Here is a 57,184-nt window from a genome sequence, read left to right as displayed (position 1 = left end):
CGAGCTTGATGAGGATTCTTGTTGGCAACCACTCATCAATAAAACACTACAAATAAAAAATAACAGCGTGAACTTATTGGTCATATCAACTCCGTTAGATGAGTCCTCGCGCTTTTAACAATGCCGTTTGGAAGTCATCTTCACAATCTTTTTTAATGCCCGGGATCATTGCACCTTCTTCGGTCTGATCCATCTTGAGGTGATAAATAACAACCTCATCACTTAGCTTTTCTAATGGCGCTTCAAAACCAGACTCTTTACTGAGTAAAGCTAATACTTCCATTAAGCTTAGCTCTTTATTTTTTAACCAGTAGGGTTTTAATAACTCTAATACTTCATTTACACGGTGACATTGCATGTTTTACTCCTAATGAGTTAGTTTGATAAGTTATGACGTAATTCAGTTAATACTTGGCTAGCGCTGGGTTTCAAACCTCGCCAGATAGCAAAGCTTTCGGCTGCTTGGCCAACAAGCATGCCTAAACCATCAATCACTAGTCTGGATCCTAATTTTTTTGCCCAGTCATTAAATGCGGTCGCTTGAGCGCTATACATCATGTCGTAGATTGCTGTTTCTGGTCGTATTAAGATAGCGCTAATCGGTGGAACTTCACCACTTAAGCTTGCTGATGTTGAATTTATTATCAGATCAAATTCACCATTAAGGTCTGCAAATTCGCAGGCTTTTATATTGCCAAGATCATTAAATCGATTGGCTAATATTTCTGCTTTGCTAAAAGTACGGTTTGCAATAACCAGCTCTTTGGGTAATTCAGCAAGTAGTGGACCACAAACGCCACGGGCCGCGCCGCCTGCACCTAATAATAAAATGCGTGCGTCTTTTAAATCGACATGATGATTTTTAAGATCCAGCACTAACCCGGCACCATCGGTATTATCCCCAATAATGAGGCCATCATCGGTGAGTTTTAACGTATTTACCGCACCAGCAAGTGTTGCGCGATCAGTGAGTTGTTGTGCATATTGGAAAGCTTGTTCTTTAAATGGCACGGTAATGTTACAACCTTTACCTTCACCTGCAAAAAATTGGTTTAGCGTTGCTTCAAAGTCATCAATCGGTGCTTCGATCGCACTATAAATGAGTTGTTGTGCGGTTTGATTAGCAAACAGGGTGTGAATAAACGGGGATTTACTGTGCTTAATCGGGTTACCAAAAACAGCATACTGATCCATGAAAACTCCAAGATAACGGTTAATTTGAATGCATTAATCTAGCATAATTATGTGTTTATCAATACAGAGCAAAATCAAAAATTGTAAAGGTTGTAAACTATTAATAGTTTATTTTTATTAACTACTCAGGGCGTCGCTATTTAAGCCTATTTCATCGTTAAAAAATGCTCATTTAAACGACTAAACTGCGCTTTTTTGCCTTGAACTAAGCTTAAATAGCTTAGCCCTGAGCTGTTACTGTCTATTTTCGTATAAAAACCACTCGTTTTAGCAGGGTGCTGAGTTGTTACTCTTTTTATTTAAATTCAGGAGTCTATAAATTGAAAATTTAACTTTGTATAATGGTTCGTACTTTTTCTCGGCAATAGATCTAACAATGAAGCATCTATAATTGTCGTTGTTGATAGTGATTTTTTTGCTAGAAAGAGCGGGTAATATTTATTTTTGAAGTTGATTCGCCAGTGCGCTTTGTTAATTGTCGTTCAGGGTCTATTATCCACCATTTACGTACTGTGTTTGTAAGTGTTCATGATTTGGGTTTAACACTTTAAACGGTAAGTGGCTTTATGAATTTTAAGGAGGACCTTTGTTGTGAGAAAGCGTATTGAATTTCCTCTGTTCGAGTTGATGACCATAATCATCTTACTATTTTTATTGGTGCTTGTTGCCTTACCTAAATTTATGGATATTGGCAGCGAGGCACGTATCAAAGCACTTAATGCCATCGCATTAAACCTCGGTTCCGTTAATCGTTTATTGTACAGCCGTGCGGTGATAAAAAATGTGCAACAGAATACTTTGCAAAGCACCGATATACTCGGTGGCGAAGATGTTGGTGCTTATCTCGTTTATGGTGAGTTACGCGCGCAGAAAGAAGACTTAAAACAGTACATAGGCAATAATCTGATTGATTATGAACTAGAGAAAAAAGAAAATAACATTCGTATATATTTTATTAACTATAAAAATGAGCGTTGTTATATTGATTATAATCAAGCGCATCAAGTGACTTCTCCGGATGGAGAAAAAGTGATAAAAAAAGCCCACTCGCGTATTAAAAGCACAGGCTGTTAAGTTATAATTAAGCAATCAATAAACGTAACCACATTCCAATGGGTGAAGTGAAACCGGTTGTAACCGATGTAATTTCACCTTTATCAATAACAAAAATAGTCGGCGTCACAGATACGCCCCAAGTACGGCTAATCTCACCTTTGGGGTCATTTATTGCCGTGAAATTATATTCTTTAGCATTCAGGTATTGTTTGATGCGTTGCGCTTCACCAGAACTGAGCGCAATGGTAACCACTTGATAGTTATCCGAGATAAAATCCACCGAAGGCGATACGCTGGTGCAAACCGCACACCATGTGGCCCAAAAATAGACCATGACGGGTTTTTCTTGGCTCATTTGAATCAGGTCAATGTTATTACCTTGTACTGATTCAGCTAGCAATTGAGGCGCTTGGCCTGAGGCCATTGATTGACTACGCCACAAATCAGCGCCTAAACCGATAATAATGACAATAGCGACCATAATAACGCCTTCTTTTAGCCAACCTAACCAGCCTTTTCTGCGTTTAATCGGTCGATTTTTTTCATTCTTTTTTTTATCATTATTATCACTCATACTATTTCCCTTGTGCTGTGGCGATCGCGTTAATAATGGCATCACTACTTAAAATAGTAGAAAGCTCAATACCTTGTGGTGCGCTAGGGCCATAAACAATATTAAACGGCACGCCATAACGTCCGTAAGATTGTAAATATTCCGTTACTTTATCTGATCGAACTGTCCAATCGCCTTTCATTAATACGATGTTTTCTGCTTTTAGTGCGCTATAAACCGGATCTTGTAATATCACGCCAATTTTATTGGCTTTACAGGTGACACACCAATCGGCGGTGACATCAACAAAGACTGTTTTACCCTGTTCAACCTGTTGTTTTAGTTGAGCGGTATCCAGCGGTTGCCATACAAGATCGCTGGCTAATGGGCTCGCCCAATGTTTTGCCGTTAAGCTGCTCACTAATAAACCTAATGCACTGATCAGCAATAACGACGCGAGGGTGATGAGTAACACCCGTTTACCGTGTTTTTTAGCAACTAACGTAAATAACACTATCAATAACAACAGTGTGCTGACAATGACATAAGTTAAACCGATAAAGCTGCTTAACAGGCTTAATAACCACAAGCTGGTAGCTAAAATCATTAGTGCAAAAATGAGCTTAACGGTGCTCATCCATTTTCCTGGTTTAGGTAATAACAGGGCAACTGACGGGAATAATGCAATCAGTAACCAAGGTAATGCCATGCCTAAGCCTAATGCACTGAAAATAATAAATAATTCAGCCGTTGAAGCACCAAGTGCAAAAGCAACTGCAGTACCAAGGAAGGGAGCACTACAAGGGGTTGCAAGCAACGTTGCAAACATACCCTGTAGATAATGGCCTATGTAAGAGCTATCCCCTTTTGTCGCCAACCAAGTTTGCATATTTGAAGGCAATTGAATTTCAAATAGACCTAACATGTTAGCTGCAAATAAGGCGGTAATCACCACCATTGAAGCAATGAAATAAGGATTTTGGAACTGTATACCCCAGCCCAGTGCTTCGCCTGATAACTTTAATGCCAGTAGGAATAACGCTAATAGCCAAAATGAACTGATAATACCCAAAGATGACGCTAAGAACTGTTTTCTAATATGTGATTTTTCGATGCCATGAGCGCCTAATACTGAGCTTAATTTCATCCCTAATACAGGTAAAACACAGGGCATAATATTCAGAATCAAACCGCCTAATAAAGCGATTAAAAACATAGAGAAGAGATTGTTACTTTCGCCTTGGTTAATAATCGGTTGATTGCTGGTGGTACTGATTAACTCTGCGCTAATGTCGCTATCTATCACGGTGGCGTGGATTTTAGTCTTCGTTAAGTTAACCTCTCCTGCCCAGCTAGAAGCTTCAAAGGTGGCAGTCAGCTGTTTTTTATCGGTATTTATTTTAGGTTTAGAGAAAAATACGCCATCTAATTCTGGTTGCTGTAAATCAACAAAAATATCTGGATTATCCCAATTAAACTGATTATCTATTTGCACTGTCAGTTGTTGGTTAATTTGATCCCAATAACTATTAAGGGCTGTAATTGACGCGTTATTTTTTGATTCTTTAACTTGCAACTCATCAATTAAAATCGGTACTGAGCCTAACGCCTGTGCATAATCAAAGGCAATGTCCTGTTCGATGATTAGATCATTCGCGGTGAATGCGAGATCAATATCATAATCACTTAATACACAGATAGTGGTACATGAAGCGAGGGTAAATCGACCTTTTAGCACGGTAGGTTGGCTGAGGTCTTGTAGCTCAAGTGTGAGGGGAAGATGAATCTGATGTTTATAACCTAGGGTATCAACCCCTAAAACGGGATAACGTTTAGGCGCAGGCCAAAGCCAATTTATATTAGTGATGTTTTTTGATTCTGCTTGCCAATTAAAAGTGGGTGCTACGCCACCTTCACCCGGTGAACGCCAATAGGTTTTCCAGTCACCTTCAAGGTTGATATTTAAAAGCAGATCGGCTGTTTGTTGTTGTTTATCAACGTTTCCGGTCAGCTGCATTTGCACTGAAACTGGTTTGTGTAATGGGTTATTTAACCACCCTGTGCTTGTTTGAATGAAGTCAGCACTGCGCACGGCCATACTATTAAATATCAGTATAAAAGCCAGTAGGCGCATAAAAGTGGGGATGTTATTCAAGGTAAAGCTCCAAACCGTAAGGTATCGATTAATAAGACAGAGTATTTTGCAGAAAAATTTCAAGGAATTATCTGTTTTTTATCAGAGAAGATAAAGCACAAAAAGTTCAATGTTTTTTAATTGCATTGAACACGGAGCAAATAGAGAAGAAGTCATTATTTCTTAAATGACCATTTTGATTTTATTGCCTGTAAACGGCCTGTTTCTATTAACTTCTGTTTACCCGCATCAAAATCATCTAATAGCTGTTGGCCCCGTTTATTACTTTTTAAAGCAACAACATATTCATTACTGTAATCGAAGTGCGGTAGTTTTCTAAAATTATGGGTCCATCCCTGTTTGTTAAGTAGGTGATCCCAATTAAATTCATAACCAACAAAACCATCCAGGCGACCTTTCGCTAACATTTCAAATCCAGTTAAAATCTGTTTTACATTCACTTTATTAATACCGCGGATATCCTCCCATTTATTGCCATAGTTATAACCACGTATTACACCTATGTTAAGCCCTTTCAATGAATTTAACCCTTCCCAGAGTATCGGGTTATTGGCGTTCACATAAACGACAAAGTGCGCTTCATTTGTGGACCTTTTGGCATAATTAAATGCTAATAACCTTTTTTTGTTTTTCCCTGCGGGAAATAATAAATCTACTTTTCCTGCTTCAAGTTCTTTAAGTGCACGCGCCCAAGGCTCAACCTTGAGTACAATCGTATAACCCATACTATGATAACTTTCGCGAAATACATCCCAGCTGTAACCGTAAAAATTAGACGCATCTTCGCCAGGGGGCAGAGTGGCGCGAATCGGCTGATTATTCAGGCTAAAAAGTAGTGGGGCGTAATCGCCGAGAGTGGCAACGGTGAGCGTTTTTTGTTGTGCAAAAAGAGAAGCGCTAATGAGTAAAGTAAGCAGAACGAGATATTTTCTGGCAAACATAAACCTCTCCCTTTAATGTGGCTGGTCAATATTTAAGCATAGCTTATTTATTGTTGTCGACATTTTCAGCTGTATGCTGAATTTATTGCTGAACTGTATCTGTTCTATTACCTTTATTAATCAATAATAGTGGCATGATTCATTGATAAGGAAAGAATATGAAATTCAGCGATTTTATAGCAGGCATTTTAGTGATGGCGCTATGGGGCATTAATTTTTCTGTCATTAAAATGGGCGTCAGTGAGATCGACCCACTATTGCTGACCGCGCTCCGTTTTACCTTGGTTTGTTTTCCTATTATCTTTTTTGTAAAGAAACCCGATGTTAGCTGGTCTTATTTAATTAGCTACGGACTCATTTTTGGCATTGGAATTTGGGGCATGGGCAGTTGGTCAATTGAAGCGGGGTTGTCTGTGGGTATGGCCTCTGTTTTATTACAAATGAATGTGGTGATTGGATTATTCTTGGGTTACTTGCTCTTAAAAGAAGCCATTTCTAAACAAAAATTACTCGGCGCTTCGATTGCTATTGGTGGCTTGTTAATTAGCCTAACCGTTAACGATGGTTCAGTAACGGCAATGGGGTTTTCTTTAATATTATGTGCCGCACTGGCGTGGAGTGTATCGAGCATTATTATTAAACGTTCGGGTACTAAGCAGGTTTTTGCCTTTGCGATTTGGTCGATGATTTTTGCACCTTTACCACTATTGTTAATCGTTTTTCTGAAAAGTGGCAGTGAACCGTTTGTTTTATTGACCTCGGGGTTTAATAGTCGGGTTATTTTCTCGGTATTATTTCAGGCTTACCCAGTTACACTATTGGGTTACTGGGTATGGAATCGTTTATTGGTTAAATACCCCCTGACAACGGTAGCGCCATTAACATTATTAGTGCCCATTTTTGGTTTATTGGGTGGATCTATTTTTTACCAAGAGCAAATAGGCTTGGTTAAAGCATTCGCCTGTTTACTGGTGATAAGTGGCTTATTAATCGGTTTATTAAAAATTAATCGTACACAATTACGTGGGCTATTTTTTCTGAAAAGTTAGTTGTACTATTACCTCAATTTTAATGTGTTGTAAAAGGGGATAAAGATGAACTACCAAGCTGCCATTTTTGATATGGATGGTCTGTTATTAGATACTGAGCGTGTTTGTCAGCAAGCATTTCGTGATGCCTGTGATTTTTTATCGCTGCCTTTTATGGAAGATGTTTATCTCGGTATTATTGGCTGTAATGCACAAGGTATCGAGAAAATACTCACTGCAGGTTACGGTCATTTAATTGCTTATGAACCCTTACGTAAAGAGTGGATGAGTCGCTACAACCCTATTGTACAAACACAAGCGATCCCGGTTAAACAAGGTGTGCTTGAACTGCTCACTTGGCTTAAAGATAATCATATTCCCATTGCGCTTGCGACGTCGACACACCGTGAACTAGCGATCAACAAACTGACATTAGCTGGCTTATATGATTTTTTTGAACATTTAAGTACGGGCTGCGAAGTCAAACACGGTAAGCCTCATCCTGAAATATTTTTGTTAGCGGCAAAACGTCTAAATGTAGAGCCTGAGTTATGTTTAGCTTTTGAAGATTCAAATAATGGGGTGCGCTCAGCGGTTGCTGCTAATATGCAGGTCTTTCAAATTCCCGATCTTGTCTCTCCTTGTGAGGAAGTGACCGCGCTAGGGCATATTATTAAAGACTCCATGCAAGAAGTGCAACAATACATTATTAAACATGGCTCTCAATCTCAGAACAAAGCTTTTTAAAGTCTAACCAAATCTGTTTATCAACGGCAAGCTTCACTAATAAATTATCGATAATAGTGTCATCTAAGGCTTTCTTTTTGACTAACAGATAAATTTCACTGAGTAAGTTGCCTTTATATAAAAGTGTCGCAAGAGGGTCTGAGTGAATATGGTGGTGTGCTTGTAAGGCATCACAATATATTTTAGGTAACGCCCATTCCTGAGCAATAAAAAATGAGATATCAGCAGACATCTCAGACATCAATTCTTTAAAAGCCCGCGTGCCTGGCGCACCCTCGGTTAAGCCCGAGCTAAGTGCATCACACAAACAGTTAAAGATGATGATTTTTCCAATATCATGAATCAAGCCTAAAAAGTAAGCGTCAAATTCATCCTGTTGTTCACTGCGCGCTAATGCCTTGCATAAAAAAGCACACTGCATGGAATGTATCCAGATTTGTTTACCAAACATCCGATAATAAATAGGTGCTACTGGGCGAATTTTCTCTAATAAAATGGTGCTTGAGATACTTGCGATACCCGCTACACCAATTAATGAAACGGCTTTTTGTAAGGAGGTTATTTCACCATCGCCTTTAAAATAAAGTGCCGTATTGGCAATTCTTAATACCTCAATGGCCAGTGAAGGATCTTTTTCAATCACTTCTGCAATATCACTGAATTCCGCATTGTCATCTTTTAATGTATTAATTAACTGCAAAAGTATTGTTGGTAGCGGGGGGATTTGAGTGCTTAATTTTTCTGGATGATTAAGAATATTACGCACGCTGTCTAACGCCACCTGCTCGGTCGCGTTCATGTCGGTGGTTAATTGTTCAGGCCCAAACATGGCATCGTAAAAAGCGGTAGACAGTTTTTCTTGCACGGTAATTCCTTATATTAATTCCATAAAGTGTAATACAAATCATATTTTTGTTGTGTTTTTTTTGTGGTCATTAAAAAACAAATGTAAAGTAGATGTATTTTATAATGTTTGTTCTAAGTTATGGCGATGATAATTAAAGTATATTGATGATTTGTCGATAAGCAGTATTCAAGCGTTTATTCTAAGGGGTGTAGTGTGTTATCAAAAATGAGTTTAAGAGCCAAAATGGCAATGCCAGTGGCATTAGTTTCAGCGTTATTCGTGATTATTCTGTTTAACGTCTGGTTAGCGTTTAATGCACAAGAAGAATCTGACCGATTATTAACTCTAGAGGTGACACCTGTCTTAGAGGAGTTAGATGAAGGTTACCGAGATTTGTACCAGATCATCGCAGCAGCTAAAGCACTGGTTTTAGCAGAGGAAGTTGATCACTATAAAGCAGAGTTTAAAGATGATTCTCTTAAAGTGGCACAACGTATTAATTCACCTCAAAGATTAATTGATTCAGGGTTTATCAGTACTCAAAATCAAGCAGAAATACGAAAATTACAAAACAATTTTGACCGTTGGTTCATACTCTATAAGGGGCTATTTTCACTTAATAGCAATTATGAATCGTATTACTCAATGCATAAAATAGAGATGAAATCTCTCTTTGTTGATATGCGAGTTTCTTTGAAAAATATTCGTTCAGCAATTGAAGTCTCAGAGGAAAAATTAGAAAAAGAAAAGCTTAACAGTATGGAACGCAGTAAATTGGTTATGGAGCTAGGTGGGCTTATTGCTATTTTATTGTCTGCATTCTTAACTTGGTACCTTTCTGGTGTGATTGCCGCACCTATCAAGCGTTTAAACCGTGCAATGAAGGATATTTCATCGGGTGATGGTGATTTAACGGCGCGCGTTGATGTCGAAACACAAGATGAAATCGGACAACTAGCCGGTTCGTTTAATCAATTTGTAGAAAAAATTCATCAGACCATTGGTGAAGTGATTGAAGCCTCAAAAGAGGTGCGCCATGAGATGACCAATATTAGTAATGTGACTAAATCAATTTCTACAGGGGCAAGTAAACAGCAACAGGAAAGTGATGCGGTTGCAACGGCTGTGCATGAAATGAGCGCAACCAGTGATACGGTTAGTCAACATGCTAATGATGCAGCCACTGCCTCACAAAGTGCCAGTGATGAAGCGAGCAACGCAAAACTGGTTTTAGGTGATACGGTTACTTCTATTCAGTCACTCTCTACTGAGATTGCCCAAGCGGGTGAGGTGATTAATACCTTAGAGCACGATGTTAAAGACATTAGCTCTATTCTCGATGTTATCCGCGGCATTGCGGACCAAACTAATTTACTGGCATTAAACGCGGCCATTGAAGCAGCACGTGCCGGCGAACAAGGTCGAGGTTTTGCCGTCGTGGCAGATGAAGTGCGTTCACTGGCAAGTAAGACGCAGGACAGTACCGGTGAAATTCAAAACATGATTGAAAAATTGCAGAATGGTGCACAGCAAGCCGTGAAAGTCATGACCTCTTCACAAACAAACAGTGAAGAAACGGTTCAACAAGCGGATATCGCAGGTAATTCATTGGATGCCATTGTTGGCTCGATTGATGTCATCAATGATATGAATATTCAAATCGCAACCGCGGCCACACAACAAAGCCAAGTGAGCGAAGATGTGAATGTAAATGTGCAACATATTGCAGAAAATAGTCATGATATTGTGGGTGTTGTTGCCGATGCGGAACATGCCTGCTCAGCACTTGATGCACAGTGTACTAAGTTAGATAGTTTGGTCGCACAATTTAAAGTGTAAATACGTTTTGTGAGTCTATTTAAAAGGAGGCTATTGCCTCCTTTTTTGTTTTTTATAAGTGATAAATTGTTGAAAGTATGTGCCGTATCTCCTTTCTCAAATTAAGTTAAGTGCCTTTATAAACTACACTTATTTCATATTCAGGTGCACTGTGCACCTTTTCTTTGTGTATCACTAAGAGAGATAATATGGAAATAAAAAAGAGTGCGCTTACAACAGAAATAACAGAAAGCGACATTGAAATCAGTGCTGAACAAGCGGTTGTAAAAAAGAAAAGCAAAGCTAAAGAAAATCATAAAAAGATTGAAAAAAAGCAACCTGTTAACCTACCTGACGATGATAATGTCGTGCCTATCTCTGAGCACATCTATTTTATTGAAGATGATACACAGCGTATTTTAGAAAATTTAGCGGAGCTTAAAAAGCAGATTTACCCGTTACACGATAACTTTACCGCTGAAGATCAAGCACAAGCGCAATTCCCCTCTGTTTGTCTGGTGGGTTTAGGTCGTTGTGGTTCGAATATTTCATTGGACCTCGCTAATCTTGTTTACAACGCACGTAATTATTACCTTAATGACTTCCAAAAATCTGATGTTAGTAAAAAGTACAAGCCTTCCGCTACCAGTCGATGGATTAAGAAAAGCTTAGGTATTCAAGAGCCCTATGACAAACGAGCCGCTTTTTTAATCGAGCCTTTTGTCATATTGGGCGATTTAGACCAAGACATTGATGGTCGTGTTCGTTATTCCTATATGGATGGAAAAAATAGCCTGTTAGACGGTTATTCAAAAATGAAGATAATGGACTTATCGGAAGTGCATGCTGGTGGTTCGGGTAATGCACCTGTCTTGGGCCAATATTTAGCAAAAATTATTCTTAATAAAGGCGCAGAACGATTTTTAAATAAAGACTGGAAATCAATTCACTCTTATATGATTGATTCCTGTGGCATTAAAGCGAATCAATCACGTTTATTCTTTTATATCTTTAGTGCGGGTGGTGGTACAGGTTCAGGTATGGCATCTGAGTTTGGCTTAGCGCAACAATATGCTTATATGAGCAAAACGTTACATATTGAAAAGAAAGCTAAAAAAGAAAATCATGATAATGATAATGATAATGATGGTCACTCTTTTGTTTTCGAACCTATTTTTAGTAGTGGTATCTGTATTCTGCCAAATATTTCTTGTCAGTCGGTGGAGATTTCCGAGGCGTTGCATATCAATGCTGGGCGATTATTGTGTAAATATTTATCGGAAGAGTGGGACTTTTCATATAATTTAGATCGTGATGAAGACGATAACAAACGCACGATTGTGGATAGATTACGCCCTTGGAATTCGATGATGTTAATTTCCAATGACATTATGCGTTATGCAGAAGAGAAAGATGGTGGCAGCATGCAAAATGTTGATGTGAACACCATGGAGAAATACGCAAACCAATATATCTCACAGCAAATATTTAATATTTTAACCGCACAAGCGGTGACTAAAGATTACGATCAAGACTACTTCCGCAGTGCCGGGGTTGATATCAGTGAAACGATTCGCTTAGATGCAAACGATCTGTTTATGAGCCTTGCTGGTCCCGTGACGATCGCTTATGCAGAATCAACGGTGAAGAAAACCGCCCCTATTATTGATGGTAGCCAAGCTGGGCCAAGTGAACTGGTCGAGTTAGATATTGACGATTTATTCTTCCGCTCAATTGATTTACCGCACTTCAATAAAGATACGCGTGCGATTGAAGGGGTGAGCCTATTACCGATGGAAGCGGAGGCGTATCGCGAACATTTAGCGGATTGTCGCAACAATAATTTTGATACCAGTAAGTTAAAAGATATTTTGTTTTTTAATAAATGTTCTTCGGTTGTATCGATTATCTCATTACCTAAAGACTACAAGCTCTCTTATATGGATCTTAATCGTCTTAAAACACACCTTAATAGCCTATTTCCCAATACGACGTTGAAGCGTTACGCGTTAGTCATCGGGGCATCAGAAAATATTTCATTAACCACGCTGGTGGCTAAAAGCCCTTGTTTAAGTGATGATTTCTTAACGCTGATTGTCTCTTATGTGAAACGTTGTTTTGCAACGGGTGATTATTGTTACGATGATAAGTTTGATGAAATATTCTTGAATATGATTAAAGATGATCACTTTGATGAGGATGAGTTGGATACGATGATCTCAGAGTTTGAGAATCCAGCTAAAATACTCGATACCAATTGGCATGCCATCAAACCTATGTACGAGAAAAAGTATCGTGAAATATTAGGTGATGAAGATGATAAGTTTGTCTCTATTAATGATATCAGGTTAAATTCTGACAACGTCAAACGTGCCATTAAATACCTGCGTGAAATCTATCGTTACCGTGTCAGTAAAACTAAGCTTATTTCTTTAAATCAAAGTAAAAAGCCAAGTTTGAATAAACTCTAATTGATTTTTTAATGGACTGATACTCCGCCCTACGATGACATCATTTACTCGTAGGGCGGGCTTTACTGCTGTAAATAACGCTTCTACAAACCAATACTATCTAATATCTCTATAAAGACAGACTCGCGTTGTTTAGTGCTTAAATTCGGATATAAGCGGCACAATCTAATCGCTTGCGTGAACTTTGCTTTACCTAGCACGCTCAATACACGTGTAAACAGTTGCTCATCTAAGAAAAACGTTTTAACAGCATGTGTAACGGCATCTTCTAAGCTAGTGTAATTAACACCATCAAACTCAAAATTTTCATGCTCGTTTTCTTCAATCACATGATCGTTATTAATAACGATACTCCAGCCCTGGTAGTTAATACGTGCTTGCATCATTTTAAACATCGGCCAAGCACTGCGTTTAAAACCTTCGAAGGCACTGCCTTCAAATTCAGACTCTAATAACTCTTGTTCAGTCCAATTAGAGCCAATACTGAGTACCTTCTGATGCTTCTTCACTAGTCCCTGTTTAATGGCGTCCCGATAAGCGTAGATAGAGGTGAACGCACTACGCTGAATAATGTTTGCACATTCTTTACAGCTAGGCAGACAGATCGGTTCATGTGTCACAATGTTAGCTTCATAAGTTTTTTTAGGGAAGTCGACATTTTGATCATCGGGCTCACCGCAAAACCAGCAGGTATTACGGTAATTAAAAGGGACTTCGATTAACGGGTGATTAGCGATATTAAAAACTCCATTTAACAGGTACAACAATGAGTGCTACTGCTTTGCTTTAGCTAATGGGCAGTAATTGTGGCGTATTATCCCAGTTATCTTGTCACTGTTCAAACCTGCTGTGAACTGATCTTAATAGGGGTATTTAGTTATTTTTAACAAACTCTTGAATAATACTAATTATCATTTGCATTTGGGTTTGTGTCTTGTTATTATCGTTTTCGTTGATTTGGGGCCTTGCACAGCACCACTTGAACTGCTTTGGTTAGCTAGGAACCTGCCTAAATCCTTCGGGCAGGTTTTTACCAAAACTCCTCTTTAATACAACTTATTTAATATTTCCTTTTCTTCCCTGTATAAATTTATTACTCTACTTTTTTGATTTTTTAAAGAGTGACAGCATGATTGCATTTATCGGTAATATTATTTGGTTATTGTTTGGCGGTATTTTTATGGGGTATACCCGTTATCATTCAAAGTGCAAAATTCAGCAAGCTGTGAGGTGAGCAGATTCTAGGCAGGAAGTTGAAGGTCTAACTGGTTCAATCGATACTTTCTAACAACGAAGATGCTGACCTCACAGCTTGTCCTACGGATCGCCAGCTCGAAAACTAATTCTGCGTTACAGTATTCGCTAAGGGCTAGCCATTGTCATCATACTGTGCCTTGCCTTAGTGTCCGAGCTGACGACTGAATAAAGCACATTGATTGGTAACGGGTATGAGGTGGTTAATCGGTATTTTTGCTTTTATGACGATTATTGGTATTCCCTGGGCAAAGGCGTGTTTTATCATTGGAAATTTTTCTTTTCTGCCTTTTGGTAAAGAACCGATTGATAGAAAATACCTGACGGGAAATGAAGATATTGGCACTGGCGATTGGACACTAATTGGTAATGTGATTTGGTGTGTATTAGCTGGTTTTTGGCTGGCGTTAGGTCATTTGGCTTCTGCGGTTGCCTGCACGATGACAATTATTGGCATCCCTTTTGCGATACAGCATTTAAAACTGGCGATGATCTCTTTTGCGCCTATCGGACAAACGATTGTTTCTAAAGAGATCGCAGAAAGCGCAAGAGTTGTGAATAGAGCGCGTCTTTAAGCTGCCGCTTGCACTTGATTACGACCATTCGTTTTTGCTTTGTATAATGCATTATCTGCACGTTCTAAAAATGAGGTTGTGCTCTCACCTTTATGTAGTTGAGCCACACCAAAGCTAGCGGCGATCATAATCTCGTCGATAAGCACGGTTGTTGCGATAAGGTCACACAATTTTTGAGCAAGCGTAATGGCTTTGTCTTGCTGAGTCTCCATACATAACAAGATAAACTCTTCGCCTCCCCTGCGTGCAAGTTTGTCTTGCTGACGTATATTTTCATTAATAATACGCCCAAACTGTATTAATAATTGGTCACCCACAGCGTGGCCATGTTTGTCATTCACGTTTTTGAAAAAATCGATATCCAAGAAAATAAGGCTAAAAGGCAGGTTATGATCCTGTGCCTTCTCCTCTCCTCTCAGCAGATATTCACTTAAACCCACACGATTTCTTAGTCCGGTTAATGCATCACGTTTAGCTAGTTGTTCGAGTTGTGCTTTTTCCAGTTTTAATGCGACCAGAACATCATTAAGTTTTAATTGTTGTCCTTTGGAATAACTTAAACGCTGGCGGAAAGACTTTAATTGTAATAATAACGCAATCACGGCACTGAAAAACCACATCGCAATCACGGTAAAAAGAATGTTTTCTTTACTGACAAGGTTATAACGGAAGGTGATCTCTTTAACGATAATAGTGATGGGGCCTTCATCAACGACACCGCCCGATGCAATGGTTAAAAGAGGGCTGTTACTTATTTCTACACCACGTAATTCAAGGGGGATATCACGTGCCTGCAACCACCAAGAGACGACATTAAAATCTTTGATTGGAATAAATTTTCCGGTCGGGTATTGGTTAGGGGAGTATTGAACTTCATTAATTTTTAGTGAGTTTCCATCTGAATTCAAGTTGGTATATTCAGGGTTGTAATTACGAATATAAAAACGAATCTGCTCAGAGTTATCACCTTCAGTGGCGATATTAAGAAACACTTCGGTATAGGCTGAAAGGTCGACACCTTGGGCATAATCAAAAGAGCCTTGATCGGCGCGTTCTGCTAAATGAATTTTTAATTCACAATAGGGCCATTGGTATTCCAAGCTAATATTACATTTTAGCTTAATGCCTTGATCGCTATAACTAATATCGGCGGTTGTTTGTCCACCCTGTGAAAGGTCGGTATTAAGTCCTATTTGTTGTTGTCGGGAGAGGTCAACACTATAAGTTTTATAGATGCCTTTTTCATAAGCCAATAAAGCTAATAAAGTAGCGCTGATAAGTAACAACAGAGAGATGGTTCTCAAACTGAAATTCATGGTCGACCTTTTAACAAACTTAGTAATCAAAAGATTAGGGTAAGACTGTCAGTTAGTAAATTCAATGATTTCGTTTAAGAACTATGAGTTAGGTAGATTTTATGTTTTTTAAACGAGTGCCTGCATGTTAATTTGACATTAATGCCCAGACACTCATTAGCTAGCTATTCTACGGTCACACTTTTTGCAAGGTTACGAGGTTGATCAACATCCGTGCCTTTGATTAAAGCAACGTGATAACTAAGCAGTTGTAATGGGATTGTGTAGATAATGGGCGCAATCACAGGATCACAAGGTGGTACTTCTATTACCTTCATGGTTTCATCACTTTCAAAACCTGAGTTTTTATCAGCAAAAACAATCATCAAGCCACCACGCGCACGGACTTCTTCAACATTCGATTTTAGCTTCTCTAATAAACTATTATCGGGAGCGACAACAATCACTGGCATATCGGCATCAACCAATGCTAACGGGCCATGCTTCAATTCACCGGCCGCGTACGCTTCTGCGTGTATGTAAGATATCTCTTTAAGTTTAAGTGCACCTTCCATAGCAATGGGGTATTGCTCGCCTCGCCCTAAAAATAGGCTGTGATGTTTATCAGCAAAGTCTTCAGCAAGATGCTGAATATTTTTTTCCATGGTAAGGGCTTGCTCTATTTTTGCCGGTAAACTTTGTAACGCCTCGGTGATCTGTTGTTCTTGCAACTCAGTTAAATGATGCTGGCGTCCAAGTGTTGTTACTAACATTAATAGCGCGGTTAATTGCACGGTAAACGCTTTACTTGAAGCAACGCCAATTTCAGTGCCGGCTTTCATCATATAAGCAATATCAGACTCTCGTACTAATGATGATTCAGAAGCATTACAGATAGTGAGTGTCGCTTGATAACCCTGTTCTTTGGCGATTCTTAAGGCTGCTAAGGTATCCGCTGTTTCACCCGATTGGGAAAGTGTTACAAATAAGCTGTTTTTTAGAGTGACCGATTTTCGGTAGCGAAATTCAGAGGCTATTTCAACGTTACAACTAATACCCGCTAATGACTCAAACCAATAACGCGCCACCATAGCTGCGTTATAACTGGTACCACAGGCAATAATTTGTACATGCTGAATACCTTGTAATTGCGCTTGCTCAAAACAATCCACAGCGACTTTTCCTGGCTGTAAACGTCCAGCTAGTGTGCGTTGTAGTGCTTGAGGTTGCTCAAAAATCTCTTTCAGCATGAAGTGTTTATATTGGCCTTTATCTGTATTCTCAGTAGTGGCTTGTGACTCAATAATGTCACGTTCAACGGTTTGACCTTGAGCGTCATAGATAGCCACGGATAAACGACTTATTTGGGCAATGTCTCCCTCTTCTAAAAAGGAGAAACGACGGGTAACGGGTAACAGAGCATTCGCATCGGAAGCAACAAAATGCTCACCGAGGCCATAACCTATGACTAATGGACTGCCTGAACGCGCCACTATCATTTCATCAGGATTATTTTTATCAATGACCACCGCGCCATAAGCGCCTTCTAGTTGTTGTACTGTTTTTTGCACCGCAGATAACAGTGTATTGTCGTTTTGTAGATGCTGGTGGACCAAATGAGCGATCACTTCACTATCGGTTTGAGAGTGAAAAAGGTAACCATCGGATATTAACTGTTGGCGTAATAGTTGGTGATTTTCAATAATGCCATTATGCACAATCGCTATGCGTTGATCGCTAAGATGTGGGTGTGCGTTTGTTTCTGTTGCTCCACCGTGTGTTGCCCAGCGTGTATGCGCGATGCCTGTACCACCTGCAAGTGGGTTCTCATTAATAGCTTGAGCCAGGCTGTTTACTTTACCGATACGACGCACCGTTTGTAAGGTGTGATCATTGGCGATAACGGCTAAACCCGCTGAATCATAACCTCTATATTCAAGGCGTTTTAATCCCTCTATTAAAATACCAGCAACATCTCTTTGCGCAACCGCACCAACAATCCCACACATAATTTAGCTCCAATTCTTTATTTGTTGCATAAACACAGGTAAACCCGCACTTAAATCCATTAAAAACGCATAGTAGAGTATTTGAACTAATAAAACACGCAAAATAAAGTATTTGATGCGTTTTTTTACTTGTTTCATAAAAACACGCGCTGAGAAGTGAGGCACAAAATCAAAGGGAATAGGTTAAAGTAGGTCGCTAATGAACATATAACTGTTTAAAATAACAGTGACATACTGTGGAGAAAATCATGCTCATTGCTCAACTTAGCCAACTTTTAATTTTACTGTGGAAGCTCTCTTCGGTTTTTGTGATTCCATTAATCATGGTGGGTTATGTGATGGTGATGAATAGCTACGATGAAAGTTTTACATTTGAAGACTTAGACCAAGGAAAAAACTTTCACAAGTGGTTGGTTTTAGCTATTTATTTAGTTTATTTACTTTTATGGAACCGCAGTAATAAAGGTGTTGTTTCCTACCTTAAAAAATTAGAGTATTAATGAATTTCACCCCTATTGAAATCGCAATTTTAGCGATATTTGTCTTTATTTCTCTTCTATTTATTGCACTTTATCTACGCACAAGAAGTACGCTTCAGACGACTTTACTGCTCAATGAACAGGCGCAATATTTCCATCAAGAGTCGCTAGAAAATAAAATTGTTGATTTGGAAGCCTGTCAATTATTGACTGAAAGTTTACAGTTACAAAATAATAAATTAACCGCACGGTTACGAGAATCTGAGGTTCGTTTACAGGCGGGCGAACAGCGATTACGCGATCAACAAGCCAGTGAAGAGAAGTTAAGTTCACAATTTGAGTTGCTGTCTCAACGTATTTTTAACGATAAATCCGCACAATTTAAAACCCTTAATCAAGAAAGCCTCAATCAATTATTAGCGCCTTTTAAAGTGCAGCTGGAAGGTTTCAAGCAGCAAGTCAGTGATTGTTATATTAACGAGGGTAAAGAGCGTTATAACTTACAAGAAGAGATAAAAAAACTTTCGACGATCAACCAATTAATGCAACAGGAAACCAGTAACCTGACGAATGCTTTAAAGGGCGATAATAAGCAAATGGGTAACTGGGGCGAAGTGGTATTACAGCGAATTTTAGAGAATTCTGGTTTACGTGAAGGCCATGAATACGAGACACAAGCGCACTATAAAAATGAATCTGGACAGCGTTTTTTACCCGATGTGGTGGTGCATTTACCGCAAAATAAAAATATCATTATCGACTCGAAAGTGTCTTTAGTCGCTTATGAACGCTTTTTTAATAGTGAAGATATCAGTGAACAAAAAGAAGCATTAAAAGCGCATACTCTTTCTGTACGCCAGCATATCAAAGGGCTAGCCAAAAAAGATTACCAAAATTTGATTGGTGCAAATAGTCTGGATTATGTACTGTTATTTGTTGCCGTTGAGCCAGCTTTCATTGCAGCTATTGAAAATGACCCCGAATTAGTGAAATTAGCGTTAGATAACAACATCTTACTCGCAAGCCCAACCAACCTGATGATTGCACTGCGTACGATTGAAAACCTATGGCGTTATGATTCACAGGAAAAAAATGGCCGTTTAATCGCCAATCAAGCAGGTAAGCTATATGACAAATTACGTTTGTTTAGCCACAATATGCTTGAGGTCGGCGCGCAATTAGGTAAAGCACAAGATAGTTATGACCATGCACTGAAGCAATTTAGTGAGGGCCGTGGCAATATAATTGCACAGGCAGAATCGCTCAAATCAATGGGGGTGACTGTCAATAAACCCCTGCCCGAAACACTCGTTTCGTTATCGCAGAGGGATGAATCACAAGAGAGGTAATATGATTCGAATTTATAAACCAGGTGAACTTTCCAGCGGATGGACAGGTGTACGAGTCTCGGTCAGTGTTAATGGTAAATCGAAACAGATCTATTTCTCATATGCAAAATATACTGATTCTACTGCGTTACGACGCGCTCAAGAAAAAGAGCGTCAGCTGCTAAAATTACAATTAAAATATGCACGTAACGACATTAAATCGAAACGCTCTAATACCGGATTTAAAGGACTGGCGTTTACCCATGAAGTAAAAAAAATAGCCAGTGGGAAGCGTTATAGTTATCCCGTACTTACTTTTCAGCATACTAACGATGGCCAGTTAACCTCAAAGAAATGGCGGATTAATAAAGAGTTAATCCTGTCGAAAGAGGTATGGCAAGAGGTCTGTTTAGTGGTTAAAAACACTCGCACGCTGAATGCAAAAACCTATGAATATATGCTCAGCCATCAACCTGAACCGACATCATTTTTTACGTTAGAGTCTGATTAACGTCGCCAGAAATGGCGTGTAAACATAACCACTACGGTTAATATTTCTAGACGTCCCATCAACATACATAATGACAATATCCATTTTGAGGCATCAGGAAAATGTGCAAAATTTCCTGATGGTCCTATCTCTGCAACTAATCCCGGCCCAACATTCGATACCGCTGTAATAGCTGCCGTTAACGCGGTCATTGCCGATGCGCCGAGCAATGTTAGCAATAAGGCCGCAATAATAATCGTGGCCAGATAAGCCAGTACAAAGGCGATTAACGAACGTAAAATATCGTCGCCCACTAAGCGGTTATTGTATTTTTGCGGGAAAATACCATGCGGGTGCATCAACAGCATGAGTTGTCGTTTGAGCAAGCTAAAGGCAATTTGGAAACGAAATATTTTGATGCCACCGGTTGTTGAACCAGAGCAAGCCCCAACAAACAACAGTGCAAAAAACATCATCACACTAAAATCACCCCAAGTAAGAAAGTCATCTAAACCAAACCCGGTTGTAGTGATCACTGAGACAACATTAAACATGCTTAAACGCAGCGCATCTAACCAATTGAATTGTCCGCTTAATGTTAAGTAGAGGGTTAAACTCGCGGTACAAGCGATGATCAGTTTTATAAAACCTTGGATTTGTGCATCTTTTAATAGAGGTAATAAACTACGACGATTAACCGCGCGAATAAATAACAGGAAGGGTAAACCGCCTAAGAACATAAATAAAATCGCGTTCCAATGTGCCCCTTTTGAGAAATGTCCCATCGAGCCATCTGACGTTGAATAACCGCCTGTAGAGATGGTGGTCATCGCATGATTGACCGCGTCAAAAGTACTCATGCCTGCCAAGCGATAACCGGCAAAACAACAAAGGCTTAAAAACAGGTAAACCATTAAAATATCAATGGCGACACGACGTGTTTTTGATTCCGCTTTATCTGACCAATCTGAAGATTCTGTTTGGAAAAGGCGCATACCACCGACGTTTAAAAAGGGTAAAATAGCCACCCCCATCACGATAAAACCAACACCGCCTAACCATTGTAAGATGGATCGCCACAGTAAAATGCTTGGGTGCATGGTATCTAAATTATGCAATACCGTACTGCCGGTGGTGGTAATGCCCGACATGGTTTCAAAAAAAGCATCGCTATAACTAATATGCTCTATCAATACAAAAGGCAGGGCCGCAAATAAACTGGCAAGCACCCAAACACCGGTGGTGAGGAGAAACATCTCTCGCACACCGAGCCGAGATCGCTGTTTTTCACCCCCTAAATAGATAAAAATAAAGGACGCTATATGGGTGATCACGATGGCGGTAAGAAACTCTACGCCTCCTAAGCTATCTTCATAAAAAGCCAGTGTCATAGGGAAATACATAAACACGGCCATTTTTGATAACACTAAGCCGGTTATAAAAAACAGTGGGCGGTAAATCATTTACAGTAACCGAATCAGAGGAAGAACGGACTAGGTTGGAATAGTTTTTCAATATCACTGATATATTTTTTGTTTACCAGAAATAGAATGACATGGTCATCACTTTCTACCACGGTTTTATCGTGAGCGATTAACACTTCACTGTTACGCACAATCGCGCCGATACTCGTACCACGTGGTAATTTAAGTTGGCACAGTTGTTTACCAACTACTTTTGAAGTCATGCTATCACCACGCGCGACGATCTCAATCGCCTCTGCAACACCTTCACGAAGCGAATATACGTGCTTTAAATCAGCCTTACGTACGTGCGTTAATAGCGCTGAAATAGTGGCTTGCTGCGGAGAAATTGCAATGTCTAAAATATTACCCTGTACCAAATCAACATAAGCGCTGCGTTGTATCAACACCATTGCTTTACGTGCGCCCATGCGTTTTGCGAGCATCGCAGACATGATATTGGCTTCATCGTCATTGGTCACTGTGATAAACAGGTCGATTTGATCGATATGTTCTTCGATTAATAATTCTTGGTCAGAAGAATCGCCACAAAAAACGATGGTATTAGAAAGGGTTTCCGAGAGATATTCTGCGCGTTTTAAATTCTTCTCAATGAGCTTTACTGAATTTTCTTTTTCGAGGCGTTTAGCTAAGCTCTCCCCGATAAAACCACCACCAACAATCATAATACGTTTGTATGGATGCTCTAATTTTTGCATCTCACTCATAATTGCTTTGATATGTTGGCTTGCAGTGATAAAAAACACTTCATCATCCGCTTCAATAATCGTTGTACCTTGCGGTCTAATGGCTTTGCCACGTCGAAAAATAGCCGCTACACGTGCCTCAATATTAGGCATATGTTCTTTTAGTGTAGAGATTGCATTACCCACTAAAGAGCCACCGTAATAAGCTTTGATTGCCACAAGGCCTACTTTCCCTTCTGCAAAATGAGCGACTTGTAGCGCACCAGGGTGCTCAATAAGCTGGAATATGTAATCACTTACTAACTTCTCAGGGGCTATTATGTGGTCAATTGGAAAGGCGTCACTGTTAAATAGTTTGTCTTCGTACATGATCATACTTTGCGAACGAATACGTGCTATTTTTTTAGGCACATTAAACAGCGTAAAGGCAATTTGGCAGGCAACAATATTGATTTCATCGGAATTGGTCACTGCAATCAACATATCTGCATCTTCAGCGCCGGCTTCTCCGAGTGTTCTCGGGCTAGAAGCGTTACCTTGCACGACACGTAAATCGAATCTATCTTGCAGGTTTTGAAGTTGTTCATGGGAAGAATCAACAACGGTGATATCGTTATTTTCACCTACTAGGTTTTCAGCCAGTGATGCGCCTACTTGTCCCGCGCCTAAAATAATAATTTTCATTGTTGATCCTGTTTGTGTAAAAACACTAACCTGTATTTAAACGTGAACTTTTAGATGCTATTGGAGCGCTGTTTTCACGTCGTGCTATTGTAATACCAATTCCATTAAGTAAGAGATCTAAATTTTGCGCAGGAAAAACGGCTTAATTCAAGGCGTAATTTGACGTAAATGGTTATTCCCTTTACGAAAATTACAACGTAGAAGTAAGTTGTTTTAACTAGCCAAATAGATCAGCTATTTATTGTGATTGGTATCAATACAAGGCGTTAAAATTGCGCTCGCATTTACAATTTATCTATTAAGCGTTCTTTTGCAATTTCGCGTAATAAAATCCATCCATCGCATCTTCGTTAGGTAATAACTGACGTCCTTGAGACGCGCTATTATATTGTGCTGATAACGGAATTAATGTTGCATCGCTTCTGCTTTCTAAAAAGCCTTTGATTTGTAATTCATTTTCATCAGGCAAAACAGAGCAGGTTGCATATAACAAAATACCGCCGGGTTTTAATTTATCCCAAAGCGCGTTTAAAATGCTTTTTTGTAAAGCCACAAGATCAGCAATGTCACTATCGCGTCGTAACCAACGGATATCGGGATGACGACGGATAACACCCGTCGCGCTACAAGGCGCATCACATAAAATGCGATCAAATAGATCCCCATTCCACCATTCACCTGGTTTCGAGGCATCACCATGAATGACTGTTGCTTGTAATTGTAAGCGGTCTAAATTTTCTTGTACGCGCACTAAACGTTTTTCATCAGCATCTACTGCAACCATCTGTGTTATTAGCGGTTGTAGTTCTAATGTATGCACTGTTTTACCACCAGGGGCTGAACAGGCATCTAAAATTAGGTCGTTTTCTTGCGCGCCTAAATAGTGTGCCGCTAATTGTGCCGCGCCATCTTGCACGGAAACCCAACCTTCAGTAAAACCAGGTAACTTATAAACGTCAGTGGCTTTTTCTAGGCGTAGTGCGTTGCTATTTTCATCATCAATCGCGTCAAAGCTGTTTAGCTCTGCGTTATCTAATAATGTTTTATATTCTGCACGTGTATGGTGAATGTTATTCACGCGTAACCACATCGGCGCTTGCTGATTATTTTCAGTCATAATCGATGCGGCTTTTTCTTCTCCGTAAGCGCTTTGTAAACGCTTAACTAACCAACCTGGATGACAGTATTTAAGTGTATCTTGTTGGTCTGCTTTTTCGGTTAATGCTTCTTGCTCACGTAAAAAACTACGCAATACACCGTTAACCATGCCTTTAAGGCCAGGTGCTTTAAGTGCTTTTGTTCCATCAACCGTTTCGCCAACCGCTGCATGGCTTGGAATGCGAGTATAAAGAAGCTGATAAAAACCCACTAAAATCAAAAAGTGCATCGCACGTTGTTTGCCTTTAAGCGGTTTTTGCATCAATGAGCGACAGAAAAAATCAAGTCGCGGTAATGTGCGTAATACGCCATAACAAAGCACTTGTAATAAGGCTTTGTCTTTTGGGTTTAAGTCTTTTTGTGCTGCCGGTAAGGCTTGTGAAAGTGACTGCCCTTGTTCTACCACTTGATTTAATACTTTTGCTGCTTGTGCACGAACATTCATTCTGTTTCACCTTGTGTAGCAAGCAGGGTGCCTACTGCAAATAACTCACGACGAGAATTTAATATGTCTGCAACCGGCATCATTTTTTTACCTGAAAGTTGAATCAACTGTAGGTTTAAAATGCCTTTGCCTGTTGCGACTTGAATACCGGTTTTGTCTGCACTAATAATAGTGCCGGGTGTTTGCGTCGTCTCTTCTTCAATAACACTGACGTTATGTACTTTAATCGGTTTTCCTGCCAATTCGAAGTAACTCATCGGCCAAGGATTAAATGCACGCACGCAACGTTCAATGAAAACGGCATCAGCAGACCAATCGATCAATGCTTCTGCTTTGCTGAGCTTTTTTGCGTAGTTAGCAAGGCTTTCATCTTGTACTTCTGCGCTTAGTTCACCGTTTATTAATTGTGTAATAGTATCGACTAATACTTGTGGTGCTTGTTCTGCTAGCTTGGCATAAAGTGAGCTACTGGTTTCGTCATCATTAATAGGGTAGGCCACTTTACTTAGCATATCACCGGTATCTAAACCTGCGTTCATTTGCATAATAGTAACGCCAGTTTCTTTATCACCCGCCCAAATGGCACGCTGAATCGGTGCTGCGCCACGCCAGCGAGGTAAAAGAGAACCATGAACATTGAGGCAACCTAAACGGGGTGTTTCTAAAACCACTGTTGGCAGAATTAGTCCGTAAGCGACAACAATCATAATATCGGCATTGAGTGCCGCTAGTTGTGCAAGTGCTTCATCGGATTTAAAGTTTTCTGGTTGATAAACGGGTAAGTCATGCTCAACAGCTAATTCTTTGACTGCGCTCGCGGTGAGTTTTTTACCACGGCCTGCAGGTCGATCTGGTTGCGTATAAACAGCAACAACATTAAATTCCGACGTAATCAATGCGCTTAAATGCTTTGCTGCAAAGTCAGGTGTGCCTGCAAAAACAATGTTTAATTTTTCCACTAAGATATCTTACCTGTTTAGAGTTATGAAAATTTTGCTGTGACATTGCACTTTTTACCGGTCTTAAGATCGGTATTTTATAGCAATCGAAATAAATATCTGAGCTGTTTTTACTGGGTAAAATCAGATCACATATTTAGTCCAAGCGTTATTAGATGCAAAGTGTTAAACGCTCGATGTTCTCATCGAGCGTTTAAAGACTATGAAAACTTTTGGTTTTGACGCTGTAGTTTTTCAAGTTTTGTTTTGATACGTTTTTGTTTAAACGGTGAAAGGTAATCAATAAATAGCTTACCTTTCAGGTGATCTAATTCATGTTGGATACAAACTGCTAATAAGCCATCAGCATTTAAAACTTGTAAGTTTCCATCAATATCAAGATATTGCACAGTTACAAACTCACTACGTTTAACATCTGCATTAGTATCAGGAACAGAAAGACAACCTTCTTGAGACTCTTCTTCCCCAGATTGATCTATAATTTCAGGGTTAATAAGAATCATTGCTTGATCGCGCTGTTCAGAAACATCGATGACAGCGATACGCAAGTGAACGTTTACTTGTGTTGCCGCTAGACCAACGCCATCTTCGTCATACATGGTTTCAATCATGTTAGTTGCGATAGTTTTGATCTCTGGTGTGATCTGCTCAACAGCTTTAGCAACCGTTCTAAGACGTTGATCGGGAAAATGTAATACTTCGAGTAAAGCCATGATATTATCTTGCTCTATAGTTAATGTTAAAGAACACTAATTCTAACCCCATGCTGCTTAAAGATGCAACCAAGCATCGTACAGTTATATGGGATATTCATTTCCTAATAGAAAAATAGTTTTTACTCACCAAACAGGGATTGTTATGAAATTTAAACGAATTACCTCACTCTTATTAGGCGCAGCGATTTCTTTTGCAGCTTTTGCAGACACGTTGACACTAAGAGAAGATCACCCAGAGACCTATACGGTTATTAAGGGCGATACCCTGTGGGATATTTCTGCTCACTTTTTAAATACTCCTTGGTTGTGGCCTCGTTTATGGGAAGCCAATAATCAAGTCGCAAATCCTCATCTTATTTATCCTGGTGATGTATTAACACTTATCTGGATTAATGGTGAGCCACAGTTAACACGTAAAAAATTGAAAAAATTATCACCTTCTCCACGTTTAGAAGAAAAAGGTGAGCCAATTCCAACGATTCCGTTAGCCGCTATTTCAGCCTTTTTATCGAAAGATCATGTTATTGAGCCTTCTTTAATTGTCGATGCACCCCGTTTATTAGGTGATGCTATTGGTAGCCCTCGTTTCTTTGCTGGTGATATATTTTATGGTCAGGGCCAATTCGACACAACTAAGCTTTATGGAATCTATCGTTTAGGTGATAATTTCCGTGAACCTGGAACGGATGAATTTTTAGGTAAAGAGTTAACTTTTATTGGTCATTCTGAAGTGTCTAAAAGCCCTAATGTCACAACAACAGAAAAAGTGACACCATTCGACTTTTTGAAAAGTGCACGTGAAGCGCGCCAAGGTGATTTGATTTTACCGATTCCTGAGTATGAAACGTTACCTGCTTATTTCTTACCTCAGCCAGTATCGTCTGAAGTGAAAGGCCATATACTGGCAGCACTAAATAATGCCGTTGCTATTGGTAAATGGGATACCGTTGTTATTAATAAAGGCCAACGTGATAAAGTTCAAATCGGTTCAATGTTTTCTATCTTACGCTCAGGCCCTGGTGTAATCATGAATAACAATAAAATTGAATATAAAGAAGATGCAAGTCGCTTTGATCAAATGGGCAAAGCTGATTTAGTCATTCCAGCTGAGCGTATTGGTGAGTTGATGGTATTTAAAGTCTATGAAAAAGTAAGTATTGCACTTGTTATGCGTAGTACTGACGCAATGGGAGCTAAATACGATATTGAAGGGCTTGAATTCTAGTAACACTTAGGTTGTTATTATTTAGCTTTTAGAAAAGAAAGTGCACGTTAATAAAGTAAAGCGGGCACTTTCTTTTTCAATTAAGCTTAAAAATCTTCGCCTAAGTTTTTACTTTCTATTTATTAATAGGTTGTAACGCTTTCTATCATGGCTAAGGTAGGTAACTATTCAACAAGATCTTTTTTCACCAGAAGAAATCGCCGCCTCATCTACTGAGCATATTCAACGCTGGATGATTTTAGATGCTGTCCCGAGTTTACAAAAACGTAGCGCCTTCAAATTACTCAGTAAACATTCCCTTGCAGAATTATTAACACTTCCCGCTTCAACCTTAAAATCCTATCGTTTAAAAGAAAACCAAATTAATGCTCTGCTAAATCCGAATCTAACGCAGATAGAAGAAAACCTCAGTTGGATAGATGAAACACAAAATCGAAATATTATCTGCTTCGATGATGAGCGTTACCCTAAGCCGCTCAAAGAAATAAGTAATCCACCTTTATTACTGTACCTAGAAGGCGATGTAAGCCTTTTAAAGTCAGCGCAAGTCGCTTTGGTCGGAAGCAGAAATTGCACTCCGTACGGCCAGGATAAAGCCTATCAGTTTGCTGCTGAGTTAGCGCAAGCAGGTTTTACTGTCACCAGTGGCATGGCCTTAGGTATTGATGGTTTTGCACATCAAGGAGCACTTGACCATAACGGCAAAACAATTGCAGTATTAGGGACTGGGCTTAACAATATTTATCCGAAAAGACACATTAAGTTAGCCAAAAATATCAGTGAACAGGGCTTGCTGGTCTCTGAGTTTTGGCCCAATAGTCCGGCTATTCCAAGTAACTTCCCTCGGCGTAATCGTATTATTTCGGGTTTGTCACTGGGGGTATTGGTGGTTGAAGCTTCCAAACGTAGCGGGTCGTTAATAACTGCACGTTATGCAAATGAGCAAAATAGAGAACTCTTTGCGTTGCCTGGTTCAATTGATAATAGCCAAGCCTGTGGCTGCCACCACCTTATTCAGCAAGGTGCAAAATTAGTGGTTGATATCAATGATATTATTGAAGAATTTACACACCTGCGATCTATAAAAGTGACTGCGCCTGAACTACAACTATCATTGCAGCAAGAAACACACCCGGTAATGAAGCACATCGATTTCCATATCACTACGCTAGAGCAACTATTACAACGGACAGGGCTTGATATCATCAATTTACAAAATCAGTTAGTAGAGTTAGAGATAACTGGTAGAATTACAGCAACCGCTGAAGGTTATATAAAAGGTAAAAATAATACATATGTTTGAAGTCATCATATATCTATTTGAAAGTTACATGCAGATTGATCAAAACGTAGAGGTTGATGCGCAGGAGATCACCGACGAACTATTGGAAGAAGGCTTTCAGAGTAGCGATATAACTAAAGCATTAGCATGGTTAGAGCATTTATCCGGATTGCATGAGCAATCTGAAGAAAATAGAGTGCAATTAGCAAAACCGACTTCACATCGTGTTTACAGTTATCTTGAGCAGCAACGTATATCAAGTGTCGGTCAAGGTTATATATTCTATTTAGAGCAAGCTGATATTTTAACAACCTATACACGTGAAACAGTCATTGATTGTGCAATGTTGCTAGAAATTAGTGAGTTACCTTTACATGATTTGAAATGGCTCATTCTAATGGTGTTATTTAATGATCCGAATAGTGAAGATGAATTTTTACAATTAGAGTCGATGTTAATGGACTTTGAAGATGGGTTGATTCATTAAATGAGTAAAGACGAGTTAACAACGACACACTTAAAAACCATCGACCTTTGCCCTGATTGTGGTTCAGAATTGCATATTCGTAACGGTAAACAGGGTGCCTTTCTGGGATGTACCCGTTATCCTGACTGCGATTATTTGCGTCCATTGCATGAAAAAAGCGAGATCAAGAAAGTACTCAGTGGCACAAGTTGTCCCTTATGTACTAAAGAACTGGTATTGAAGCAGGGGCGTTATGGGCTGTTTATCGGTTGTAGTGATTATCCTCAGTGTGAACATACTGCGCAACTCTCTGAAACTACAAATAAAGACGAAGAAAAAGAGCCAGAAATTAGTTGCCCTTCTTGTAAAAAAGGTAAGTTAATCAAGCGTCAATCCCGCTTCGGAAAAACCTTTTATGCCTGCGATAATTACCCTAGTTGTAAATACGCCGTAAACGACAAACCAGTGAACGAATTTTGCCCCGATTGCCATTGGCCTATCTTAGTAGAGAGAAAAACGGCAGCGACCTTGCGCATAATATGTCCACAAAAAGGATGTAGTTACCGAGGTAAGCCTATATAATCTCGCGCATATCATCTTCATAAATGTGCTGTACTAGGTTTACTATATGACTAATTTCAAACTCTCAAATGCGCTCACTGCGCTACGTATGCAAGGCGTCATTGCTTATCCAACCGAATCTGTTTTTGGGTTAGGTTGTGATCCTGATTGTGAAATCGCCATTCAACATATTTTAGATTTAAAGCAACGTCCTGCACATAAAGGGCTGATTTTAATTGCGGCTAATATTGAGCAGTTAAAGACATACGCTGATTTTTCTTCATTAAATGAAACACAACTAACCGCGATAAAAAATACATGGCCAGGCCCCTTCACTTGGGTTGTTCCTGTGCAAAAAACACTGTCTAAACTCATTAGTGGTGATTTTGATAGTGTCGCTGTCAGAGTGAGTGATCACCCTGTTGTACAGCAACTTTGTAGTGAATTTGGTAAACCTATTATTTCGACTAGTGCTAATCTTTCTGGATTAGATGCTTGTGTGAATGCCTCGCAAGTTAAAGAGATGTTTATCAACAACCCGCTATTAACGACTATTATTGAAGCCGAAGTATCAGGTCTTGATAACCCTTCACAGATTCACCATGCGCTAACAGGTCAGCGATTACGTTAATGATCCGCTGGGTAATATTTAAAGTAGACCGCTAAATAATAGAGTGATGCGTTTACTTTAAGCCTGAAAATATTGCCTTCAAAATTTTTACTCCTTTCTAATGTTTCCTATTTGTTAAAATTGTTACTTGAGAGTTTATCTGCACTTCGTATAATGCACGCTCAATTAATTACAGCGCTGGATTTACGTTTCAGTTAGCTAAAAGGAAATACCATGTCAAATATAGTCGTATGTGCGTTATATCGTTTTGTCGCACTTGATAACTACACAGAAATCCAACAACCTTTACTCGATATCATGAACACGAATGGCGTAAAAGGTACTTTATTACTGGCTAGTGAAGGTATCAACGGTACGGTTGCCGGAACACGTGAAAGCATTGATAACGTGATTAATTGGTTAAAGTTGGACCCTCGATTAGAGAGACTAACAACCAAAGAATCTTATGATGTAGAAAACCCGTTCTACCGCACTAAAGTAAAGCTTAAAAAAGAAATTGTTACTATGGGTATTGAGGGTATTGACCCTAACCGTACAGTGGGTAGTTACGTTAAACCAAAAGATTGGAATGCCTTAATCAGCGATCCAGAAGTCTTATTGGTTGATACACGTAATGATTACGAAATTAGCATTGGTACCTTTGAAAATGCGGTTGACCCAAAAACGACTAACTTTCGTGAGTTTCCTGCATACGTAAAAGAGAACCTTGACCCTGCAAAACATAAAAAAGTAGCGATGTTTTGTACTGGTGGTATTCGTTGTGAAAAATCAACTGCTTACCTAAAAGAGCAAGGTTTTGATGAGGTTTATCATCTTGAAGGTGGCGTACTTAAGTACTTAGAAGAAGTGCCTGAAGAAGAGACCATGTGGAAAGGCGAATGTTTTGTTTTTGATAATCGTGTTTCGGTGAATCATCAGCTAGAGAAAGGTCAATATGACCAATGCCATGGTTGTCGTTTACCGATCACTGAAGATGATAAAAAATCTGAAAAATACATGGAAGGTGTGAGTTGTCATCAGTGTTTTGATTCAATTACAGATGCTCAAAAAGAACGTTTTTCACAGCGAGAGCTACAAGTACGTTTATCGAAAGAGCGTGGCCAGGACCATATTGGTTCAAGTGCGGTTGAGCAATTAGAAAAAAACCGTGCTAAGAAAAAAGCGCATAAAGAACAACAACGTAAAAAGTCTAAATAGGCTCTTACTTGTTGTTTGGATTGAAAAGGAGACTCATTGGTCTCCTTTTTTGTGCTTGCTATAAATGGCTTTGTTTGACGAAGAAGTCAGTTGTTACAGGGTAAGGGCATAGATACAGACTTTAATCCTGCCATCATAGAGCATCTCTTTTTCTAATTTATAGCCATTTTTTTCAGCAACACGCACAGAGGCAATGTTCTCTTTTTCTATGAGAGAGATTAAACGATTCCGGCCCATTTTATCACGCGCATAGTTTTGAAGAGCAAGTGCTGCTTCTGTTGCTAAACCTTGTCCCCAAAATTCTTCTAATAAACGATAACCGACTTCAAGCTCTTCTTTCCCGAGTATTTTTTGTGGAAAAAAACCACAAGAGCCAATCAATTGATTGGTTTTGTTATTAATAACGGCCAGTAAACTAGGTTGGTTAGTCTCTGATTTTTGAATACATTGATTCATAAAATCACGGCTCTTTGTTTCTGAATAGGGGCCATTGAGTGAAAATCGCATCACCACAGGATCACTTAATAATTGATGGAGCGCGTAAAAATCACTGCTTTGAAATGGACGTAACGTAAGCCTTTCTGTGCTAATTTTTATCATATATAGTCATCGATTAGTGGCGAGATTATTGAAGGTTTTTATGTGCTAAGGTCTAAGCATATCTTGCTTTTGAAGTTGCAAAAAGCTTTGTTTGAGTTTGTTGCTATCGAAATGCATGCTGCTTTTATTCGAGATCTGTAACCAAGGAGTTCGCTGATCAACGATAAATGGTTTTCCGAGCGTCGTGCCTTGTGTTTGTACTGCCGCATTTCTTATCGGGTCAAGTGGACCAATAATAGCGTCGGCTCTGCCTGCAATAAGCATCTTAATCCCCTGAACAAAGGTTTTGATAGGATACTTAATAATACCTTCATTATTATCAATTTTATTACTAAACTTTGCGCCACGTAAATAGACAATCTTTTTACCGTTTAAATCGCTTATATCATTGAAGTTGGCTTGTATTAATCCAATCACGACGATCTTTAAAGAGGGTAATGGCGCAATATACTCAACATAATCTTCTAATTCTGGATAACGAAACATAATGGTCATATCAATTTTACCAGCCTGTATTTCTCTAATAATACGTGCATAAGGTGCCACTGAGTTGTGGCTAATATATCCCGCACCGGTCACTATTTGATTAGCGATATCATAATAGATACCGCTTAATTTTCCGTTAGTGTTAATGCCGTAGGGCGTAAACCCAATCGTACGTATCTTAATTATATCAGTGGTGTGGGCAGAGGTGAGCGTACTGTATAAAAACAGTATTAATATAAAAGCTCCCTTTTGATTAATGCCCATATTATTTTAAATACCCGATTAAATTAGCGATGGTTGATAAAGGTTGAAGATGAAATCCATCCTTGAATGTATATTAGTTAAAATTGATGCTTTATAGCATGCCAGAATTTAAAATCAATAACGTAATCAAGATCGATGTAAAGCCAGCTATACGTTAAGAATAATGTAGCCAACCTTGTCATCGTTTTAGGAATTTTAAATAGCTAAAGTAAAGCTTATAAGTGACTGTTGTGTAGGGGGAAGTTACGGGTTACGTTTGGGCGTCAGAAAAAAACGACTCACAAGGTTCATTATTAGTGAAGCGGGGGAGTTATTGTAGTGAATTGACCCGTTGATGTTTTTTTAGGGGCATGGCGCATATCTCTCGCCATACCGTTTTTCTACTGATTGTATTTATATGCTTACCAATCTAACTCTTGGCCATCCCATTGCCAGAAACGTCCGCTCTGTTCGAGTGTTAAATTGTTAATAAGCTTAACTAAACATGTGCGACTTTGTTCGACACTAATATCCGCCTCGCTACCGCCCATGTCTGTTTTTACCCAGCCAGGGTGTACGGGACAAACGATAATATTCTCCGCTTTGTACTCTAGCGCCATCACCTGCATAACCTTGTTTAACGCTGCCTTTGAACTTCGGTAAGCATAACTACCTTGCCCTTTGCCGACTAAGCTCGCCATCAGGCTGGAAATGCTCACAATGCGAGGGTGGTCGGAAAGTAATAAATTCGTTTTTAATGCCGTACTTAAGCGAAATGGCGCCAGTGTATTAACGCTAAAGGTCTCTAGCCAGCTTGTATAATCCATCTCTTTTGTATTTTGTTTATTGCCTCCAAAAGTCCCTGCATTATTGATTAAGATGTCTATCTTCACGCCTATTAGCTGTTCGCAAAATGTGCTGACAGATGCTTCGCTAGTGACTTCAAGTGCTGAGATGGTCAACTTCCCATGAGTCGATAAAGCGGTTAACTGCTCTGCGTTATTGATATCCCGACAAGTGGCGATGACATGTTTATCGAGCAGTAAAAACTTTTTTGTAAGTGCTAAACCAATGCCACGATTCGCGCCTGTTATAACCACTGTTTCCATGTTTAACCTTCCTTGTTATTTCCATTGCTATTTGTATGCTTATTTACATTGTTATGGCAACAAATAGTGTCTGGAAACTCAACCATAACCTGTAATCCTGGGTTATTGTCGAGTAACGTTATTTGTCCATTGTGTAGTTGTACGATCGCTTTAACCAGTGTTAACCCTAAACCAAATCCTGCCACATGACGGCTTTTTTCAATGCGATATAAACGCTGGAATACTTTGTTTTTTTCATTGTCGCTAATGCCCAGGCCATTATCACTAATGGTAAACCCCGACTCGGTTAATCGTATACTAATGCGTGCGTGTTCTCCGGCATATTTACTGGCATTTTCTAACAGGTTATACACAGCACGAAAGAGCAAGGTAGCATCCCCTTTTAATGTGATATTCAGGTCTACATCTGAGGTGATTATTTGTTCTTTTTCTTCTGCGAGTGGCTCAATTAAATCCACGGCATCAATTATTATTTTAGATAAATCAATTATTTTAAAGTGTTGTGTTTTTGTCTCTTTTTGCTGTTGTAAACGTGTTAATTCCAGCATCGCACTGAAAGTAAATAATATTTCATCGAGCTTTTCGATCATTGATTGCAGTTGTGTGGTGGGTTGATCTTGTTGACGTTTATCTAATAATTCTAATTCTATCTGTTGTCTTAAGTGACTGAGTGGTGTGCGTAAATCATGTGCAATCGCATCGGTAATGCCACTAACGGTTTCAAAGGAATGTTCTAATTGACTGAGCATAGTATTTATATGCAACGCCATATGATCATATTCATCGTTGTTATTAGACAAGGCAACACGGGCGCTTAACTGGCCAGCCTCGACTAACTGTGCGGTTTGATTAAAACTATTGATACGTTTTAATACACGTAACGAAAAGACTAATCCGGTGAGCAAACCTAATAACAAAGCCAGTATTAAGGCGATAACAGAAGCGCTGATATATTGTGCTTTAAGTGCATATAAAGCTTCATCATCAATCGCAACGGTTAGAGAACCTGCGCCTAATGGTTGACTACAGCCAGAAAGAAGTCGAATCTCATCGTATTTATCTAACCAAATGGGAAAACGTGTGAGGCGAGGGCAAGATGATATCTGTTCTGGAATGAAGCTAAGTCGGCCAATTAATTGCTTTTCTGTTTGGTAAGTTAAAATATATTGTCGAGAGCTTTCCGCTTGCAATTTAAACTGTGCAATAAATTCATCTGTATTCAATTGTTCAGCGAGTACGGTTTGTTGCGCGATAAGGCTTTCTAATTGAGCCTGTTGTTGACGACTCATTTGACCAATACTTAATTGATACAAAACGACTAACAATACTGCGACTACTGAGAGTAACAAAACGGTATATAGACGTGTTAAACGCCAGACAGAGCTGGCTTTTCTACTTGCTTGCCACCATTCGGTAACCCGTGCCACGCACTGTTTCCAGTAAAGGGGGAAGCCCATCAAATTCTACCTTTTTACGCAATCGTGCCAAATGCACATCAATAACATTAGTTTGTGGATCAAACTGATAATCCCAAACTGCTTCAAACAGTAACGAACGAGAAAGAACCTGACCGCTATGCTCCATTAGATAACGCAACAACTTAAATTCTTTTGGTTGTAGTTTTATCTCATTTAAACCACGGTAAACCTTGTGTGAGAGCAAATCCATTTTTAGATCTGAAACTTGTAAGCTGCTAGTGACTTTCTCACTGGATTGGTTTTTACGTTGAATTAATATTTCAATGCGTATCAGCAACTCAGAAAGCGCAAAAGGCTTAATTAAGTAGTCGTCGCCTCCTTCACGTAGCCCTTTGACCCGTTCAGAAACACTGTCTAATGCGCTTAATATCAACACCGGTGTTTGCTTGCCTGCATTTCTTAAGGTTGATAATACGGTTAACCCATCTAACTTGGGTAGCATTCTATCAAGTAGTATTAACTGATGATCTCCTTCTAAAGCCAAGAATAAACCATCTTGACCATTATCGGCGAGATCAACCTCATAACCTTGCTCTTGAAGGGCTTTCTGCAGGTATTGACGGGTTGTTTGGTTATCTTCGATAACAAGAATACGCACTGTATTTCCTTACGGGGGAGTGAACCCCCTTATTATTGCAATTAAAGTGTTGTTAACTAATGGCTCATTACAGGGATTATGTTGCCTGTTTTTATGTCCACAAGTACACGTTTAGCACCTTGTTCACCCATCAATTTGAATTTATAAAAGCTAATGCCTTTTTCACTTTCCAATTCAAACTCAACGATATTTGTATTGTATTTTTGCTTTAACGTGGCGATCGTCTTATTGAGGTTAAAGTTAGCTGCTTTTAACTCTTTTAAAGCAAATAGTTCATCATCATCTAAACGATTCAGGCCTAATACTTTCAGGCTGATACTTCTTTCCTTTAAGACCTCGCCATTTTCAAGGCTGACTTGTACTTTATATTTTTGTTCAGTTTCAAAGTTAATCGTTTCAATTTCGTAAGTTGCTTGATGGTTATAATCATCAATTTCAAATTCAGTAATATGACGAGAATAATCAGTGCTTACCTTTTCTATGGCCTGTTCTAGGGTGAAGTTAGCACGTTGTAAGGCAAGTGCTGCGAGTGAATCATCGTCGCCTGCAAAAGCGGAAAGAGAGGAAAAGGCGAGTGTTGCACACAATATTTTAGTAAATTTCATTTTGTTATCCTGTTTTCTATTTTAGTTATTTGGCTGATAACTGAAGTGTACGCTGGTAGCATTTCAACAAGGTGGATAAAACATTACAAAAAGTTAATGTTAGCCAGTGCGAATGAAAACAGGTTTCTTTTGACTAATCTCTTTGCAATATAGCGCGAAGGTAATCGCTATATTCATCGTAGCCTTGTTGATTAAAATTTTCTGAAAGCTGATTCATAAAACCGTGTGCATAAAGGCTCCTAGCGAGTGTTATCTGTTTATTGTTTGTTAAACAAGATGCCAATTCATTAATATCAAAATGCTTTTCATGCTGAGGTAGAATTAACTCAATTGGGACATTGGGTTGAATCGTTAAATGATGACGAATTTGCGATGAATAAAAGCAGAATACTTTTTTCACCTTGGTCTCTGCTAGTCTTGCTGATTTTAGCCAAGTCGCAGATCCTCCCACACTAAAAGCAATCAGATTAAATGGCTGATTAATAGCATTTAGTTTTTCCAGCACTAAGGCTGCGTAACTAGGTAGGCTAACCTGATCACTAAAATAATCATAAGCGACCTGCTCATTTTCAAAATTGATGAGCTGACCAGCATAAGGGTCAATAATCAATATATCGTGAGGTGCTATCTTATCTGCTAATGCTTGAAGCGCTAAACTCTGACCAAAAATATCAGAGACAAAAATAGTCAGCATATTTACACCTTATGAAAGCTGGTTATGTATATTCCCTGCAAAAAACACTTCATGCTTTTCATAAGCACTGTTATTTTCTGGCATTTCTACCAATTCAAAGCCTTGCTCATGTTGCAGGTTTTTAACAATTTCACGTACAAAAACACTGTTATTGGTATCGTTGATAAATTCACTGACATCGCACCATTTAGCTTCTGCAATTTCATCTGTATCTTGAATGTCGATTTGCTCTGTTAATGCATTCAAACGGCAGAGAAAATAGATATTAGACTTGCCAAAACGAAACACTTTTTTAGAACCAAAACCTTGCAGACCAACAAACTCACTGCGAATACCGGTTTCTTCATATACTTCACGCACAATCGCTTCTGATATTTTCTCGCCTAACTCAATATGGCCCCCCGGCAGTTTGAAGCCAGGCCCCATCGCGATTTTTTCTCTGATGACTAAGATCTGTTGTTTGTTATTAAAAATTAACGCACCAGCGCCGATACTATGAGTCGGTACAAAAGGCGCATAAGCATCTGCTTTAATGCGTAAAATAAGCGTAATTTCATCTTCTAAACAGTTATGAAAAACAAATCCGGCATCCGTCGCTATTTGAATAAAAGAAGATTGTTTAATCGATAGAGTAAACCAAATCAGTTGTTTACCTTTTTCACTAACTAACAATAACATTTCGTTAAATTGCGCTTTGAAAAGCGCTTCAGAATCGGGTAACGCTTGCTTGTCGATGGTGACACCGTTGTAATTGTCAAACTGATAAGTGATCAAAATAATTTCCTTTATAGGTGAATCGCAAGTTTGTTTGGGCTTATTTCAATAGTCATTAATTGTTTGCTGTATTTTGCCTCGGCTTTTACGCTGAATGCAGAGTGTCGGTATTATAGCGAGTATGACATCAAGAGCGGGTAGTTTGAAATAGAGCCGGAGATCGCACTTTGTAGTGCTATTGGTAGTCATGGCCTTTATCAAACCTTACGGCTTGATCATGCTTTAACAGCTAACCGTCTTTGTTTTCAGAGGCTAGCAGGAAATAGGGCTATCCAGACTAAGGTGTGTAAAGTTGTCCATTAAGGTAATAAGTAACACCGTTGGTATTGTATAACAGCTCAAGCTTATTATTGTCTGCGCCTTCAATAATGATGCTGCCAATTAAGCTATCGTTATTTTCATCCCAAATTAATGTTGGATTGGTATAAACAATAAACTCACCGGCTATTTCTTTCTCTGTTGATACAAAATCAAAACGATAATCGACTTGATATAGCTCTTTGCTGCCGTAAATATCTACATCCATGTGCATCATGGTTGCAAACTCATTGATTGTATTTTCTAATTTTCCCTGCGTTTTGATAGAGATAGTGCTGAGGTCTTCTTCAAAATTGCTGGCGGTTGTATAGCTACCATTAATGGAATGACCTGCAATATAACTGCAGTTATCGTAACTAAAAATGCTAAGAGAAGAGTTGCTATCGGACTGCGTATCAACATTGATATTGCCTGAAACGATACATTCGCTTGAAGTGTTAGAGGCTTTACGTGATGTTTCGTTATAAGAAAGTGTTGCGGGTAGTGCAGTGTAAACATCGAGTTCATCTAATAGAGAAATAATTTCTGGTGCATTATTCTCATTAATTGTAATGCCGTTTTCTGATAATTTAGTCGTAGGCTCGGCGCTATCCATCTGTTCTGAATTACAACCCAATAATGCAGTGGTGCATATGGCGATCATCAATAATTGCTTCATGGTATCCCTGCCTACTTTTTTAAACTGATTCACTTTATACAAGTTAGCTCTCTTTCTTTCAACATTAATCAATGTGACTTGTTAGCTGAGACACATTGATTAATGGATTAAACTTTATAGATTAAGTATTAACGAATTAATGGCGTGAGCATTTTTTCCAGGCCATTTAACTTAACCTCATACATCAATGCTAATTGCTTACCTAGCTTGCCTTCCGGAAAGCCATTACTATAAAACCAAACTAAATAAGGCTCTGGTAAGTAGATAAGCTTTCGTCCTGCGTATTTACCAAAGGGCATGACTTGGTTAATCGCTTCGCTGAGTGCTTTTGGATCATCTAACAATGGGATAGCCTATTGGATTCTATTATAAAAAGGTTCATATTATGTGCATGCAATATAACAAAATAAAGAGCAAAAATGACAGTTAAAATTACCCTTTGTAAAAATAATCAGCTTGGCTTGTTACGTGATATCTCGATAGAAACATACCGAGATACGTTTTCTGAGAGTAATAGTGAAGCATTGATGTTGCAGTACTTTGATGATGCGTTAACCCCTCAAAAATTATCACAAGAATTCAATGTTGTTGGAAGTCATTTCTATTTCATCTACTTAGGTAATGAAGTGGCTGGGTTCTTAAAAGTAAATGAAGGTGATGCACAGAGCGATCAAGTGGCTGAAAATAGCTTAGAGGTAGAACGATTTTATATCCGTAAACAATATCTACGTAATGGGCTGGGTAAAAAGTTAATGCAGTTTGCTTATCAACTTGCTGAGCAGTTAAACAAATCATCAATGTGGTTAGGTGTTTGGGAAGGAAATTTGGCTGCTTTAGCATTTTATAAAACACAGGGTTTCTATAAAATTGGAGAGCATCCTTTTGATATGGCGGGAGACATTCAAACCGACTTACTGCTCAAGAGGGATGTATAAGGAATCTTTTATTAGTTTGTTTATAGAATATTAATTCTACAGTGTAGTTGTCGTCTTTTTCTGAATTTATTCTACACTGTAGTGAGCAGTGTTTTGTGAGGGTAAATAATGATGAAAGAACAGAAAAAGCGTGGCAGGCCGAATCAAAAAGAACGTCAAATAAATCCTGAGCTAATTGTGTATATCGCAAAGTCATTAATGCGTGAACAAGGAAAAGTGCCGAGTATCAGGGGATTAGCACGTGCTTTAGATATTGATGCGATGGCCATTTATCATTACTTTGATAATAAACAGCGTTTATTAGAAGCGATGTTGATGTCGTTAATGGATAGTCTTTATTTCCCACCTAAACAACAAAATTGGCAAGACTCACTGCGCCTGTTATCTGAAAGCTACCTTAATTTATTGTGCCACTATGCTGGGTTATTGGAAGTCTTGGTCGCAATGCCTGCACAGGGCCCACAAATGGTCTTCTCTGAGCGCTTTAATAAAATTATTGCACCACTTCATTTACCTGCTGAAAAACAAAAGTCGATGCTGTTACTGTTGCTGAATGCTTTGCATGGTCAGGCTTTATGCTTAAAGGTGACACCTGAAGTCGATTTTAATCAGCAAGAATTTAATGAAACTTTCACGCTTTATTGCACGCTTATTAAATAAATGTCTCTTTTTTAACCTAGAGTGAAATACTTTTATCACTTACTGGGTCTAATGTTAAAGAGTTGTGAATGTTATTCTTGAAAAATTAAAAATGGTGAAAGTATGAATATTATAAATAGAAGTATCAAAGCCTTAGTGCTGTTATTTGTTATGAGTAGCACTTCAGTATTTGCAACAGAGCAAATACATACGGGTTATTTTAATAATAAAGCGGTATCTGGTTACGATGTCATTGCTTATTTTGAGCAAGCTAAACCGGTTGAGGGATCTTCTAAGTATCAGCTTGAGTATAAAGGTGCAGACTGGTATTTCTCATCACAAGCAAATCTCGACAAGTTTAAAGCGAATCCAGAAAAGTTCGCACCACAATATGGTGGATACTGTGCATGGGCGATGTCTAATGATAAAGCCGCACCGGGTAACCCTCCTTTTTGGACTATTTATAACGACAAGTTATACCTCAATTATGACCAAAATGTATTAGATACATGGCGTGCAGATAAAGACGGTTTTATTAAAAGTGCAGATGCCCATTGGGCAAAAACGGAAAAGGAATAAAAATGAAATTGAGTAAAACATCGGTTGTAAGCTGGGTTGTTGTATTGTGGATCTGCAAAGTATTCCTTTTATCATTACCGTACAAATTTACCTTACACCCAGATACACAACATATATTTGGCACTATTGGCCAGTGGATGAAAGGTTTTATTGGTGAATCAGGTGGTGCCTTATTTATGAATTATGGCTCTTATGCAGTGGGTGGTGTTGAGTTAATTACAGCACTTATTTTACTTTCTCCCGCATTGTTTTTTGCACTTAAAAAAATCGGTTTATTAACGAATACGCCAAGTATTAATTTAGTGCATGCTGCTGGTGGTTTATTGGCATCTGCAGTGATGAGTGGGGCTGTATTTTTTCACTTATTCACTCCACTAGGAATAGAAGTTATCCATGAAGGTAAAGGGGATGGTGGTTCGTTGTTTTATGCCGCTGTTTCTATTCTGATTTTAGGTGTGTTTATGGCCATTATTAACCTTATGAAATACAAGAAGGGCTAAATTTTGCTAATTCGATTATCACTTATTTTTACTTACATATTTTACTGTATTCGCTCTTGTGTGGCGCCATGGCGATATTTTCAGCTAAATGCACCTTACTTTAATGAGCAACGTAATTTGTTTTCTAAGTTAGATGTGGATAAGCGAATTCCTAAGCAGTGGTTACTTGAGCAGTTTATGGACCTTGGTGCACGTGATCCAAGTGCTTATCCTGTTTTTGTAAAACCTGAGTGGGGGCAAAATTCACAAGGTGTTGAACGTGTCGATAATTTATTGCAACTTAACGCATTACGAAAACAGCGTACAACACGTCATCCGTTTTATATTATTCAGCAGGCGGCGCCTGAAAAGAGAGAATTTGAGTTGTTTATGATCCCTAATGAAGGTGATTTACAACAATGCTCTATTTTATCGATTACAGAAACCTGTAATCGTAGTGATGATGTTTTACCTGTTAACGGCATTTACAACAAAGACAGTTATTATCAAGACTGTGTTGGGCAACTCTCTGCCGATCAGCAAAGTAAAATATGGGGACATTTAAAACAGATGGGCAACTATCGTATTGCCCGTTATGGCGTGCGTGCAAATAGCCTAGATGACTTAATTGCAGGTCGATTCCATGTTGTTGAAATTAACCTTTATGTGCCAATGCCTCTATTATTGTTAACCGAGCAGATTAGCCTTTGGCAGAAACTGCGCTTTATTAATAAAGCCATGAAACAGCTAGTGCTGGTCACTAAAACGATTCCGAGCACTCAGTTAAGTAAGTCAGTTTTTTTCAAAAAACTGCGTGTTGCACAACGTCTAAAATCAACCAATAAAACCATATAATAGACGCGCTTTAGTCCATTAATACCTATTTAGAAAAGAGATAACATGAAGCTTAAAAAAGTAATTTATGCCTGGATCAGCAAAACCTTTATGGATGGCTGTAGTAATTACAATAGTTTACAGGTGCGTAAAAGTTGCCGCAGTAAAGAACAAGCCCGTGATAAATTCAAAGAGGGCGGTATCAAACACGCGCAGGGTTTGATATTTTTTAATCCTTTTAAAGCGATTAAATTTGCTCAGCAACATGGATTTCCATTAGTCATTAAACCCAATGTCAGTGGTTTTTCTCGTGGCAGTCATTTTCCGATTAAAAATTATAAGGAGCTATGGAAGGCGATATTTTTAGCCAAAATTTGGTGGCCTTTCACTGTCGTTGAGCAATATTTACAGGGTCACAATTATCGCGTGGTAGTGGCGAATGGCAAGATCATGTCTGTATTAGAGCGTTATGCGCCCTTTGTGATTGGTGATGGAAAGTCCACGATCGAGCAATTGATTGATAAAGAAAATGCCATTCGTGAAGAAATGGGTTTGTACCCATGCATGTCACCATTACAAAAAGGCGTACAAACCACTTCTTTTTTGAAGAAATCCGGCTACCACTTACAAACCGTGCCAGCCAAAGATGAAAACGTAACCTTGTTTTATCGTATTTCTCTGGCGCCAGGTGGTGTGGTTGAAGTGATTGATAAAAGTCTGTTATCAGAAGGCAACCAACAATTATTTAAAGATGTACTTAAACTCTTTGATGCGAATATTTTAGGTATCGATGTGATCATGGAAAAAGGCATCGAAATTGATCATAGTGAACAAGAGATTATCTTCTTAGAGGTCAACTCGCGACCTTATCTGAAGATGCATGGTTATCCACGTTATGGCAAAGCTGAAGATCTTTCGCTACACTTCGATGAACTCGATAAGCTCGAAATAAGCCAGTCAGATATTTACTAACCAAGCAGAATACATTCCATGCCCATATTAAATCGTACCTTTTATCTTTTTTCCGCCATTCATTCTTTTTTATTGGGGTTATTGCCGATATTTATCCCGGTTATTCTCTGGGATAAAGGCTTAAACATTGCTGGAATTTCCTGGTTCATCGTATTAACTGCTGCTGGGTTCTTAGTGGCGTTATATGGCTGGGATAGATTGCGTGCTAAGGCGAATTGGACATTAATCGTTGCCTTATCATTCATATTGCAGATGCTACTGGTATTGGTCTTGCTCTTAGATTCACAATGGTTATTGTTATCGGCTGGTGCCTTAATAAATGGTGCTGCAGGCTGCTTTTATTGGTCAACACAACGTATTTTATTTCAAGCGATTACCAGCGATAAAAATAGTGGTAATACCTTTGGCAACTTTCAAATGTTAGTGATTTTCTCGTTGAAATTTGGCGTTTTAATTGGCAGTTTTATGCTCGACAGTGACTATATTAAAAGTCTTATTCTAATCTCGTTATGTTCTTCAGTGGCTGGTTTTTATTTACTCACTAAGTTATTGAGTGAAACGAATAATCTATTATCACAACAACAACCTGCCGCATTTTCTCTTTCTAGCATATTAACGTTTAAAGATAATTTTCACTCTAAAAAGATCTTTATGGTTGATGGCTTATTTCTCTTTTTAGAAAGTTATTTTTGGGTATTAACACTCTATATGTTGACCAAAGAGAGCTTAATGACGCTGGGTATATTGATTATCGTACTGAGTGTTCTCTTGGCGGTCATCTTTTTTGTGGTTAAAAAAGTAATTGATCGTACTAATGCACAGCGTATTTTTATCATCGCTATTTTGGGTTATGCATTTTCATGGTTATTACGTGGTGAGTTAGGCTTTCAAAACAATGATGCGGTACTTTATGGTGGCGTATTATTGATCGCGTTTTTAAGTAGCTTCTTTCGTCTTGCTTTTAACAAACGTTTTTACGATATGGCCAGTGCGAATAAACCCGTGTATTACATTGTCTCGAAAAGTTATTATTCACAATTTATGATTATTATCTTTTTTAGCTTAATTGCCATGCTGGCTTCAATGGGCAAAGACCCGTTAAATCAGTTACAAGTTCTCTATGACTTAGCGATTCCTCTGGTATTTGTGTATCTATTATATGGTGCTAAAAAAGACACTAAAAAAGGCATTAAAAGTGGCCTTTAATAGTGAATTATTAGATGGAATGGTTATTTTTGTTGAGCTGATTCAGGCGGGTAGCTTTACTAAAGCGGCCGATAACATGGATCATTCGACCTCTTATATTTCCAAAAAAATTAATAAATTAGAAGCGCGTTTAGGCGTGAGGTTAGTTAATCGCACGACTCGCTCAATCAGCCTCACCCATGAAGGTGAGCTCTACTATCAACAATGCCTGTCGATAGTCGGTGATGCAGAGCAAGCAGAAGCCTCCATTAATCAACAACAGAAAAAGCCACAGGGCACGTTAAAAATAAGTTGCTCAACGAGTTTTAGTTTATCGCATCTACGTTTTGTATTAATGCAGTTTATGCAGGATTACCCTGAGATTAATATTGAGCTCGATATCTCTGAAAATATGGTTGATGTGGTTGCGGATGGTTTTGATGTTGTTATTCGTGCGACCAATGCATTAGAAGAATCGAGCCTGATTAGTCGAAAATTAATCAGCTCTTATGGTGTGGCGGTGGCTTCACCCGGCTATTTAAAACAACATGGTTGTCCTACACACCCCTCTGAACTTGCTCATCACCAATTGATTGCTTACAGCAATATTAAGAACCCAACCCGTTTATTGTTTCATTCCCAGCAGGGTGAAAGCATTACGGTTGACGTAAAAAATCGTATGTTAACCAATAGCTCTTCCATGGAAGTGGAGTTAGCTGTCGCGGGTATGGGTATCACTCTTTTACCTAAATTTATTGTTGAAGAGCAGTTAAAAACAGGACAATTGGTTACCTTGTTAGAAGAATATAACCGCACTGAGATTAACATCTATTTGGTATATGCCAGTCGTAAACATATGGCCAGTAAAGTCCGTGTTTTTATTGATTTTATGATGCAGCAATTAGCGTCTTAATTTATATCGCCTACTCTCAATGTAGTGCCTGAATTTGGAATAAATACCCCCCTCCAATAGCCTTGCCATGTAACTAAAGTAATACTCAGTAATCCGAAATGTAGGTTAAACAATCTCTTAAAGGAATAAACATGCCGATCAAATATCGACTGATATTAAGCCACTCCACGATTCTTGTTTTTATGTTGGTAATGCTCGTATTTACAGGGCTTCGCTTTAACAGCACGGCTTCTCAAGTGCGTGATATTGTCGAGGGAGATGTCTTGCGTGCTGAGCTTGCAGGTGAAATTAATATACAAGCGGAAAGTGTCGCTGGGCGATTATTATTACTGTTTATATTGGAGGATCAACAACAGCGAACCGCTGTTTATAAAGAGATTGATATAAAAAACAAACAGATTGATGACGCATTAAAAAAGATCCAAATCTTATTAGTCTCAGAGCAAGATAAACGTTCGCTGCAAACTTTAATGACAGTAAGAAAAGCATACCATGAACAGTTTTTTGCAACCGTTGATGAAATAGAATTTGGAGGCCCCGATGAAGCACGAAAATTAATGACGGGTAAAACCATGGATGCGCTAAATGCGTTATTAGCCGAAGTGTCGATATTTAAACAACATCAACAGCAATCAATGAACGACCGACAGGCAAGCATTCTTACCATGACTGAACGCGCTTTGCTTATCATGATGATGCTCGGCGGAGGCGCATTGTTAATTGGTGTGTTGATGACCTACAAAATAATAACCAGCATTACATTGCCACTAAACCAGTCTGTTTCTACTGTCAGTGCGATTGCCGATGGAGACCTTTCTTTACCGATTCCAGAGGGCAGTAATAATGAACTGGGGCGTTTATTATCGGGTATGTCACATATGCAAGAACAGCTAAAAGAGATGATCAGTGAAATTGATCATGATGCTAAATCTGTGCACCAAAGTGCAACGGAAATTCTAGCGCAAACAGGCGATATGAAAGCCAGCTTAACCAAACAATGGCAAATGTCAGATAATATAAATAGTCGTATTTACAGTTTATCTCAGGGCATTAATCAAACCTCCACAGACGTTAAACAAATAGAACTACAAGCGGTGAAAACCCAAGCTCTGTCTGAGCAGGGAGTGGCTGCAATTACCCAAGCAACCTATGCAATTAAAGAGATTGCAGTGTCAGTCTGTGAGTCATCGGCATCAGTGGCGCGTTTAAGTGAGAGTGCGCTAGAGGTAACGAAGGCGATCACCCATATTCGTGAGATTGCAGACCAAACTAACTTACTGGCTTTAAATGCTTCTATAGAGGCAGCAAGGGCAGGGGAAAGTGGTCGAGGTTTTGCGGTTGTTGCCGATGAAGTGCGTGCATTAGCCAAACGTACTGCTGAGGTGACACTGAATATTGATGATGTGATTGGCACAATGAAAAAACAAACTAACCAAGTAGAAGCTGAAATTAGCCAAAGTGAGCAGAGCATCGAACGTGGGGTATTGTTGATCGAAGAGATCATTAAACCATTACAGGATATGCAACAGGAGGCTGCTCAATCACGACAAAGCTTGCAGTCTTTAGCGGAGTTAACCATTGAGCAAGCACTGCAGAGTGACGCTGTTGCCAGTAATGCGACCGAAATAATGGATATTGCACAGATTAATCAACGTGCGAGTGATAGTTTAGCTATCAAGAGTGATGCGTTATTAGCGACGGCTCAGCGAGTCGACAAAGCGTTAGCTATTTTTAAATTAGAAGCGAAATAAAACGTTATTTAGCTGACAGCTTTCGGCTGTCAGCTAATCGCTTTATTTAATCCATCAAGTGTTCAAGGCCGTAAACAAGTTCTTGGCGTTTCACGACTTCTTTACAAGCAAGACAAATACCCGGCATAAATGATTCACGATGTTGTGAATTATGCTCAATTTTAAGTGTTTCGCTTAAACCACCAAAGAATACAGTTTGCTGTGCAACCACACCCGGTAAACGTATTGAGTGTAATTTAACACCATGAAGTTCTGCACCACGTGCACCTTCAATAAGCTCTTTGTCGCTACATTCAATCGGTGCTTTAGTGCGTGCTGCAGCAATTAGCTCAGCAGTACGAATGCCGGTGCCAGAAGGGCTTTCTTCTTTTTGTGGGCTATGTGCTTCAATGACTTCAGCGTCTGGCAGGTATTTTGCCGCTTCAGCTGAAAACTTCATCATTAAGACCGCGCCAATCGAGAAGTTAGGGGCAATCAAACCACCTAGTTGTTTCTCAGTTGCTAAAGCTTGTAGCTCTTTGACTTGTTCAACTTGGAAACCACTGGTGCCAATAACAGGGCAAGCGCCAGCGTTTAGGATGATTTGTGTATTTGAAAATCCAGCTGATGCAGCGGTTAAATCAACAACAACTTGTGCACCACTGCTTTTAATTAATGCGCTTAAATCATCACCAAAATCACATTCAGCAACAAGCTCTAATGCGCTATCATTGTTGATCGCTTTAACTGCTTCACTACCCATGCGCCCTCTAGCGCCATTTACAATTACCTTAACCATGTTAATCCTTTTCTTATGCGTTTAGTGTAAAGAGATATCCAGCAAAGAGTGCCCAGCTAGTGACTAATAAAATCCACGGTAATGGTTTATTGTTACTTTTTGGTGCTACGTCTACGGTCTCTGCAGATTGATTATTAAGTTGTTTCTGTTTTTGTAATTTCTTTTGCGCTTTATCGGCTTGGCGATGTTTTGCTTTTGCTGCTTTTTTATATTCAACAATGCCTTTTTGAATACCCTGGGCAATTAAGCGTGTTTGCTCTTTAGTTTGGCCCGGCTTTTGCGTTTTTTTAGCAATGAGTAACGCTTCATCAACCGTTTCATTAGAAACGTCTTGGCTGTTATTTTTAGCCATCTTATTTATCTTGCAAAATAATGTTGGCGCGCTTTAATGCCTTGATGCTGGTTAACTCTAGAAAGCGTTCGGGATCATCGTAATTGTAATCCACAAGGTGGCCAACCAATTTTTTAACTAAGGCCTGTGTTTCTCTGATTTCGGTATGAGTGCGTCCGCATCCTTGGCAAAAAGTGCCGTCACTTGTGCAGTTGCTAGTGCATGGGCTAAATTTCATGGTTGAATCCTTGCATTAGGGGTATAATTTTTGTGTAGTTTAGCAATTTTAAAGGACGGATTCATAAATTTTAAAATTCTTTTACGGGTTATCCAAGGTGTTGTTTTGATTGCAGGCTCAGACGCCAATGAACGCGTAAATGCTAATGATGGAAACAGATAGCTACATTTCAAAATAATAATTAGGGTTATGGTATATAAGACGATAACGAAACAGAATAGGTGATTTATGACTTTTACACTGGATGCACGACTTAATAACGATTGTTTTACCCTTGCAGAAACACCAACAAGTGTGTGGTTACTGCTTAACAATAGTCATTTCCCATGGTTTATTATTGTGCCTAAAACGCAGATTGAAGAGCTTTATCTATTACCGCTCCCTTTACAGGCAGAGCTTCAACAGCAAAGCGCATTCATGAGTGAATTTGTGGCAACGCAGCTTCCCTGCGATAAGTTAAATGTGGCGGCTATTGGCAATATAGTAAAACAGATGCATTTACATATTATCGGACGGACTGAAACGGACCTATGCTGGCCAGGTGTGGTTTGGGGAACGGAGCATAAAATGGCTTATGAAAAGCCTGAAGTACTTGCAATTCAAGCTAAATTACAATCATTTTGTAAACAGAAAGTAATTAATTCTGTTGAGTTTGCGTCACTTCAATAAAGTACCGTACAAGCATTGATTTTATGCCCATTCCGGCTTAATTTAAGGCGTGTTAATTTATAATAAAAAAGGAATGTGAATGCTCGAACTTTCACAGCTATTTAAAGATGTAAAACAACTGCCTGTTTTACCCATCTTATTGTTAGAACTAATGGAAAGCTTCTCTGACGAGGATGTCAGCGTTGAAGATATCGCAAAAAAAATCGGTATGGACCAATCGATCAGTGCAAAAGTAATTCGCATGGCAAACTCTGTTGCTTATCGACGTGGCAAAGAGGTGGAGTCTATCTCACAAGCGGTTATTCGCCTTGGTTTCAACCAAGTGCGCAGTATTGTAGTAGCAGCAACGCTGTCTAATGTATTCCCTGATACGCCGGGTTTTGATAAAAATAAATTTTGGAAAGATACCTTTACCACTGCAAGTATTGCTAAAGCCTTAGCGAAACATGCGGGTGTAAACCAAGAAACCGCCTTTACCTGTGCGATGATGCATAATATTGGCGAGTTGTTATTACAAATTCTCAAGCCCGAAGAGTGCTCATTAATCGCAATGGCAATAGAAACGGGTGAGCCTCGTTTATCAGCGCAGCGTGAGACCTTTGGTTTCGATTACAGCCAAGTAGGTGCGGAGCTAGCTAAACATTGGGATTTCTCTGAAGTATTCTGTGATGCGATAGAGCAACAGCTAGATCCTCTTTCATACGAAGAACCTTCTAAAGCCGCAGTATTGATTCGTCTTTCTGTGTTTGCGAGTTTCGCATGGGGCGCAAACCTACCACCTGAAATGATAGTGGCACGTTTTCCCGCAACACTCACTGCCCACTTAAACCTCAATAAAGATGGTTTAGTGGAAGAGTTTGAAGGCATGATTGAAGCGGGTGAAGAGTTAGGCCGTTTAATGTCGAGTTAAATTAAATCGTCAAGATTAAAGTGCAATCTATGAAGTGGCTTTGAGTAATCAATGGCCATTTTTTTTGCCAAAATTTCAGCTTCATCTTGGTAATAACACAACTTATCCGCTTGTTGTATCAACGCCATATAGTGTTCATTAGTGCTGTAGGTTTCATCCGTTAACTGCCAATGAGAAAGCAAACATAAGGTACTTTCTAACGTTAAAACAGGATGATAAAACTCGCCTTGTAAGAGTGTTTTAATATTGGCTAAATGACCAGCGCCCGCGGGTTCAATAAAGAGTCGCTGAGGTTGATGCTCTTTAATCAGTTTATTTAACGCAACACGAAATGGCATACCTGCACTGCAACATAAACAACCACCATAAAGCTCTTTAACAATAATGCCATTATTGGCTAATTGTTCTTTTGCATAGTGTGTTGTACCCGATTCATTGACCAATACCACCCAAGTTTCATTTTCTTTTTTGGCGCTAAGTAATTGGTTAATAAACGTTGTTTTTCCTGCGCCAAGAAAACCACTAATAATATGTGATGCAATTTTTTGTTTCATTCCGCTCTCCTAAGGTGGGTGTCGATGATATACTGCGCGAGTAAATAATAACACAGAGGAAATATTATGATTTACAGTATGACTGCATTTGCACGTAAACAGATTAAAGGTGATTGGGGGACTGCCGTTTGGGAGATCCGCTCTGTAAACCAACGTTACTTAGAAACATATTTTCGTCTGCCAGAACAATTTCGTGGTTTAGAAGCAAAACTAAAAGAATCATTCAAGCAACGCTTACAACGCGGGAAGATAGAGTGTGGTTTACGTTTTGAAGGTGCTGACAATAGCCAAAAAGGTTTAGAAATGAACCAAGAGCTAGCAAGCCAGATAATCAAAAATGCACAATGGGTTGCCGAGCAAGCGGGTAATGCAACAGTGAACCCTATTGATATCTTAAAATGGCCTGGCGTTATGCAAGCACCAGAACAAGATGTTGATGCGATTACCATCGAGTTAATGGCCGGTTTTGAAGCAACACTTGATGAATTTATCGAAGCACGTAGCACTGAAGGTGCAAACCTAGCAGTGATGATAGAGCAACGTTTAGCAGGTATCAGCGAGCAAGCATCTATCGTACGCGGTTTCATGCCAGACGTACAAGCGTGGCAAAAAGCACGCATTTTGAAGAAATTCGAAGATGCTAAAGTTGACCTAGACAGCACTCGTGTTGAGCAAGAGTTAGTTTTATTAGCACAAAAGTCCGATGTAGCTGAAGAGTTAGACCGTTTAGACTCTCACGTTAGCGAAGCACAAAACGTGCTTAAAAAAGGTGGCGCTGTCGGCCGTCGTTTAGACTTCATGATGCAAGAATTCAACCGTGAAGCGAACACATTAGGTTCGAAAGTCATTAATACTGACATCACTGCAGTCGCAGTAGAATGTAAAGTCTTAATCGAACAAATGCGCGAGCAGGTTCAGAATATTGAATAGTGTTTAATGCTATAGAAATAACTTACTAAGCCCTGTTTTACAGGGCTTTTTTATGTTTGTTAATTTTTGTATGTACTTTAAGCGAGATTATTTACTATTTTTTTTCAAAAAGAAAGACCTGACCTGAATGGCACTGCATTAAGCTATAAACGCAATATTTTCAGGACATTAAAGGTCAGAGTAAATTTAATGCCTTTGGTAAATCAACCTAAAAACATGAACTTAATGGGTTAACTTGAATTCGCTCTCTCCCTGTAAAGCCTATTATCTATAGCTTTTAGGCTTAATGCAGTGCCATTCAGACCTGACCTCGACCCCTTGGATTGACGGTGACAAAGTCAGGCATTCAAAAAAGTTACTCGAATTAATTAAGACCGTTTGGTCTGATATGTCAGGTCATGTACCAACAATTCGTAACCCTTATTACTTTATTGATAATACAGAACAAAGAGCTGAAGCAATCTACCGTTTATCATATTTAGCAAAAGCTAGAGGGAAAACTGCAAGACCTAGCCAAACAAAGGATTATTCTACAAGCCGCATTAGTTGATATGATAATATGATTTTAATTTGCCAAAATACAGAGATTCTAAAGTGAATAATAATGATAAACATGGATTTTCTTCTGACCGCCCTATAAATACAACGAATGATGATTTATTAGGTCGATCGGGATTCTCTATAGATTTGGCAAACGTAATTGCTGATTGGCATGGTAATGATAGTTTAGTTGTAGCTCTTCATGGTGATTGGGGGTCAGGTAAATCATCTATTAAAAATATGGCTCTTGATGAGTTAAAAAAAACAGCTGAACATAACCCTGATATCATTGAGTTTTCTCCTTGGGAATGGGCTGCTCAAGACAAAATAACAGCCTCGTTTTTTAAAGAAATATCATCAACAATTGGTCTAAAAGACAAATCTGCTAATGGTAAAAAACTAGCTAAATTATTTAGCAGATATGGGCGCTATTTAAATACTGGTGAAATTGTTACTACTGGGCTAATCGCTGCTGTTCCTACTCTGATTGCTATCTTCGCTTTGTTTGGTTTGACGTTCTTTGACACTTGGGTAACTCAAGTATGTTTAGGTGTCATGGCTATTTGGGTAGTGGCATTAAAATGGGGTAAAAAGTTACTCAAACAGCTAGCTGGCAGTACTGACGCATCTGCTAAAGAAGAGGAATTGACTCTCAGTCAGTTACGGCATGCGCTTACAAAGCTATTAAAAGAGCGAGATAAGTCGGTAATTATTGTATTAGATGACTTGGATAGACTTACTACGAAGCAACTTCAAATGGTCTTTCAGCTAGTTAAAGCTAATACAGAGTTTCCAAATGTAGTCTTTCTTTTATTATTTCAAAGAGATCTAGTAGAAGATAAATTAACTGATGGGAAACAAAAAGGTAGAGATTACTTAGAGAAAATTATTCAAGTACCATTTGATATTCCTAAGATTGAAACTAGCAGAATCCATGAATTGCTTTTCCAACAATTGAATGAAATCCTCGATACGGATAAGTTTGCTATAACAAGCTTTAATCCAACATATTGGGGGAATGTTTTCCATAGCTCATTAGCTGATTACTTCAATAATTTGAGAAATGTGTATCGCTTTACATCAACATTCTCTTTTCATTTCTCTCTATATCAAGGAGAAAATGCCTTTGAAGTGAATCCGGTTGATTTAATCGCAATTGAATGTTTACGACTATTTGAGCCAGATCTTTATAAGAAAATATCTCAGTCTAAAGATTTTTTTACTAATTATGGCACTATCAACGATAGAGATGCCAGAGCTAAGGAAGAAGAGAAATATAATCAGATATTGAATCTAGCAAGTGGTAATAAGGATAGGTTGAAAGGTTTGCTACATCATATTTTTCCTGGCCTTGAAAGAATTTCGGGAACAACATATGCGAGTGGACACCATGAATCATGGTTAAGGGGAATGCGTATATGCCATTCATCTAATTTCGAAAAATATTTTCTGTTTTCAATGCCAAGTGGAGAGCTTTCGCATTCTGAATTACAAGAGATGTTATCTTTAACTAATGATAGTTTAGCTTTTAGCTCTTTCCTTAAAGAACTCCATAAAAGAGAAATCCTGAAAAACTCTTTAGGTCAGTTTATGGCTTTTATTGAAAAAATACCGACTGAAAATAGTAGAAGTTTCATTTGTTCCTTGCTGAATGCCTGTGATGAAATTGGCAATGATGATTTTTCATTTTCATTAAATTCAATCAATTATATGACTATTTATGTAGAAAACGTATTGAAGGGAATTGAAGATATTGATGAAAGAAGTAAATTGATTTTTGAATGTTTTAAAGAACCAGAATCTGGTTTAAATGTTATTGAATCAATACTTGTATATGAAGAAACCAAAAGGAAGGATAATAATGGTGAAACTTTACTATCAAATTCTATCTTTGAGCATTTGAAAATAGCGTTTGTTGATAAGCTTGATTTATTGTCTGTGAGTAAAGAGAATGTTTTAATTAGGCATCCACAAATAGGATCTTTTATTTACCGATGGAAGCGTTGGGGAAATGATGAAAAAGTAAGTTCATGGTTAATCGATCAAATTAAGGATCCAGAATATGGGCTTCTTTTACTTAAATCTTTTGTTCAAAAAGGATCTTCATGGACTTCTGGTAGTCGTGTTTCACGCAAAACAGCGGAAATAAATTTAGAAAACATAGAGCAATTTTTTCCCATTAACTTAATAGAAGATTCCCTTAAACACCTTAATAGAGAAAATTTAGATTCATCAGAGCAAGAAGCAATTGAAGCTTTTACAGATGCTATTGCTCAGAGAGAAGCCTCTTAATTTTCAATTCAGCTGGTGATATACAAACCTCCGGCTGATTATCTTGGGTATCCTCATTAATCTGTTCTTTTCTACGCTCAATACATTCATTAAAAGGCTTCCAAAGCAGAGCTTCAGCTGTTTCTTTTTGTTTTTGAATTAACTGATGCTGTTGCCGTTCTTCAATAAAACTTGGTAAGCCAATCGCTCCAACTATCAGGAATGATACAAGTAAAATCAAGCGTTGTTTTGTGATGCCATCAACAAGGCGAGAAGCCATAAAACAGCTACCAATTAAGCCAATATAAGTAAGGTGTTCGATAGTCATTATCTTTCTCTTACTTCGATTACCTGATCAGGGGAATTTTCCCACTTGATAGGTTCAAAGTGTGCCTCACAGCTACCAGCACGATGAAGTGAATAAGTTGTTATTCCTGTTACTTTGCCATCATAAAACCAGATAACTTTGTAACCACTAACACCAAAGCTAGTTCCTGTTTTACAATACTGCCAAGCTTCATTGTTACCTTTGAATTGTTGATCTTCAGGCTGGCCGACTAGATCAATAATTTGTTGCTTGTTATCGTTTGGCTGGATTGAAGAGTAAGCTTGATCAAAAGAAGCGCAACCACTAAGTAGCAATACAGTTAATAATAGATATTTCATGAAAATCTCTTCCGTCCCTAAGTTGGGTACGTCATATCTTGTCTCTAATATCGGGACAATGCTAAAATCAATTCATTCCACACAATATCAGACACTTATTACTTGGCTAAAAGACGCGAGATTAGCCCAAGGGCTTACTATGCGCGATCTTGCTAAGAAACTTGAAGTACCTCATTCGTTTATAGGAAAAGTTGAACAGTGTGAAAGGCGTATTGATGTGATTGAATATATCGCTTACTGTAGGGCGCTTGAACTATCGCCTGTTGATGGTATTAATTTATTGTTGGCCAATATATAAATTTTATTTGGAAAATATCAAGGATAGAGATGAATATGCTGAAATACCTTTGGGGAACATCAAAAAGGCGCCTAATGACAATTTCTGTACTAGCTTTTGGCTTGTATTGTCTAGCTTCTTTCATTGTAGCCAATTGTTTAATAATGGATTACTGCAGTTTTAATATATCGAAAAATGAAGCCGTGAGTACGGTTACTACAACAGAAACTGAAACGGATGATATTGGCCAAACTGATCCGCAAGCAATGTATGATTCATATATAGCCAATATTTATGATACGAGTATCTTTTTTATAGTGGTCACTTTAGCCATTGCTATATTTGGTTTTGTAAAACCAGAAGATGAAGTTTTTGAGCGTAAATTAACTTATTTGTTTCCTGATTTACATAGATCAGAAGAGGGGAAACAATATGTTTCTCAAAAAATTAATAAGATGGCAGCTATAAGCCCATTTAGCCGGCATACAGTTTCTTTTGATGAAGTTATACCTCTAGAGGATGATAGTTACTTATTTAAATGCGGTGGCATATATGAAGCTCAAATCTCTAATTTACATGGAAATAATAGCTATAAAGATGATTCTGTAAAAATTTCATTTGCTCTCGAGCAGATAGAGATAGACGAAATAAAAAATGCTACGAATGACTTTAAATGGGGGCAGGTAACTATGCTAAGAACCTATTCGGATAAATCCAGTGAGGATCCGATGCCTTGGCATAATGGTAAAAGTCGTAATTTTGTAAATAAGCTACATAGTTACGATATTAAGAAGTTAGAAATACCTGCGCAAGAGTCAATAAATATTGATGTTCATTCTTGGACTTGGTCTAAATTTGCTAAAAATAAGTATGATCATTTTTCAGTTCAGCGCTTTACTGAGAGCATTGAGTTGTACTTTATAAACAATCTCGCTGATAAAAAGTTAAAAGTAACTTATTGCGTGGCAAGTGAAGAAGATAACATTGATTTATTAATCAATGACGATGGTGATTTTTCAGATGGAAAAGAACTCGAAATTAGTGGTCATAAAGATTGTCGCTTTCAGAAGCAAGTTAAGTTTTTTAGACCAGATCAAGTTATCGTATGGAAAGTGAGAGTCATTACATAGTCTAATTTATGTACGATAATATATTGCAGTTTTAACTATTATTCTGCTATATTGAAGTTGTACGAAAGGATTTGAGTAGATCTCAAAATTCTGTATAATTCTTCATCTTCCAAAGGCAGTCGTAATTTTAAGTGAGAAATATATGAAAAACGGATTCACTGGCGTATAGTCAATAATCTTATTAACGTAGTCTTTATAAAGCCTTCTATGTAATTTTTACAAGAAGGTTTTTTTATATCTAAATTCTGAACGTTGACTTATTTCTTATGAATGGTTACACATGCTCTAACATGGGGCCATAAAATA

The 57,184-nt window shown here is 38.6% G+C and carries 63 protein-coding genes (1 of these 63 cut by a window edge); 31 read left to right on the top strand and 32 right to left on the bottom strand.

The window, feature by feature from the left end:
- The 3 genes in view from CXF74_RS09850 to aroE are tightly spaced (at most 17 nt apart) and all read right to left on the bottom strand, a layout consistent with a single transcriptional unit that may run on beyond the window.
- Positions 1–84: the 5' end (the start) of a hypothetical protein gene (locus CXF74_RS09850; RefSeq protein ID WP_101082276.1), read on the bottom strand. 1,221 nt of this gene lie to the left of the window's left edge; the window shows 84 of its 1,305 coding nt (coding positions 1–84); its start codon is at positions 82–84; the stop codon falls past the left edge of the window.
- A gap of 10 nt (positions 85–94) precedes the next feature.
- Positions 95–358 (bottom strand): YihD family protein, encoded by a 264-nt coding sequence (locus CXF74_RS09845; RefSeq protein WP_101082275.1) that lies wholly within the window; start codon positions 356–358, stop codon positions 95–97.
- Positions 359–375: 17 nt separating this feature from the next.
- A complete protein-coding gene (aroE, locus tag CXF74_RS09840; RefSeq protein ID WP_101082274.1) occupies positions 376–1,194 on the bottom strand; it encodes a shikimate dehydrogenase in 819 nt (272 codons plus the stop codon).
- A gap of 591 nt (positions 1,195–1,785) precedes the next feature.
- Between aroE and CXF74_RS09835 the strand changes: the two genes are divergently transcribed.
- Entirely contained in the window at positions 1,786–2,268 is a 483-nt protein-coding gene (locus tag CXF74_RS09835; RefSeq protein ID WP_101082273.1) for a hypothetical protein, read from the top strand.
- A gap of 7 nt (positions 2,269–2,275) precedes the next feature.
- Here the strand turns inward: CXF74_RS09835 and CXF74_RS09830 are convergent, their stop codons facing one another.
- The 3 genes from CXF74_RS09830 to CXF74_RS09820 form a co-directional block, all read right to left on the bottom strand.
- A complete protein-coding gene (locus tag CXF74_RS09830) occupies positions 2,276–2,824 on the bottom strand; it encodes a protein disulfide oxidoreductase (RefSeq protein WP_101082272.1) in 549 nt (182 codons plus the stop codon).
- 1 nt (position 2,825) lies between these two features.
- Positions 2,826–4,937: a protein-disulfide reductase DsbD family protein gene (locus CXF74_RS09825; protein WP_101082271.1), complete on the bottom strand. Its 2,112-nt coding sequence runs from the start codon at positions 4,935–4,937 to the stop codon at positions 2,826–2,828.
- Positions 4,938–5,113: 176 nt separating this feature from the next.
- On the bottom strand, positions 5,114–5,899 hold the full coding sequence (locus CXF74_RS09820; protein WP_101082270.1) for a substrate-binding periplasmic protein: 786 nt from the start codon (positions 5,897–5,899) through the stop codon (positions 5,114–5,116).
- Positions 5,900–6,057: 158 nt separating this feature from the next.
- On the opposite strand from CXF74_RS09820, the gene CXF74_RS09815 reads away from it, so the two are divergent.
- Together CXF74_RS09815 and CXF74_RS09810 are read left to right on the top strand one after the other, a co-directional pair.
- The gene (locus tag CXF74_RS09815; RefSeq protein ID WP_101082269.1) at positions 6,058–6,948 is read left to right on the top strand and encodes an EamA family transporter; all 891 of its coding nucleotides are present in this window, start codon (positions 6,058–6,060) and stop codon (positions 6,946–6,948) included.
- 45 nt (positions 6,949–6,993) lie between these two features.
- Positions 6,994–7,674 carry an HAD family hydrolase gene (locus CXF74_RS09810; protein ID WP_101082268.1) on the top strand — a complete coding sequence of 227 codons (681 nt, stop codon included), beginning with the start codon at positions 6,994–6,996 and terminating at the stop codon, positions 7,672–7,674.
- Here the strand turns inward: CXF74_RS09810 and CXF74_RS09805 are convergent.
- A complete protein-coding gene (locus CXF74_RS09805; protein WP_101082267.1) occupies positions 7,637–8,539 on the bottom strand; it encodes an HDOD domain-containing protein in 903 nt (300 codons plus the stop codon). The two genes, CXF74_RS09810 and CXF74_RS09805, sit on opposite strands and share 38 nt — an antisense overlap.
- Positions 8,540–8,734: 195 nt before the next feature.
- Between CXF74_RS09805 and CXF74_RS09800 the strand changes: the two genes are divergently transcribed.
- Positions 8,735–10,360: a methyl-accepting chemotaxis protein gene (locus CXF74_RS09800; RefSeq protein ID WP_232772488.1), complete on the top strand. Its 1,626-nt coding sequence runs from the start codon at positions 8,735–8,737 to the stop codon at positions 10,358–10,360.
- A 188-nt stretch (positions 10,361–10,548) separates the two neighbouring features.
- On the top strand, positions 10,549–12,810 hold the full coding sequence (locus CXF74_RS09795; protein ID WP_101082266.1) for a hypothetical protein: 2,262 nt from the start codon (positions 10,549–10,551) through the stop codon (positions 12,808–12,810).
- Between the two features lie 83 nt (positions 12,811–12,893).
- Here the strand turns inward: CXF74_RS09795 and CXF74_RS09790 are convergent, their stop codons facing one another.
- The gene (locus tag CXF74_RS09790; protein ID WP_232772487.1) at positions 12,894–13,577 is read right to left on the bottom strand and encodes a hypothetical protein; all 684 of its coding nucleotides are present in this window, start codon (positions 13,575–13,577) and stop codon (positions 12,894–12,896) included.
- Between the two features lie 681 nt (positions 13,578–14,258).
- Between CXF74_RS09790 and CXF74_RS09785 the strand changes: the two genes are divergently transcribed.
- Positions 14,259–14,639, top strand: a complete 381-nt coding sequence (locus CXF74_RS09785) for a YccF domain-containing protein (RefSeq protein ID WP_101082265.1) — start codon at positions 14,259–14,261, stop codon at positions 14,637–14,639.
- Here the strand turns inward: CXF74_RS09785 and CXF74_RS09780 are convergent.
- The 3 genes from CXF74_RS09780 to CXF74_RS22840 all read right to left on the bottom strand — a co-directional run bounded on the left by CXF74_RS09780 (position 14,636) and on the right by CXF74_RS22840 (position 18,081).
- Complete coding sequence (locus CXF74_RS09780) at positions 14,636–15,955, bottom strand: GGDEF domain-containing protein (RefSeq protein WP_101082264.1); 1,320 nt, start codon at positions 15,953–15,955, stop codon at positions 14,636–14,638. The two genes, CXF74_RS09785 and CXF74_RS09780, sit on opposite strands and share 4 nt — an antisense overlap.
- 164 nt (positions 15,956–16,119) lie before the next feature.
- Positions 16,120–17,943, bottom strand: coding sequence for a glutamine--fructose-6-phosphate transaminase (isomerizing) (gene glmS / locus CXF74_RS09775; RefSeq protein ID WP_101082263.1), 1,824 nt, complete (start codon positions 17,941–17,943; stop codon positions 16,120–16,122).
- A 3-nt stretch (positions 17,944–17,946) separates the two neighbouring features.
- Positions 17,947–18,081 carry a hypothetical protein gene (locus CXF74_RS22840; RefSeq protein ID WP_269800764.1) on the bottom strand — a complete coding sequence of 45 codons (135 nt, stop codon included), beginning with the start codon at positions 18,079–18,081 and terminating at the stop codon, positions 17,947–17,949.
- A gap of 110 nt (positions 18,082–18,191) precedes the next feature.
- On the opposite strand from CXF74_RS22840, the gene CXF74_RS09770 reads away from it, so the two are divergent.
- The 3 genes from CXF74_RS09770 to CXF74_RS09760 are packed head-to-tail and all read left to right on the top strand — an operon-like array spanning position 18,192 to position 20,261.
- Positions 18,192–18,443 (top strand): hypothetical protein, encoded by a 252-nt coding sequence (locus CXF74_RS09770; RefSeq protein ID WP_101082262.1) that lies wholly within the window; start codon positions 18,192–18,194, stop codon positions 18,441–18,443.
- Positions 18,443–19,771 (top strand): DNA recombination protein RmuC, encoded by a 1,329-nt coding sequence (rmuC, locus tag CXF74_RS09765; RefSeq protein ID WP_101082261.1) that lies wholly within the window; start codon positions 18,443–18,445, stop codon positions 19,769–19,771. Before CXF74_RS09770 ends, rmuC begins: the two co-directional genes overlap by 1 nt.
- 1 nt (position 19,772) lies before the next feature.
- The gene (locus tag CXF74_RS09760; RefSeq protein WP_101082260.1) at positions 19,773–20,261 is read left to right on the top strand and encodes a hypothetical protein; all 489 of its coding nucleotides are present in this window, start codon (positions 19,773–19,775) and stop codon (positions 20,259–20,261) included.
- On the opposite strand, the gene CXF74_RS09755 is transcribed toward CXF74_RS09760, so the two are convergent.
- The 5 genes from CXF74_RS09755 to def form a co-directional block, all read right to left on the bottom strand.
- Positions 20,258–21,703, bottom strand: coding sequence for a TrkH family potassium uptake protein (locus CXF74_RS09755; protein WP_101082259.1), 1,446 nt, complete (start codon positions 21,701–21,703; stop codon positions 20,258–20,260). The genes CXF74_RS09760 and CXF74_RS09755 overlap by 4 nt on opposite strands.
- A 14-nt stretch (positions 21,704–21,717) precedes the next feature.
- A complete protein-coding gene (gene trkA / locus CXF74_RS09750; protein WP_101082258.1) occupies positions 21,718–23,094 on the bottom strand; it encodes a Trk system potassium transporter TrkA in 1,377 nt (458 codons plus the stop codon).
- Positions 23,095–23,392: 298 nt separating this feature from the next.
- Positions 23,393–24,697: a 16S rRNA (cytosine(967)-C(5))-methyltransferase RsmB gene (gene rsmB, locus CXF74_RS09745; protein WP_101082257.1), complete on the bottom strand. Its 1,305-nt coding sequence runs from the start codon at positions 24,695–24,697 to the stop codon at positions 23,393–23,395.
- Positions 24,694–25,656: a methionyl-tRNA formyltransferase gene (gene fmt / locus CXF74_RS09740; protein WP_101082256.1), complete on the bottom strand. Its 963-nt coding sequence runs from the start codon at positions 25,654–25,656 to the stop codon at positions 24,694–24,696. The genes rsmB and fmt overlap by 4 nt, the downstream gene beginning before the upstream one ends.
- Positions 25,657–25,856: 200 nt before the next feature.
- A complete protein-coding gene (gene def, locus CXF74_RS09735) occupies positions 25,857–26,369 on the bottom strand; it encodes a peptide deformylase (RefSeq protein WP_101082255.1) in 513 nt (170 codons plus the stop codon).
- A 145-nt stretch (positions 26,370–26,514) separates the two neighbouring features.
- Here def and CXF74_RS09730 point away from each other — a divergent pair, with 145 nt between their 5' ends.
- The 6 genes from CXF74_RS09730 (at position 26,515) to trhO (ending at position 31,734) form a co-directional block, all read left to right on the top strand.
- On the top strand, positions 26,515–27,597 hold the full coding sequence (locus CXF74_RS09730; protein ID WP_101082254.1) for a LysM peptidoglycan-binding domain-containing protein: 1,083 nt from the start codon (positions 26,515–26,517) through the stop codon (positions 27,595–27,597).
- A 232-nt stretch (positions 27,598–27,829) separates the two neighbouring features.
- Positions 27,830–28,900 (top strand): DNA-processing protein DprA, encoded by a 1,071-nt coding sequence (gene dprA, locus CXF74_RS09725; protein ID WP_101082253.1) that lies wholly within the window; start codon positions 27,830–27,832, stop codon positions 28,898–28,900.
- Positions 28,893–29,366: a DUF494 domain-containing protein gene (locus CXF74_RS09720; RefSeq protein WP_101082252.1), complete on the top strand. Its 474-nt coding sequence runs from the start codon at positions 28,893–28,895 to the stop codon at positions 29,364–29,366. The genes dprA and CXF74_RS09720 overlap by 8 nt, the downstream gene beginning before the upstream one ends.
- Positions 29,367–29,927 (top strand): DNA topoisomerase family protein, encoded by a 561-nt coding sequence (locus CXF74_RS09715; protein ID WP_101082251.1) that lies wholly within the window; start codon positions 29,367–29,369, stop codon positions 29,925–29,927.
- A gap of 46 nt (positions 29,928–29,973) precedes the next feature.
- On the top strand, positions 29,974–30,537 hold the full coding sequence (locus CXF74_RS09710; RefSeq protein WP_101082250.1) for an L-threonylcarbamoyladenylate synthase: 564 nt from the start codon (positions 29,974–29,976) through the stop codon (positions 30,535–30,537).
- 213 nt (positions 30,538–30,750) lie between these two features.
- The gene (gene trhO / locus CXF74_RS09705; protein WP_101082249.1) at positions 30,751–31,734 is read left to right on the top strand and encodes an oxygen-dependent tRNA uridine(34) hydroxylase TrhO; all 984 of its coding nucleotides are present in this window, start codon (positions 30,751–30,753) and stop codon (positions 31,732–31,734) included.
- A 93-nt stretch (positions 31,735–31,827) separates the two neighbouring features.
- On the opposite strand, the gene CXF74_RS09700 is transcribed toward trhO, so the two are convergent.
- The 10 genes from CXF74_RS09700 to CXF74_RS09655 form a co-directional block, all read right to left on the bottom strand.
- Positions 31,828–32,334, bottom strand: coding sequence for a GNAT family N-acetyltransferase (locus CXF74_RS09700; RefSeq protein ID WP_101082248.1), 507 nt, complete (start codon positions 32,332–32,334; stop codon positions 31,828–31,830).
- Between the two features lie 45 nt (positions 32,335–32,379).
- A complete protein-coding gene (locus CXF74_RS09695; RefSeq protein WP_101082247.1) occupies positions 32,380–33,084 on the bottom strand; it encodes a substrate-binding periplasmic protein in 705 nt (234 codons plus the stop codon).
- Between the two features lie 401 nt (positions 33,085–33,485).
- A complete protein-coding gene (locus CXF74_RS09690) occupies positions 33,486–34,172 on the bottom strand; it encodes an SDR family oxidoreductase (protein ID WP_101082246.1) in 687 nt (228 codons plus the stop codon).
- A 2-nt stretch (positions 34,173–34,174) separates the two neighbouring features.
- Positions 34,175–35,599, bottom strand: a complete 1,425-nt coding sequence (locus CXF74_RS09685) for a sensor histidine kinase (protein WP_232772486.1) — start codon at positions 35,597–35,599, stop codon at positions 34,175–34,177.
- Entirely contained in the window at positions 35,565–36,248 is a 684-nt protein-coding gene (locus CXF74_RS09680; protein ID WP_101082244.1) for a winged helix-turn-helix domain-containing protein, read from the bottom strand. The genes CXF74_RS09685 and CXF74_RS09680 overlap by 35 nt, the downstream gene beginning before the upstream one ends.
- Before the next feature lie 56 nt (positions 36,249–36,304).
- A complete protein-coding gene (locus tag CXF74_RS09675) occupies positions 36,305–36,853 on the bottom strand; it encodes a PepSY domain-containing protein (RefSeq protein ID WP_101082243.1) in 549 nt (182 codons plus the stop codon).
- A 133-nt stretch (positions 36,854–36,986) separates the two neighbouring features.
- Positions 36,987–37,547, bottom strand: coding sequence for a hypothetical protein (locus tag CXF74_RS09670; protein ID WP_101082242.1), 561 nt, complete (start codon positions 37,545–37,547; stop codon positions 36,987–36,989).
- Positions 37,548–37,556: 9 nt separating this feature from the next.
- Entirely contained in the window at positions 37,557–38,321 is a 765-nt protein-coding gene (locus CXF74_RS22835; protein ID WP_101082241.1) for an NUDIX hydrolase, read from the bottom strand.
- A 277-nt stretch (positions 38,322–38,598) separates the two neighbouring features.
- Complete coding sequence (locus CXF74_RS09660; protein WP_157822374.1) at positions 38,599–39,297, bottom strand: hypothetical protein; 699 nt, start codon at positions 39,295–39,297, stop codon at positions 38,599–38,601.
- Between the two features lie 128 nt (positions 39,298–39,425).
- The gene (locus CXF74_RS09655) at positions 39,426–39,641 is read right to left on the bottom strand and encodes a DUF3820 family protein (RefSeq protein WP_101082239.1); all 216 of its coding nucleotides are present in this window, start codon (positions 39,639–39,641) and stop codon (positions 39,426–39,428) included.
- 75 nt (positions 39,642–39,716) lie between these two features.
- Between CXF74_RS09655 and CXF74_RS09650 the strand changes: the two genes are divergently transcribed.
- From CXF74_RS09650 to CXF74_RS09610, 9 genes are all read left to right on the top strand, one after another.
- Entirely contained in the window at positions 39,717–40,232 is a 516-nt protein-coding gene (locus CXF74_RS09650) for a GNAT family N-acetyltransferase (RefSeq protein ID WP_101082238.1), read from the top strand.
- Between the two features lie 108 nt (positions 40,233–40,340).
- Entirely contained in the window at positions 40,341–40,892 is a 552-nt protein-coding gene (locus CXF74_RS09645) for a TetR/AcrR family transcriptional regulator (RefSeq protein WP_101082237.1), read from the top strand.
- 102 nt (positions 40,893–40,994) lie between these two features.
- A complete protein-coding gene (locus tag CXF74_RS09640; RefSeq protein WP_101082236.1) occupies positions 40,995–41,450 on the top strand; it encodes a YHS domain-containing (seleno)protein in 456 nt (151 codons plus the stop codon).
- A 2-nt stretch (positions 41,451–41,452) separates the two neighbouring features.
- Entirely contained in the window at positions 41,453–41,950 is a 498-nt protein-coding gene (locus CXF74_RS09635) for a hypothetical protein (RefSeq protein WP_101082235.1), read from the top strand.
- 3 nt (positions 41,951–41,953) lie between these two features.
- Positions 41,954–42,784, top strand: coding sequence for a hypothetical protein (locus CXF74_RS09630; protein ID WP_101082234.1), 831 nt, complete (start codon positions 41,954–41,956; stop codon positions 42,782–42,784).
- 45 nt (positions 42,785–42,829) lie between these two features.
- The gene (locus tag CXF74_RS09625) at positions 42,830–43,735 is read left to right on the top strand and encodes a cyanophycin synthetase (protein WP_101082233.1); all 906 of its coding nucleotides are present in this window, start codon (positions 42,830–42,832) and stop codon (positions 43,733–43,735) included.
- Positions 43,736–43,753: 18 nt separating this feature from the next.
- Positions 43,754–44,941 carry an MFS transporter gene (locus CXF74_RS09620; RefSeq protein ID WP_101082232.1) on the top strand — a complete coding sequence of 396 codons (1,188 nt, stop codon included), beginning with the start codon at positions 43,754–43,756 and terminating at the stop codon, positions 44,939–44,941.
- A complete protein-coding gene (locus CXF74_RS09615) occupies positions 44,931–45,833 on the top strand; it encodes a LysR family transcriptional regulator (RefSeq protein ID WP_101082231.1) in 903 nt (300 codons plus the stop codon). The genes CXF74_RS09620 and CXF74_RS09615 overlap by 11 nt, the downstream gene beginning before the upstream one ends.
- A gap of 131 nt (positions 45,834–45,964) precedes the next feature.
- A complete protein-coding gene (locus CXF74_RS09610; RefSeq protein ID WP_101082230.1) occupies positions 45,965–47,584 on the top strand; it encodes a methyl-accepting chemotaxis protein in 1,620 nt (539 codons plus the stop codon).
- A gap of 46 nt (positions 47,585–47,630) precedes the next feature.
- Here CXF74_RS09610 and dapB read toward each other — a convergent pair whose 3' ends face one another.
- From dapB to CXF74_RS09595, 3 genes are read right to left on the bottom strand one after another with little or no spacing between them, the layout of a single operon-like run.
- A complete protein-coding gene (gene dapB, locus CXF74_RS09605; protein ID WP_101082228.1) occupies positions 47,631–48,362 on the bottom strand; it encodes a 4-hydroxy-tetrahydrodipicolinate reductase in 732 nt (243 codons plus the stop codon).
- Between the two features lie 13 nt (positions 48,363–48,375).
- Entirely contained in the window at positions 48,376–48,714 is a 339-nt protein-coding gene (locus tag CXF74_RS09600; RefSeq protein ID WP_101082226.1) for a DUF2956 domain-containing protein, read from the bottom strand.
- Position 48,715: 1 nt separating this feature from the next.
- Positions 48,716–48,931 carry a DUF1289 domain-containing protein gene (locus CXF74_RS09595; protein WP_101082223.1) on the bottom strand — a complete coding sequence of 72 codons (216 nt, stop codon included), beginning with the start codon at positions 48,929–48,931 and terminating at the stop codon, positions 48,716–48,718.
- Positions 48,932–49,159: 228 nt separating this feature from the next.
- Here CXF74_RS09595 and CXF74_RS09590 point away from each other — a divergent pair, with 228 nt between their 5' ends.
- Positions 49,160–49,600: an HIT domain-containing protein gene (locus CXF74_RS09590; RefSeq protein ID WP_101082221.1), complete on the top strand. Its 441-nt coding sequence runs from the start codon at positions 49,160–49,162 to the stop codon at positions 49,598–49,600.
- A gap of 79 nt (positions 49,601–49,679) precedes the next feature.
- Positions 49,680–50,510: an HDOD domain-containing protein gene (locus tag CXF74_RS09585; RefSeq protein WP_101082219.1), complete on the top strand. Its 831-nt coding sequence runs from the start codon at positions 49,680–49,682 to the stop codon at positions 50,508–50,510.
- Here CXF74_RS09585 and CXF74_RS09580 read toward each other — a convergent pair.
- Complete coding sequence (locus CXF74_RS09580; protein ID WP_101082217.1) at positions 50,507–51,064, bottom strand: GTP-binding protein; 558 nt, start codon at positions 51,062–51,064, stop codon at positions 50,507–50,509. The two genes, CXF74_RS09585 and CXF74_RS09580, sit on opposite strands and share 4 nt — an antisense overlap.
- A gap of 66 nt (positions 51,065–51,130) precedes the next feature.
- Between CXF74_RS09580 and CXF74_RS09575 the strand changes: the two genes are divergently transcribed.
- From CXF74_RS09575 to CXF74_RS09565, 3 genes are all read left to right on the top strand, one after another.
- Positions 51,131–51,994, top strand: coding sequence for a YicC/YloC family endoribonuclease (locus tag CXF74_RS09575; protein WP_101082215.1), 864 nt, complete (start codon positions 51,131–51,133; stop codon positions 51,992–51,994).
- A 286-nt stretch (positions 51,995–52,280) separates the two neighbouring features.
- On the top strand, positions 52,281–52,544 hold the full coding sequence (locus CXF74_RS22485) for a hypothetical protein (protein ID WP_101082213.1): 264 nt from the start codon (positions 52,281–52,283) through the stop codon (positions 52,542–52,544).
- A gap of 44 nt (positions 52,545–52,588) precedes the next feature.
- A complete protein-coding gene (locus CXF74_RS09565; protein WP_101082212.1) occupies positions 52,589–54,826 on the top strand; it encodes a KAP family P-loop NTPase fold protein in 2,238 nt (745 codons plus the stop codon).
- Here the strand turns inward: CXF74_RS09565 and CXF74_RS09560 are convergent.
- The gene (locus CXF74_RS09560; protein WP_101082210.1) at positions 54,801–55,133 is read right to left on the bottom strand and encodes a hypothetical protein; all 333 of its coding nucleotides are present in this window, start codon (positions 55,131–55,133) and stop codon (positions 54,801–54,803) included. The genes CXF74_RS09565 and CXF74_RS09560 overlap by 26 nt on opposite strands.
- Positions 55,133–55,471 carry a hypothetical protein gene (locus CXF74_RS09555; RefSeq protein ID WP_101082208.1) on the bottom strand — a complete coding sequence of 113 codons (339 nt, stop codon included), beginning with the start codon at positions 55,469–55,471 and terminating at the stop codon, positions 55,133–55,135. The genes CXF74_RS09560 and CXF74_RS09555 overlap by 1 nt, the downstream gene beginning before the upstream one ends.
- On the opposite strand from CXF74_RS09555, the gene CXF74_RS09550 reads away from it, so the two are divergent.
- Positions 55,470–55,769 carry a helix-turn-helix domain-containing protein gene (locus CXF74_RS09550; RefSeq protein WP_442965949.1) on the top strand — a complete coding sequence of 100 codons (300 nt, stop codon included), beginning with the start codon at positions 55,470–55,472 and terminating at the stop codon, positions 55,767–55,769. The genes CXF74_RS09555 and CXF74_RS09550 overlap by 2 nt on opposite strands.
- Before the next feature lie 74 nt (positions 55,770–55,843).
- On the top strand, positions 55,844–56,878 hold the full coding sequence (locus tag CXF74_RS09545) for a hypothetical protein (protein WP_157822373.1): 1,035 nt from the start codon (positions 55,844–55,846) through the stop codon (positions 56,876–56,878).
- The last annotated feature ends 306 nt before the right edge of the window (positions 56,879–57,184 follow it).

The sequence above is a fragment of the Psychromonas sp. Urea-02u-13 genome (genome assembly GCF_002835995.1).
GTDB lineage: Bacteria > Pseudomonadota > Gammaproteobacteria > Enterobacterales > Psychromonadaceae > Psychromonas.
This window is presented reverse-complemented; position numbering and strand designations above follow the sequence as displayed.

Excerpts from the sequence above, each read along its gene's own strand:
- CXF74_RS09845 (WP_101082275.1), bottom strand. The coding sequence starts at position 358 with ATGCAATGTCACCGTGTAAATGAAGTATTAGAGTTATTAAAACCCTAC.
- aroE (WP_101082274.1), bottom strand. The coding sequence starts at position 1,194 with ATGGATCAGTATGCTGTTTTTGGTAACCCGATTAAGCACAGTAAATCC.
- CXF74_RS09830 (WP_101082272.1), bottom strand. The coding sequence starts at position 2,824 with ATGAGTGATAATAATGATAAAAAAAAGAATGAAAAAAATCGACCGATT.
- CXF74_RS09825 (WP_101082271.1), bottom strand. The coding sequence starts at position 4,937 with ATGCGCCTACTGGCTTTTATACTGATATTTAATAGTATGGCCGTGCGC.
- CXF74_RS09820 (WP_101082270.1), bottom strand. The coding sequence starts at position 5,899 with ATGTTTGCCAGAAAATATCTCGTTCTGCTTACTTTACTCATTAGCGCT.
- CXF74_RS09815 (WP_101082269.1), top strand. The coding sequence starts at position 6,058 with ATGAAATTCAGCGATTTTATAGCAGGCATTTTAGTGATGGCGCTATGG.
- CXF74_RS09810 (WP_101082268.1), top strand. The coding sequence starts at position 6,994 with ATGAACTACCAAGCTGCCATTTTTGATATGGATGGTCTGTTATTAGAT.
- CXF74_RS09795 (WP_101082266.1), top strand. The coding sequence starts at position 10,549 with ATGGAAATAAAAAAGAGTGCGCTTACAACAGAAATAACAGAAAGCGAC.
- CXF74_RS09785 (WP_101082265.1), top strand. The coding sequence starts at position 14,259 with ATGAGGTGGTTAATCGGTATTTTTGCTTTTATGACGATTATTGGTATT.
- CXF74_RS09780 (WP_101082264.1), bottom strand. The coding sequence starts at position 15,955 with ATGAATTTCAGTTTGAGAACCATCTCTCTGTTGTTACTTATCAGCGCT.
- glmS (WP_101082263.1), bottom strand. The coding sequence starts at position 17,943 with ATGTGTGGGATTGTTGGTGCGGTTGCGCAAAGAGATGTTGCTGGTATT.
- CXF74_RS22840 (WP_269800764.1), bottom strand. The coding sequence starts at position 18,081 with ATGAAACAAGTAAAAAAACGCATCAAATACTTTATTTTGCGTGTTTTA.
- CXF74_RS09770 (WP_101082262.1), top strand. The coding sequence starts at position 18,192 with ATGCTCATTGCTCAACTTAGCCAACTTTTAATTTTACTGTGGAAGCTC.
- rmuC (WP_101082261.1), top strand. The coding sequence starts at position 18,443 with ATGAATTTCACCCCTATTGAAATCGCAATTTTAGCGATATTTGTCTTT.
- CXF74_RS09760 (WP_101082260.1), top strand. The coding sequence starts at position 19,773 with ATGATTCGAATTTATAAACCAGGTGAACTTTCCAGCGGATGGACAGGT.
- CXF74_RS09755 (WP_101082259.1), bottom strand. The coding sequence starts at position 21,703 with ATGATTTACCGCCCACTGTTTTTTATAACCGGCTTAGTGTTATCAAAA.
- trkA (WP_101082258.1), bottom strand. The coding sequence starts at position 23,094 with ATGAAAATTATTATTTTAGGCGCGGGACAAGTAGGCGCATCACTGGCT.
- rsmB (WP_101082257.1), bottom strand. The coding sequence starts at position 24,697 with ATGAATGTTCGTGCACAAGCAGCAAAAGTATTAAATCAAGTGGTAGAA.
- def (WP_101082255.1), bottom strand. The coding sequence starts at position 26,369 with ATGGCTTTACTCGAAGTATTACATTTTCCCGATCAACGTCTTAGAACG.
- CXF74_RS09730 (WP_101082254.1), top strand. The coding sequence starts at position 26,515 with ATGAAATTTAAACGAATTACCTCACTCTTATTAGGCGCAGCGATTTCT.
- dprA (WP_101082253.1), top strand. The coding sequence starts at position 27,830 with ATGATTTTAGATGCTGTCCCGAGTTTACAAAAACGTAGCGCCTTCAAA.
- CXF74_RS09720 (WP_101082252.1), top strand. The coding sequence starts at position 28,893 with ATGTTTGAAGTCATCATATATCTATTTGAAAGTTACATGCAGATTGAT.
- CXF74_RS09715 (WP_101082251.1), top strand. The coding sequence starts at position 29,367 with ATGAGTAAAGACGAGTTAACAACGACACACTTAAAAACCATCGACCTT.
- CXF74_RS09710 (WP_101082250.1), top strand. The coding sequence starts at position 29,974 with ATGACTAATTTCAAACTCTCAAATGCGCTCACTGCGCTACGTATGCAA.
- trhO (WP_101082249.1), top strand. The coding sequence starts at position 30,751 with ATGTCAAATATAGTCGTATGTGCGTTATATCGTTTTGTCGCACTTGAT.
- CXF74_RS09700 (WP_101082248.1), bottom strand. The coding sequence starts at position 32,334 with ATGATAAAAATTAGCACAGAAAGGCTTACGTTACGTCCATTTCAAAGC.
- CXF74_RS09695 (WP_101082247.1), bottom strand. The coding sequence starts at position 33,084 with ATGGGCATTAATCAAAAGGGAGCTTTTATATTAATACTGTTTTTATAC.
- CXF74_RS09690 (WP_101082246.1), bottom strand. The coding sequence starts at position 34,172 with ATGGAAACAGTGGTTATAACAGGCGCGAATCGTGGCATTGGTTTAGCA.
- CXF74_RS09675 (WP_101082243.1), bottom strand. The coding sequence starts at position 36,853 with ATGAAATTTACTAAAATATTGTGTGCAACACTCGCCTTTTCCTCTCTT.
- CXF74_RS09670 (WP_101082242.1), bottom strand. The coding sequence starts at position 37,547 with ATGCTGACTATTTTTGTCTCTGATATTTTTGGTCAGAGTTTAGCGCTT.
- CXF74_RS09660 (WP_157822374.1), bottom strand. The coding sequence starts at position 39,297 with ATGAAGCAATTATTGATGATCGCCATATGCACCACTGCATTATTGGGT.
- CXF74_RS09650 (WP_101082238.1), top strand. The coding sequence starts at position 39,717 with ATGACAGTTAAAATTACCCTTTGTAAAAATAATCAGCTTGGCTTGTTA.
- CXF74_RS09645 (WP_101082237.1), top strand. The coding sequence starts at position 40,341 with ATGATGAAAGAACAGAAAAAGCGTGGCAGGCCGAATCAAAAAGAACGT.
- CXF74_RS09640 (WP_101082236.1), top strand. The coding sequence starts at position 40,995 with ATGAATATTATAAATAGAAGTATCAAAGCCTTAGTGCTGTTATTTGTT.
- CXF74_RS09635 (WP_101082235.1), top strand. The coding sequence starts at position 41,453 with ATGAAATTGAGTAAAACATCGGTTGTAAGCTGGGTTGTTGTATTGTGG.
- CXF74_RS09625 (WP_101082233.1), top strand. The coding sequence starts at position 42,830 with ATGAAGCTTAAAAAAGTAATTTATGCCTGGATCAGCAAAACCTTTATG.
- CXF74_RS09620 (WP_101082232.1), top strand. The coding sequence starts at position 43,754 with ATGCCCATATTAAATCGTACCTTTTATCTTTTTTCCGCCATTCATTCT.
- CXF74_RS09610 (WP_101082230.1), top strand. The coding sequence starts at position 45,965 with ATGCCGATCAAATATCGACTGATATTAAGCCACTCCACGATTCTTGTT.
- dapB (WP_101082228.1), bottom strand. The coding sequence starts at position 48,362 with ATGGTTAAGGTAATTGTAAATGGCGCTAGAGGGCGCATGGGTAGTGAA.
- CXF74_RS09600 (WP_101082226.1), bottom strand. The coding sequence starts at position 48,714 with ATGGCTAAAAATAACAGCCAAGACGTTTCTAATGAAACGGTTGATGAA.
- CXF74_RS09595 (WP_101082223.1), bottom strand. The coding sequence starts at position 48,931 with ATGAAATTTAGCCCATGCACTAGCAACTGCACAAGTGACGGCACTTTT.
- CXF74_RS09590 (WP_101082221.1), top strand. The coding sequence starts at position 49,160 with ATGACTTTTACACTGGATGCACGACTTAATAACGATTGTTTTACCCTT.
- CXF74_RS09585 (WP_101082219.1), top strand. The coding sequence starts at position 49,680 with ATGCTCGAACTTTCACAGCTATTTAAAGATGTAAAACAACTGCCTGTT.
- CXF74_RS09580 (WP_101082217.1), bottom strand. The coding sequence starts at position 51,064 with ATGAAACAAAAAATTGCATCACATATTATTAGTGGTTTTCTTGGCGCA.
- CXF74_RS09575 (WP_101082215.1), top strand. The coding sequence starts at position 51,131 with ATGATTTACAGTATGACTGCATTTGCACGTAAACAGATTAAAGGTGAT.
- CXF74_RS22485 (WP_101082213.1), top strand. The coding sequence starts at position 52,281 with ATGCAGTGCCATTCAGACCTGACCTCGACCCCTTGGATTGACGGTGAC.
- CXF74_RS09560 (WP_101082210.1), bottom strand. The coding sequence starts at position 55,133 with ATGACTATCGAACACCTTACTTATATTGGCTTAATTGGTAGCTGTTTT.
- CXF74_RS09550 (WP_442965949.1), top strand. The coding sequence starts at position 55,470 with ATGAAAATCTCTTCCGTCCCTAAGTTGGGTACGTCATATCTTGTCTCT.
- CXF74_RS09555 (WP_101082208.1), bottom strand. The coding sequence starts at position 55,471 with ATGAAATATCTATTATTAACTGTATTGCTACTTAGTGGTTGCGCTTCT.
- CXF74_RS09545 (WP_157822373.1), top strand. The coding sequence starts at position 55,844 with ATGACAATTTCTGTACTAGCTTTTGGCTTGTATTGTCTAGCTTCTTTC.